General features: G+C 37.5%; 43 protein-coding genes and 2 pseudogenes (1 of these 45 running past the window's edge). 29 read left to right on the top strand and 16 right to left on the bottom strand.

The genetic code is table 11. The annotated features are described in order from the left end of the window. Both ACFIKQ_RS07160 and ACFIKQ_RS07155 read right to left on the bottom strand, forming a co-directional pair. Positions 1–80: the beginning of a flagellar protein FlgN gene (locus tag ACFIKQ_RS07160; RefSeq protein WP_273788300.1), read on the bottom strand. 325 nt of this gene lie to the left of the window's left edge; 80 of the gene's 405 nt are visible here — the first part of the coding sequence; it begins with the start codon at positions 78–80; its stop codon lies off the left edge, out of view. Between the two features lie 2,733 nt (positions 81–2,813). Further along, complete coding sequence (locus ACFIKQ_RS07155; RefSeq protein ID WP_143711778.1) at positions 2,814–3,044, bottom strand: hypothetical protein; 231 nt, start codon at positions 3,042–3,044, stop codon at positions 2,814–2,816. Between the two features lie 428 nt (positions 3,045–3,472). Between ACFIKQ_RS07155 and ACFIKQ_RS07150 the strand changes: the two are divergent. After that, positions 3,473–3,830, top strand: a pseudogene (locus tag ACFIKQ_RS07150) (integrase); the annotation flags it as partial. A gap of 78 nt (positions 3,831–3,908) precedes the next feature. Here the strand turns inward: ACFIKQ_RS07150 and ACFIKQ_RS07145 are convergent. From ACFIKQ_RS07145 to parA, 5 genes are all read right to left on the bottom strand, one after another. Next, positions 3,909–4,127 (bottom strand): EexN family lipoprotein, encoded by a 219-nt coding sequence (locus ACFIKQ_RS07145; protein ID WP_375636402.1) that lies wholly within the window; start codon positions 4,125–4,127, stop codon positions 3,909–3,911. A gap of 3 nt (positions 4,128–4,130) precedes the next feature. Further along, positions 4,131–4,397 carry an EexN family lipoprotein gene (locus ACFIKQ_RS07140; protein WP_375644940.1) on the bottom strand — a complete coding sequence of 89 codons (267 nt, stop codon included), beginning with the start codon at positions 4,395–4,397 and terminating at the stop codon, positions 4,131–4,133. Between the two features lie 188 nt (positions 4,398–4,585). Continuing rightward, the gene (locus ACFIKQ_RS07135) at positions 4,586–4,822 is read right to left on the bottom strand and encodes an EexN family lipoprotein (RefSeq protein ID WP_375636398.1); all 237 of its coding nucleotides are present in this window, start codon (positions 4,820–4,822) and stop codon (positions 4,586–4,588) included. A 1,153-nt stretch (positions 4,823–5,975) separates the two neighbouring features. Next, positions 5,976–6,206: a plasmid partition protein ParG gene (locus ACFIKQ_RS07130; RefSeq protein WP_015856697.1), complete on the bottom strand. Its 231-nt coding sequence runs from the start codon at positions 6,204–6,206 to the stop codon at positions 5,976–5,978. Then, complete coding sequence (parA, locus tag ACFIKQ_RS07125) at positions 6,203–6,832, bottom strand: ParA family partition ATPase (protein WP_375647479.1); 630 nt, start codon at positions 6,830–6,832, stop codon at positions 6,203–6,205. Before parA ends, ACFIKQ_RS07130 begins: the two co-directional genes overlap by 4 nt. Positions 6,833–7,837: 1,005 nt before the next feature. On the opposite strand from parA, the gene ACFIKQ_RS07120 reads away from it, so the two are divergent. Beyond that, the gene (locus ACFIKQ_RS07120) at positions 7,838–8,167 is read left to right on the top strand and encodes a TIGR01244 family sulfur transferase (RefSeq protein WP_375636395.1); all 330 of its coding nucleotides are present in this window, start codon (positions 7,838–7,840) and stop codon (positions 8,165–8,167) included. A gap of 159 nt (positions 8,168–8,326) precedes the next feature. Further along, positions 8,327–8,554 (top strand): annotated as a pseudogene (locus ACFIKQ_RS07115) (D-alanyl-D-alanine carboxypeptidase); the annotation flags it as partial. 1,723 nt (positions 8,555–10,277) lie between these two features. Here ACFIKQ_RS07115 and ACFIKQ_RS07110 read toward each other — a convergent pair. Continuing rightward, positions 10,278–11,279: a bifunctional riboflavin kinase/FAD synthetase gene (locus tag ACFIKQ_RS07110; protein WP_375656189.1), complete on the bottom strand. Its 1,002-nt coding sequence runs from the start codon at positions 11,277–11,279 to the stop codon at positions 10,278–10,280. Beyond that, entirely contained in the window at positions 11,279–12,124 is an 846-nt protein-coding gene (locus tag ACFIKQ_RS07105; protein ID WP_375656188.1) for a TIGR01459 family HAD-type hydrolase, read from the bottom strand. The genes ACFIKQ_RS07110 and ACFIKQ_RS07105 overlap by 1 nt, the downstream gene beginning before the upstream one ends. A 1,241-nt stretch (positions 12,125–13,365) precedes the next feature. Between ACFIKQ_RS07105 and ACFIKQ_RS07100 the strand changes: the two genes are divergently transcribed. Further along, a complete protein-coding gene (locus tag ACFIKQ_RS07100; RefSeq protein WP_375636387.1) occupies positions 13,366–13,725 on the top strand; it encodes a helix-turn-helix domain-containing protein in 360 nt (119 codons plus the stop codon). 830 nt (positions 13,726–14,555) lie between these two features. On the opposite strand, the gene ACFIKQ_RS07095 is transcribed toward ACFIKQ_RS07100, so the two are convergent. Beyond that, positions 14,556–14,792, bottom strand: coding sequence for an EexN family lipoprotein (locus ACFIKQ_RS07095; RefSeq protein ID WP_375656187.1), 237 nt, complete (start codon positions 14,790–14,792; stop codon positions 14,556–14,558). Between the two features lie 1,063 nt (positions 14,793–15,855). After that, positions 15,856–16,596: a hypothetical protein gene (locus ACFIKQ_RS07090; RefSeq protein WP_375656186.1), complete on the bottom strand. Its 741-nt coding sequence runs from the start codon at positions 16,594–16,596 to the stop codon at positions 15,856–15,858. A 396-nt stretch (positions 16,597–16,992) separates the two neighbouring features. Between ACFIKQ_RS07090 and ACFIKQ_RS07085 the strand changes: the two genes are divergently transcribed. The 24 genes from ACFIKQ_RS07085 (at position 16,993) to ACFIKQ_RS06970 (ending at position 47,427) form a co-directional block, all read left to right on the top strand. After that, the gene (locus ACFIKQ_RS07085; protein ID WP_375636380.1) at positions 16,993–17,319 is read left to right on the top strand and encodes a TrbC/VirB2 family protein; all 327 of its coding nucleotides are present in this window, start codon (positions 16,993–16,995) and stop codon (positions 17,317–17,319) included. Then, positions 17,320–17,628 carry a type IV secretion system protein VirB3 gene (locus tag ACFIKQ_RS07080; RefSeq protein ID WP_273788309.1) on the top strand — a complete coding sequence of 103 codons (309 nt, stop codon included), beginning with the start codon at positions 17,320–17,322 and terminating at the stop codon, positions 17,626–17,628. A gap of 22 nt (positions 17,629–17,650) precedes the next feature. Beyond that, on the top strand, positions 17,651–20,005 hold the full coding sequence (locus tag ACFIKQ_RS07075) for a VirB4 family type IV secretion/conjugal transfer ATPase (protein ID WP_375636421.1): 2,355 nt from the start codon (positions 17,651–17,653) through the stop codon (positions 20,003–20,005). Further along, on the top strand, positions 20,002–20,523 hold the full coding sequence (locus tag ACFIKQ_RS07070; protein WP_375636378.1) for a type IV secretion system protein VirB5: 522 nt from the start codon (positions 20,002–20,004) through the stop codon (positions 20,521–20,523). The genes ACFIKQ_RS07075 and ACFIKQ_RS07070 overlap by 4 nt, the downstream gene beginning before the upstream one ends. Next, positions 20,510–21,496: a type IV secretion system protein gene (locus tag ACFIKQ_RS07065; protein ID WP_375636376.1), complete on the top strand. Its 987-nt coding sequence runs from the start codon at positions 20,510–20,512 to the stop codon at positions 21,494–21,496. The genes ACFIKQ_RS07070 and ACFIKQ_RS07065 overlap by 14 nt, the downstream gene beginning before the upstream one ends. A gap of 197 nt (positions 21,497–21,693) precedes the next feature. After that, positions 21,694–21,996, top strand: coding sequence for a hypothetical protein (locus ACFIKQ_RS07060; protein ID WP_015856709.1), 303 nt, complete (start codon positions 21,694–21,696; stop codon positions 21,994–21,996). Next, positions 21,950–22,654, top strand: coding sequence for a virB8 family protein (locus tag ACFIKQ_RS07055; RefSeq protein ID WP_273788313.1), 705 nt, complete (start codon positions 21,950–21,952; stop codon positions 22,652–22,654). The genes ACFIKQ_RS07060 and ACFIKQ_RS07055 overlap by 47 nt, the downstream gene beginning before the upstream one ends. Then, entirely contained in the window at positions 22,651–23,517 is an 867-nt protein-coding gene (gene virB9 / locus ACFIKQ_RS07050; RefSeq protein WP_375636374.1) for a P-type conjugative transfer protein VirB9, read from the top strand. Before ACFIKQ_RS07055 ends, virB9 begins: the two co-directional genes overlap by 4 nt. Beyond that, entirely contained in the window at positions 23,510–24,670 is a 1,161-nt protein-coding gene (gene virB10 / locus ACFIKQ_RS07045) for a type IV secretion system protein VirB10 (RefSeq protein ID WP_375636372.1), read from the top strand. The genes virB9 and virB10 overlap by 8 nt, the downstream gene beginning before the upstream one ends. Continuing rightward, the gene (gene virB11 / locus ACFIKQ_RS07040) at positions 24,667–25,737 is read left to right on the top strand and encodes a P-type DNA transfer ATPase VirB11 (protein WP_015856713.1); all 1,071 of its coding nucleotides are present in this window, start codon (positions 24,667–24,669) and stop codon (positions 25,735–25,737) included. The genes virB10 and virB11 overlap by 4 nt, the downstream gene beginning before the upstream one ends. A gap of 65 nt (positions 25,738–25,802) precedes the next feature. Further along, on the top strand, positions 25,803–26,018 hold the full coding sequence (locus tag ACFIKQ_RS07035) for an antitoxin VbhA family protein (RefSeq protein ID WP_375620165.1): 216 nt from the start codon (positions 25,803–25,805) through the stop codon (positions 26,016–26,018). 10 nt (positions 26,019–26,028) lie between these two features. Beyond that, positions 26,029–27,663, top strand: a complete 1,635-nt coding sequence (locus ACFIKQ_RS07030; protein ID WP_375656185.1) for a BID domain-containing T4SS effector — start codon at positions 26,029–26,031, stop codon at positions 27,661–27,663. Between the two features lie 154 nt (positions 27,664–27,817). Beyond that, complete coding sequence (gene traG, locus ACFIKQ_RS07025; RefSeq protein WP_375636367.1) at positions 27,818–29,734, top strand: Ti-type conjugative transfer system protein TraG; 1,917 nt, start codon at positions 27,818–27,820, stop codon at positions 29,732–29,734. Between the two features lie 1,022 nt (positions 29,735–30,756). Continuing rightward, a complete protein-coding gene (locus tag ACFIKQ_RS07020) occupies positions 30,757–30,960 on the top strand; it encodes a hypothetical protein (protein WP_375636365.1) in 204 nt (67 codons plus the stop codon). A 10-nt stretch (positions 30,961–30,970) separates the two neighbouring features. Next, positions 30,971–32,569 (top strand): BID domain-containing T4SS effector, encoded by a 1,599-nt coding sequence (locus tag ACFIKQ_RS07015; RefSeq protein ID WP_375656184.1) that lies wholly within the window; start codon positions 30,971–30,973, stop codon positions 32,567–32,569. Positions 32,570–32,882: 313 nt separating this feature from the next. Next, the gene (locus ACFIKQ_RS07010; RefSeq protein WP_375647472.1) at positions 32,883–34,052 is read left to right on the top strand and encodes a BID domain-containing T4SS effector; all 1,170 of its coding nucleotides are present in this window, start codon (positions 32,883–32,885) and stop codon (positions 34,050–34,052) included. A 321-nt stretch (positions 34,053–34,373) separates the two neighbouring features. Beyond that, complete coding sequence (locus ACFIKQ_RS07005) at positions 34,374–35,321, top strand: BID domain-containing T4SS effector (protein ID WP_375656183.1); 948 nt, start codon at positions 34,374–34,376, stop codon at positions 35,319–35,321. A gap of 325 nt (positions 35,322–35,646) precedes the next feature. Continuing rightward, positions 35,647–36,930: a BID domain-containing T4SS effector gene (locus ACFIKQ_RS07000; protein WP_375656182.1), complete on the top strand. Its 1,284-nt coding sequence runs from the start codon at positions 35,647–35,649 to the stop codon at positions 36,928–36,930. Positions 36,931–37,132: 202 nt separating this feature from the next. Then, complete coding sequence (locus tag ACFIKQ_RS06995) at positions 37,133–39,127, top strand: BID domain-containing T4SS effector (protein WP_375636356.1); 1,995 nt, start codon at positions 37,133–37,135, stop codon at positions 39,125–39,127. A gap of 317 nt (positions 39,128–39,444) precedes the next feature. Then, the gene (locus tag ACFIKQ_RS06990; protein ID WP_375656181.1) at positions 39,445–42,675 is read left to right on the top strand and encodes a BID domain-containing T4SS effector; all 3,231 of its coding nucleotides are present in this window, start codon (positions 39,445–39,447) and stop codon (positions 42,673–42,675) included. An 857-nt stretch (positions 42,676–43,532) separates the two neighbouring features. Beyond that, positions 43,533–45,104 (top strand): murein biosynthesis integral membrane protein MurJ, encoded by a 1,572-nt coding sequence (murJ, locus tag ACFIKQ_RS06985; RefSeq protein WP_375656198.1) that lies wholly within the window; start codon positions 43,533–43,535, stop codon positions 45,102–45,104. Between the two features lie 60 nt (positions 45,105–45,164). Then, a complete protein-coding gene (gene trpS / locus ACFIKQ_RS06980; RefSeq protein WP_375656180.1) occupies positions 45,165–46,235 on the top strand; it encodes a tryptophan--tRNA ligase in 1,071 nt (356 codons plus the stop codon). Between the two features lie 62 nt (positions 46,236–46,297). Further along, entirely contained in the window at positions 46,298–46,789 is a 492-nt protein-coding gene (locus ACFIKQ_RS06975; RefSeq protein WP_015856726.1) for a universal stress protein, read from the top strand. A gap of 59 nt (positions 46,790–46,848) precedes the next feature. After that, complete coding sequence (locus ACFIKQ_RS06970; protein WP_273723704.1) at positions 46,849–47,427, top strand: NifU family protein; 579 nt, start codon at positions 46,849–46,851, stop codon at positions 47,425–47,427. A 1,156-nt stretch (positions 47,428–48,583) separates the two neighbouring features. Here ACFIKQ_RS06970 and ACFIKQ_RS06965 read toward each other — a convergent pair. Next, a complete protein-coding gene (locus ACFIKQ_RS06965; RefSeq protein ID WP_375656179.1) occupies positions 48,584–48,919 on the bottom strand; it encodes a zinc ribbon domain-containing protein YjdM in 336 nt (111 codons plus the stop codon). Between the two features lie 1,062 nt (positions 48,920–49,981). Then, positions 49,982–51,610 carry an alpha-D-glucose phosphate-specific phosphoglucomutase gene (locus ACFIKQ_RS06960; RefSeq protein WP_375656178.1) on the bottom strand — a complete coding sequence of 543 codons (1,629 nt, stop codon included), beginning with the start codon at positions 51,608–51,610 and terminating at the stop codon, positions 49,982–49,984. A gap of 216 nt (positions 51,611–51,826) precedes the next feature. Here ACFIKQ_RS06960 and ACFIKQ_RS06955 point away from each other — a divergent pair, with 216 nt between their 5' ends. Then, positions 51,827–52,348 (top strand): peroxiredoxin, encoded by a 522-nt coding sequence (locus ACFIKQ_RS06955; RefSeq protein ID WP_375636351.1) that lies wholly within the window; start codon positions 51,827–51,829, stop codon positions 52,346–52,348. 819 nt (positions 52,349–53,167) lie between these two features. On the opposite strand, the gene ACFIKQ_RS06950 is transcribed toward ACFIKQ_RS06955, so the two are convergent. From ACFIKQ_RS06950 to pyrF, 3 genes are all read right to left on the bottom strand, one after another. Continuing rightward, positions 53,168–53,800 carry a replication protein gene (locus tag ACFIKQ_RS06950; protein ID WP_375656177.1) on the bottom strand — a complete coding sequence of 211 codons (633 nt, stop codon included), beginning with the start codon at positions 53,798–53,800 and terminating at the stop codon, positions 53,168–53,170. A gap of 501 nt (positions 53,801–54,301) precedes the next feature. After that, complete coding sequence (gene hisS, locus ACFIKQ_RS06945; protein ID WP_375644923.1) at positions 54,302–55,789, bottom strand: histidine--tRNA ligase; 1,488 nt, start codon at positions 55,787–55,789, stop codon at positions 54,302–54,304. Between the two features lie 531 nt (positions 55,790–56,320). After that, entirely contained in the window at positions 56,321–57,166 is an 846-nt protein-coding gene (gene pyrF / locus ACFIKQ_RS06940; protein WP_375644922.1) for an orotidine-5'-phosphate decarboxylase, read from the bottom strand. Between the last annotated feature and the right edge of the window lie 505 nt (positions 57,167–57,671).

Below are 57,671 nucleotides of genomic sequence, written 5' to 3'. Positions count from 1 at the left end.
CAATCACGATCAATAAGATTATTATCAAGAACTTTTGCTTTTGATGCAAAACTATCATCACCATATTGCACTACAGACATTTTTACTTCCCCTTCAACACTCTTGTTCAATCTTTCAAATGAGGGAGATTAAACAGGTTCTCTTCAATGCTGATACACTCAATAAAGCTCGTGGTGCAAACATCGCTCAAACAACAGCACGACAATCCTTCAAAGCGTATACCACTTCAACTTTCAACGCATTCTCTCAAGTATTTTTCTTGCTTTGCTACAAAACCATCATTACGGCTATACTAATTCACCAAAACGCTATAAACTTAAACCTTACGCAGCAATATCGAAAGTTCTACATTTGCTCTGTCTATTTTGGTCTATTTCGCCTTGCCGATTTTATCTTTGCCTATTTCGTCACCAGCATGCCTTCAACAGAAAACAACAACGCTCTCACGAGAACTTTGTCCATAAAAGACCACCTGCCGACAAAAACCCACAGCATATCTCGCAGCATATCAAAGACTTAAGCTCATTAAAAATTTCAGCATTTTAACGATAGCAGCATCTTACCCTCCATAACCTTATGGCTCTTTTTGCACCTAAACTTGCATACCTTCCGGCACCCCATAAGATGGCACCCTACAAAATTAGTTGCACCCATTCAAAAAGACACACCCTCCCCCATGCTCCTTCTGCACATATGCAGTACTTCGCATAAAAAACAAAAAGAATGCTCTTTTGAACAGATTAGCCATACAGCAATATTAAAAAAGACATCTTAAAACAGCTAAACAGCCATCAATCTCCCTTTTTTTTAATTATCATTCGCTTTTCTTTGCAATGAACGACTATATAAGATTTTTTGAACCTTTTCAAGAGTTTCTTAGCCAATCAATTCGATACGTCTTCAATTGCATATTCACGCGCTTGTTTTAAAGAAACATCTCTTAAGTGTACCCAAGCCTATTTCGCGCCATAACCCATGAATAATATAATGATAAATCCCCCATGACATGTATAAAATCCATTGAGCACTGTCCATCTTTACGCTTAATAAAAGAAGCAAGCCAGCACACCATCACATATTTTGCTAGCCCCTCATGTTGCGATATCCTTGACATTTAAGTGCGGTTCAAAAAGCATGCCTTTCTTGTACAGTTTCGCTCCGCATGGACCCTCCCCACTTGTAACTGCAAAAGACATGGTTTTGGTTGATTAAACCTAGAGCAAATTTGGAATGAAAAAATTTTACGGTATTCAGGACTCTAATTCAAGTTGAATAACGATAGATTATCATTATAAATCAAAATATTATCCAATGCATAATGCTTAACGCTCCCCACATTGATATTTTCAGAATTTCCACAGCATCTTCCTATAGGTTATTTCACTCCATAACACAGTTTGCTCTTAATATCGCGGCTTTACATGTGCTACTGGTATAAAAACATAGAAACAATCATTTTATAATAAAGGTACAATTTTTGTTACGAACTTTCTCTCATTTTCAACCTTCTAAATGCAGCTCTTCTCTTTCATACTCATCACATTTCAAATCTATCCCATGTTGAATAAATTAAATTTACTTGTTTGCACATCACAAACAACGCCCTGATGTGTTGATAAAATACACTGAAAGAAAAATGCCTCTTATGAACCGTCTCAAATGCCAAGGGCCATAGTAAACATTGGAAGCAAGCGTACGATGACAGTGACTTGCTCTTTCATAAGTGTAAAGATGGTAGCATTCTATAGATTTTTATATTATTCAAATTTTATATTATTTCACGAGAGCTTTACTGTTATACCATTTACGAGTGTCATCGTAAAATGTTTGTCGTGTGCATTGAGAGATGTTTTCTTACAAGTACATAAATATGCAATACAAATATATTAATATACAACATAAGTATATTTCGTTTGGAACGTTCTGTTCTTTTGTGCAAAACATGCCCATTAGAACAGCATTAACCAATCTTACTATGAGATAAACGATCAGAAAACATTTTTGTCTTCTTCTGTGCACCTTAAAGGACAAAGATCTTAACTCAATCTGCTCTGTACGCAGTCCGAATTTTTGTCAAGCAATCTTCTCTTGACTTCCTACTCATGTGAGTCACTTAAACGAAAGGCTCAATAAATCAACCTACGAATATTCATCGCACACTAAAAAATACTTAAACGTTACAAGAAAACTTATATGCCTTATATTACCGCTATAAATGATAGTGTTTCATAGCATAACAGGGTAAAAAAGTTTTCTGCAACACAAAACCTACAAAATCAATTAATATTCTCTTTAAAACTTTCTTTTTTAAGATTTACAGTGCTCTAATTCCTCAAGCCTTTACAAAAAAGAAACGATTTTAAGCTTGCCTAATATATTGTATCAACATATACTACGGTTTGTAACATATTGTTATTCATAAAATCACCTCAAAAAGAACAGAAAGAGGTTTTTATGGCTGATCTCGTAAAAGCCGCAGTGCTTTATTCAACCTTGATTATCACCATGAATGCTTTTGTTGTTATTTTAGTTCTCGTAATAGAAATATACTAAACATACTCTCTTGGCTTTTTGTAATTTGCGCAAACGATCATTTTAATTTTACATAAGATCAAAGCGAAATTTTAACTCTACAGATAAATTACACACCTAATTTCAAACATCGCTTGCAACTATTTAAGTGTTAACTCTGCTTTTTGTATGCATTTTTAACCATCAGTTTCCATCTTTTCACGCTACTTGAATCTCAACTTCATTCCCGCCTTAAAGAACTAAATTTTCTACCAGATCCGATCTGTAAATAATTTGTCTCCTTATTGAGTAAGTTCCTCTTGCTTCTCCCCTTCAGGGCATATCACAATTCTAAAGGAATATTTCAAGAAGCTTATGATAAATCCATTGAACACCATCATCATACACTTGCGAGGGAATAAACCAGCACCATCACATACTTTTCCAGCACCAAATGTTGCAACAACCTTTAATCCTTGAGATAGTTCATAAAAGACATTTTTACTTCTTTCTTCAACAGTTTTTATCCACACGGCTCTCCATGCTTGTAACGTGCAAGTAGATGGTTTTAATTGATTCAACCTAGAACAGATTTTGACGAGATCCTTATTCAACATAAAATAATTAAATTATTTTTATAAATCAAAGTATTATTCAAAAAACAACTCATACATAAAGTTTTGCATGAGCTCCACCACTCAACATGATAATATTACAACACAATTAAAATAAAAAATAACAAGGAAAAACCTTACAAACTCAGAAAAGAGAGGGGGAAAATGAAAAGATATGGAGAGCGCTCAATTCCTCACACATCCAGCAAAACCGTCCTAGCAAAACTGCCTCACGTCTTAACTAATGTTATAATATTCTCAAATCAAAAGCAATTTTTTAAAAATATTTTGAGAAAAACATTTAAGTATAAAACGATAATAATTCCATTCAGAATATTTTTCTCTTTATTAAGACAGAGAAAAGTAAATTCCAAACAAATGTTTCCTCCCAATTTTTCCGAAATTAGCCGCAACGCTTAAAGCCGGTCTTAGTGTGATGAAACATTATTTGTGATGAACGCAGAAAAACACCCCAAAGGTAGATTCAATCTCATGTTTTAAATACATGCGACCAAAACATTAAACAATCAGCACATAGTTTGAAAAATTAGCAATAACACGTAGCAACTCATTCGGATGCAATACTATCACAATTGAAAGCACTTTTTGGCTGGACAAATAGACAGTATAGCATCCGTTTACACAAAGAGTACAGATCGTAAACGGCTAATTCTTGAAGCCATCAAAAGGCTCTCTAAAAGTTAGAGAGAGCCTAAAAAACGTAATAGAATCAACAATTAACCAATTCCTTATTAATAGAATAATTTATTGAATTTTATGTTTTTAATTAATGCCAAACATAAGTTCCATATACGCTTGTCTGGCATGTTGACAATTTTTAGATTTCTTTATAGACGATGGATCCATCTTTTCACACTTTTTTACCCACTCTTCGAGTAATGTTTTATCTTTCTTGAATTCCGCCACGCTGTGATTTTTTTCGCAAGCAGCAAGGACAAGTCCAGTACAAAGCAGCACTGCTGTAATAATGACTTTATTCATGATTTAATTCCCTTCCTTTTTATCTTCAGTTTTTTCTTGGTCATCCTTTCCAGAACCGAAAACTCCCCATTTTTTACGAGTTTCTAATTCAGCTTTTTCTGCGTTTTTACAATTTTGAGAATCAAAACTCCCTGCAATAAAACATTTCTCTAACCACTGATTGAGTAATTTAGGATCTTTCTTAAAATCTGCTACGCTATAGTTTTTCTCGCATCCAGCAACAGCAAGTCCAGCACAAAGCAGCACTGTTGTAATAATGGCTTTATTCATAAATAAATTCCCCTTTTTTCAAATTTACAAAGTTTAGGACACAATTTAGGGTTCCATTAAATTTGTACATTCGGTTCATTGGTGCATTTTCAAAAATTTTAAAATCGACTTCTGTACGCAATTTTTTCCAACCTATGATGATAAATCGCGTACAAAGAAAAACACCGCTATCAATATATTTTTATGATTTAATTGTTGTCCTGCTTTTTTTCAGTTTCATTCCCTTTTTTGCCACTTTCACGAAGTTCCTTTGCAAGATTTCTATAATGCTCTTGAAAAAGCTCCATATCGGCTTGTATGACATTTTGACAATTCTTGGTTGCAAAAGCAGAGGTCCCGATTTTATCGCATTTCTTTCCCCATTCTTGCATCAATTTTTTATCTTTCTTAAATTCCTCAACACTGTAGTTTTTTTCGTGAACCAACAGTAACAAGCCCCGTGCAAAGCAACAGCGCTGTTATAATGATCTTGTTCATGATTTAACCCCTCTCTTTGTTTTATATTTTATTAACAATATCTTTGGATTCACATCCCCTCCTATATTGTGACCTTGCGTCTAACTTTCCTTTGCAAATACGCAAACTTGCAACGCAAACATGTTAAATCATGAAAACTGCTTTTATTTATCAGACTTGCATTTGTAGCATTATCTGCACGGCTGCTCTTTGTATTTGAAGTATTTAAACTTCAGCAGTAATTTTGATATCTTGGCATTTTTCAAAAACCACTTCATCATGAGAAGTCGCACAAAATCTTATCAAAAATTCGTAATGCCTATATCCATTGCAAATTCCCTGCAAAAGAAAGAATACACCTTTTAACCAACTGATTGCGCTCTTATCATTTCTTAAACCACCGGAAAAGAAAGAAAACTTTAAGTCCCCCTGCACTTTTTAAATGCCAATAGAAATGCTAAAAAAGCGATCTTATACATTATCAATTGAAGCAAAAAAGCCTATTTCCTTGCGTACCATTACGACTGGCATTAACTATTTAAGACTATAAAATCATATAAATGTAAGAAATACTGTCTATAATATGCTCAATGACTTCTTTTGTTTATTAGGAAAACTTATAGCGCGCCAATATCAGTAAATTTTACTTATTTATATCCCCCCTTTATAAACATGAATATAATTTAATAAAATAAATCGCTGCATAACAGAAAAAAATAATCAACGCTACTCTTAATTACATTATTTACGCATGTATTAAGTGAAATAAACAAAGAAATAACCTGACGTTTAAAATCATTATCAAGAAAATTTTTATGGAAGAATAAACTTATCTATTCATCTAGCGGATAAGATAGCGATATAAGATCACAAGTAGTATGATGATTATCATACTTATAGGGAAAAGTTTGTATAGGGAAAAGTTTGAAACGGAGAATTTTTCGCAAACTCATAGCTCTTTCATGAAATGATACAGAACCTTATGAAAAACAACTTAAATGAAGCAGCCCTCGTGAAAAAAGAAGGGAGATTTTATCATTATTAACTTCGTATAAAAACAAATGATATCATCTCTAGAAAAAGTATTCAAACCAACGAAAACTTATTATCATATATCACTTTTTACACTTTTCCGTATTTTTGTGAAAGCAATTCGCGCACCTCATCGGCTATTTTAGTTCCACGACTTGCACAACTTACCTTAATCAATCGATGCAAACTTTCTGGTATATCAATCGTGAGGCGCTTCATACCTCCACTCATGCTCCCTTTGGGGCTTCCTACCCATGCATCTGCTGTTAAAGGAATTGATTTATTCGTTGGTTTCGTGCCGATTTTAATTTTTTTATTCATCGCGCTAACTCCTTGATTTCCGCTGCAACAGCTTCAATCTCTGCTGTTGCTGGTCCTTGCTTATCAACTTCATAAACCGCCTTCCCCTGTGCTGCTGCTTCTGCAAAAATCACGCGCTGCGCAACGCTAGAAGAAAGAACATGCACGGGGTATATGCCAAGAGCTTCGTTCACATCACGCCCTATCGCTGTATTGACTATTTTACGATTAATAACAAAAGCAGATTCAAGATTTTCTTTATAAACACGTGCTTCGTCAATCAGCTTTACAATTCCATCGGCTGCCCAAATATCATAGGGACTAGGCAAAACAGGTATAAGCACCAAATCCGAAGCCATAAGAGCACTACGAGCAAGATCAGTCACACGCGGAGGACCATCGATAATAATATGATCATAACCATGACCAATCTGTGTAATCTCTTTGTGAACCGTTGCACGTGGTAAACCAATAACCGAAAACAAAGGTGCATCTTCACGCGCAGCAGCCCAATCCAATGCGCTCCCCTGTGGATCAACATCAATAAGCAATACCCGTGCACCGGTACGCGCAAAACTGGCCGCAAGATTAACACTCAACGTAGTTTTTCCTACGCCTCCCTTTTGATTCAAAAGTCCAATGATCATTTATTACGCCTTTCAGCATTATCGTTTTTACGATTATACAGAAAGTAATAAAAGAAGCAAGCATCCAATACGTGCAAAATAACCATTTCTCCTATTTTTAGGATAAAACGACAGCCCGCAATTTTGTCTTTATAATATTCTTTTAGCATAAGAAAAAACATTATGAAGATGATGTTTTTGAGAATAACAAAAATAAATCTAAACAAGAGACACGATCTTCTTCCCCCACCCTAAAACGAAGATTCTTACATCCATGTCGATCTGTGAACAATGCTCTGTAAATGATCCAGCTTCTTATCTCGCGCCTGCCATTTGGGCTTCTCCCTTCATGCAGTCCACTTAATGCAACTCTACAAATAAACTCCACTCTGAATATACAACAAACTATAAGAAGCATTCATTGTTTTGCACGTTGAATGAGAGAGCCGAAATCAGGAAGATTCTCTCATTTCATGCCCTCTGATATTAAATCAATCAAAATCATGTCTCTTGTACGTTACAAGCGGGGCTAGCGTGTGGGTAAAAACTGTACAAGAAAGGATTAAAATACTTCTTATGAACTGTCTCAAGAGCCAAGGACTGTAGTAACATTGGGGACTGAAAAATATAACAATGGTACCAGCCTACTTCTTCATAAGCGTAAAGAGGGTAGTGATCAATGAATTTTATACTCTTATACGCTCGACAGGGTAAAATAGGCTTAAGAGAAATAAGAATACCTCTACCAAACGTGTGAACAAGCAACACAATGGAATGTCTATGCTTGGTAAACATAATAGATTATGCATAAAGACCAAACAGCCGTCTTGCATAAGGTCGAATAACGAACATATTGCGGAGTGAGATATTTTGCATCTTACAGCTCATTTTCCCAAAATAGATCTTCTCGACAAAAAGAATATTTTTGTTAAGATGCCATTGAAAAACTTATCTTCATTATGTTCTTTTATATACCAGACTAGGGGGGGGGGATCGTGAAAATCGTGCAATTGAGAATAAATAAAAATGAATTTACAACAAATTGAACCTGATATTTTTATCAGCGCCCAAATTAGCATAGAAAATATCAAAACATTGGCACAAGCTGGTTTTAAAACAATTATCTGCAACCGCCCCGATCACGAGGAGCTTCATCAACCTGACTTTTCTAGCATTAAAACGGTCGCAAATGAATATGGCATAAAAGCCTATCACATTCCCATTTCTCCTCCAACTATAGAACAGTCAGCTGTTGAAGCTATGCAAACAATTTTAAAAACCGCCTCTCTGCCTCTTCTCGCTTATTGCCATCACGGAGCACGCTCGCTGCATCTTTATCGTTTAGCGCGTCTTTAAACACAGATTTCATACGCTTCCTCCTCGCCTTAAAAGATAAAGACTCTTAAATACACATCGATCTGTAAAAAATAATCTGTCAATAATCTTTGTCTTGCGCTTTCCACTCAGGCTTCCCACTTCATAAAACTCTACACGCAAACTTTGCTGTTAAATATACAACAAACATGCACACCTGAAGCCATAAAAATGCATGAAAATTCATATGATGATCAAGGAAATCTATTTTCACCTCACCTTTTATCACTGCTTCACCTTCTTTGTCTCTCCCTTTACCAGTACGAGCTCATTCGTACGCCATAGACACCTAAAACAACAGTAAAGCCACTAAGAAAACCCCATATTCCGTATAAAAGGCATGCAGAATATTTTATAAAAAATCCGTAAGCCATAATCTATGGTTAATTGCAAAATATTGATTTATAACAATTAATTATTTTGCACGTTGAGTGAGAAACCCTAATACCGTAAAATTATCTCATTTTAAGTCTATTTATAGTGAATCAATCAAAAGCGTGTTTCTTGTATGTCACAAGCAGGAAGAGTTCGTGTGAAGTAAAACGAGTTAAGAAAAATCCCTCTCATAAACGCTCTCAAATAGCCAAGGCTATACAACATGAAGGCTTGTCAATATAACTGATGATACCGGATTGCTCTTTTATTAGGCACAAAGATGATAGCGCTCAACGGAGCTTACAAGATACCATTCATGAGTGCCATCATAAAAATGGATATAGGAAGCGTTGAGAGATATTTCTTTAAAACAGGCGCGTAAATTAGCAACACAAGTATATTCCAGCATTTTATTTTACCTGTAGGGCGTGATTATCCTATTCAAAGAACAAGAAAAGCCTGAAACTGTTATTTTCATGATTTAAGAGATATTGCTCTGGACACTTTTGAAAGTGGCAAAGCCGAATTTAAAAAAGACAGTCATCTGGACTGATTTCCCCCTTTATAACTTCATATTTTCCCCAATAAGGCTGTAGATTGATTTCAGAGATTATCCAAATGAATATAGGCAATAGGGCTGTCCCCATCTGGTATACAAAAGCTGTAACAGCAGAGAGAGCACTAAAGCGCCTTAATCTTTGTCTCAAACATACTGCTCGCGTTGAGGATCGCTAAAGCAAAAGTTTTATGAGAAAAACAACACCATAAAGTCATGGATAGAGCGAACATAGATTGGAAAGATGTCCCAACTTTTATCCAACACTTCTATCAAAAAACAACAAGACATAATTGGCTTTGCATTTTCATATCCTTACAAGACAGCCTTCCCGTTACATTATAGGCGTTATATTTGTGAAGGACAAAGAAGATATATGGACAGTTCTTTGTTTGAGAATCTGAAAGATTTACGTATTACGACAACCAAATTGTGCCTTTATCAATCAAAAGCATTAAAAATTTTTGAAACAAGTACACCTGCTTTCTCGCAATGATTTCTTTTTATCTGCAATCAATCGCAGTCTCCTTAATGTAGATTTCCTATCACAATATACGAGAGAAACGAGACTTAAAGCATTTTCCATCAGCTTCATTCTCGTTTACGTGATTGGTTAGCACAAAGCCGCTGCTGACCACCGCTCTACTTCACGAGGCTCAACAAACGAACCTTTTTTTAATATTCATCATATGATACTAAATATCACATGCGTAAGATTTTACATAAACCCAATCCCATCATAAAAGACGATATGTCATAATAAAACAAATTAGAAAAAAGAGACCATAAATTTTTGAAATAAAAGAGTTATCGATTAAATTTTATCAAACTATAAGCTTAAAATCGCAAAAAATTTTAAAAACAGCCTTTCTCCCTCTTCGCGTCTATTATTGCCAAATAGGCTGGGGCTTATTCTTTACTGCATCTTTTATGATGGGTTTTAACGGATCAGAAAGAAACAAGCAGTAAACTTTTGAATGACAACAAAAGCCATAAAATGAACTTTGAAAAAGATAATGCCAAAATCAGATATTCAGATATTCGATTCTCCCTCTCAACAACGGAAACAACATATATTCCACGATGTTTTGGAATATATCTTTGTGATTATAATCACTTTAAGTGCTATTTTTACAGCTCTTTTATCTTTTGCAGATAAGTTTAGGGCATATTTTTAAAAGTAAGCAGCCTATCCAACTTTGATAATGGTTGTGCTATCTTTAAAATTTCTTTTGCTTTTTTTTCATCACGGTGCATTTGCGCAATCAAAGGTTTAAGCCCATCAAATTTTTCTTGTCCTCGCAAAAACTGGAAAAAAGAAACGGTACAGCTTTCCCCATAAAGGTCGTCGTTAAAGTCAAACAAATAGGTTTCCAAAAGTGGCGCACCATCTTTAACAACCGTTGGACGACAACCAAAGCTTGCAACACCATCATACAAAACACCGTTCGCACGACGCAAACGTACCGCATAAACACCATGAGCCAAGCGAACTTGGGGAGGCAACATTTGATTGGCGGTAGGAAATCCCAAAAAACGCCCAAGTTTATCGCCTTGAATAATATTGGAGCATACCCGATAGTGATACCCTAACAAATGAGCTGCTTTGTCCACTTTTCCTTGTGAGAGAAGCTGCCGAATAAAACTAGAGGAAATAATCAACTGTTGTGAATCTTGAAGACGCGAAACGCAAGGAACTTGCACAACCTCAAATCCATATTTCTCTCCCCTTTGGCAAAGAAGCTGCACATTTCCACTTTTCTGATGACCAAATTGAAAATTTTCCCCTGTCACCACAACTGAAACATCAAAAGCCTGTTTTAAAATCGATTTGATAAATTCATCCGCTGAAAGCGTGGCAAAGTGCGCATCAAAGGGCTGTTCAATCACACCATTAAAGCCAAGGACTTTAAAAATTTCAGCTTTTTCAGCTGCCTCTGTCAAACGATAGACAGGAGCTGAACGTTGAAAAAAACTTCTTGGATGTGGTTCAAAGGTTAAAACAACTGCTGGTTTCTTTTTTATCCGTGCGAAATCAAGCGCTTTTTGCAACACCATCTGATGTCCGCAATGAACACCATCAAAATTTCCAAGTGCCAACACGGCTCCCCGCCAAGCCGAGGGAAACATGTGAGTCCCCTGAAGACGCAAAAAATTAGCCATTACTGAAGTGCCCACATGATTGCTTGTGGTTTATAACCATGACGTTCAAGAAAAGAATGCAAAGCTTGCTTATCCACCACACCATTTTGCGCATAATCATAATGATGAATCCCCCCCATAATATAAAGGGCATCAAGACCAAAATGAGCCGCCCCCTTAATATCCGTCAAAAGACCATCACCAATAGCTAAAACTTGACTTTTTTCCACAATTCCACGAATGTTTTGAAGTTTTTCAAAGGCACACTCATAAATAGGCGCGTGAGGTTTTCCAGCAATGCGTACTTCCCCCCCTAATTGTTGATAAAGACGCGCCAATGCACCAGCGCACCAAAATTCTTTATTTCCATAATGGACAATCACATCAGGATTAGCACAAATAAAAGGTAAATTCCGCGCCCGCATGCGAAGAAACATCTCCTCATAAGCAGAGGGTTCTTCGTCAAAATCTTCAAGAAAACCGCTGCAGACGACAACAGAAGCCTCCCATTCTTCAACAAATTCACACTCTAACCCTTCAAACAGCACCAAATCACGTTGTGAACCAATAAAAAAAACTTTACGCGGAGCTGTCCGAATGAGATCGCGCGTTACATCCCCTGAAGTGATAATGGCATCATAATAGTCACGATGAACATTCATGCTTTGTAATTGAGCAGCAACATCTTCCCGTAGCCGAGGAGAATTGGTCAATAAAATAACATTTTTTCCCATTTGTCGAATTTTATACAATGCTTTCAACGCTGGTTCAAATGCATGTACACCGTTATGCACAACACCCCACACATCACAAAAAACAGCATCATAATGCGTTACAATAGTCTCAATATGGGTAAGTTCATTCATGGTGCACCTATCTTTATTTATCATTTAAAGCTGTCTTTTATTTCAAAACTACTTACCGAAAGATAATACTTGTGTCATCTGCTTTCTCAAACCATATTCCAACTTTGCATCGCTTATAGCAATCATAAAAAATGACAAAATAAATAAGTTATCGTTAAGTTGTGCAAAATTCTAAAACGCTTTATATCAAAAGCTTATCATTCCACAATGCTCATTTTTCTCATAAAAACTTTAATTCTCACAATAACTGCGTTGATACAGTTTTTTATCTAAAACACGCACATTCTTAAAAACGAACAAAAAAACTCCTTAAAAAAACGCTTCCTTAAGTATAGAATTATTGATTTATAATAATAATTTATTATTCATACATAATGAGAAACCAAAATATCTTTTCTCATTTCAAATCTGTTGATATTGAATCAATCAAAACTTTTCGCTTGCACATTATAAGCAGGATGAGCGTATAAATAAAAACACGTGAAGAGAGAAAAAATAGCTCTTATGCTCCCTTTCAAAGGTAAAAACTGTCGTAATATTTTAGACTGACAAAGAGTATGTGCCCTCCAAGCATCTTTTTTTCAGTAAAGATAGAAATATAGCTTTTATCCCATTCATCGAAGCTTTTACGTTATACACTTTACGAAACGCCATTTGTGAAATGGGCGCTAACATTGAGAAATATCTTCTCAAAACAAACATGTGAATATACAACAACCAAATCTATTCTGTTTTGATTTTATTTTGCATGAGGGCTCTTTACTCATAAAAGGTTTCCCCTATCATCATGATATCTCAGACGCATCAAAACAAGCCATTTTGGTTATTGGTTAAGCACAGCACCATAGGCAGTGCCTTGAGCTTAAAAACCAAGGTTTACCTTTGTAAAAAGCGAATCTTAAAACATGAGTTTAGTAAGCGGGTTTTAAAAAGTTGAAAGGCAAATAACCTCTCATTTAAAAAAATCTATCCGTCTTAAGAAAAACTATTTTTATTGCCAATCTCCTAAAATTACTTTACTAATTAGAAAATGTATTGGTCGTATACGCAACGACCAATAGGGCCTTGAAAACCCGAAACCCTAGCGTAAAAATAAACCCAGTGTGTGGGTATCCCGGAATTCCGGGAGATTTTGCTATGTCCAGGTGCTCCAAGCACTAAAAGCAAAATGCTGACTAGGGTTCAGTGTTTTCAAGCTCCCGGAATACCAATGCGAGGGCGCTCGCAACCGGAGGGGGCAAATGCAAACTCAAAATCTTAATGTTGATCTTTTTGTAGGCAAAAAAATTCGCTTTAGGCGAAAAATGCTCAAAATGTCTCAAAAAACATTAGGGCATCATTTAGGTGTCACTTTCCAACAAATCCAAAAGTATGAAAAAGGCTTAAATCGCGTGAGCGCAGGACGTTTAAAGGAAATCTCCGATATATTGGATGTCCCTATTGCCTTTTTTTACGCTGATATCATCAAAAAAGAACATACCCCGTACCATCATGATGAAATTGTAGCGAGCAAAGAGGAATATTTGCTTTTAAAAAGTTTTAGAATTCTTACATCTGTCAAACAAAAAGCAATTTTAAAATTAATTTCTGATCAAAATTAAAACCTTTAAAAACATAAGTATAGGGTGCTACACGCTCTGTTCTTGGCTTCCTTCCCACACATCAAAGGATGCAAATCCCTCCTCAAACTGGTTGATACACAATCCAACTTCTCAAAAACAGCTCCCTCTCGGCTTCACATTTCATATGGTTCCTTTCACAAAATTATACAAGAAAGCCCTCTCTTGAATATTCACTACACTCTCTTATCAAAACACCCCATGCATAAAGTTTTTATGCCTTACACCACACCTCAAGCGATATTGATTTATAAAGAGTATTCATTGTTTTGCATGTTAAATGAGAATCCAGAATAGCGTAAGATCCTTTCATTTCAGACCCGCTCCATGTTGAATCAACCAAAATCATGTCTCTTGCAAGTTACAAGCGGAAAGAGCCCTTGTGGATAAAAAACTATTAAGAAAGGATTAAAAATGCCCCTAATGAACCGTCTCAAGTGCCAAGGGCTGTAGCAACACCCACGAGCTGGCAAATATGCGCCGGCTTACTCCTTTATGAAGCGTAAAGATCGTGGTGCTCAATGGATCTACCATTATACCATTCACGGACACCACCGTGAAATGGGATTGGCTGCCTTAAGAGATGTTTCTATAAGACAATGCTATCCAATTTTCTCATGATCATAATCCTCAATCTAACAAAGATGAAACAAACAATAGGATTGCAAATATGATTTTGGAAGCTCATCTGAAAGATGAAAAATGATAAAAAATCTCCGCTATAAAATTTAAAGAAGAAACTATTCGTTGAACCGTAACTTCTTTATTTTAGAATTTTTATATAACACTTTACTGTTGAGTATGCATAACCGTTAAAACGCATGACCACGATCTATAGAATTAAGCTTTGGCGAGAAAAACATTTCAGTATCTGCTTGTAAAACATTTTGACAATTTTTAGATTCCTTAACAGCTTGTCCTGAAAGAAAACACTTCTTTCCCCATTCTTCCCTTAATTTTGCATCTTTCTTAAAATCTTCTACGCTATAGTTTTTTTCACACCCCACAGCGAATAATAGAGCCATGCATAATAAAATATTTTTTTTCATTTTACCCCTCTTTAAATACCTTATCTGTTAGCATCATCCCCCAAATGAGTTCTAAATTTTCATACTGTACGAGAATACAGCCTTACTATCACTTGCTTGCTTTCAAAGTGAACACTCTGGGTAAAATAACGCAAGAAGAGCTCACAACAGCCATCGTATGAGTTTGTCATTAAAGCACAATGAGAAAGAAAAAGCCCAAACTGAGTAAAAATGACGAAATCAGAAGGCGCACTAATGTTTTTTTCCAACTGATTTCAAATAGTGACATTGCGATAGGAACCGCGCCCCGCGCCCTATAGAAAGCCTATGAGCATTATAATACTTAAGTATCACGATCAATAGACTACAAAGCCTTTACAAAAAAGTATGAGCTCTTTTTACCTATTTGTATGTTGATTATTGTTTCCCCCATCAAATGCTTAAATAAAAACGTCTTGTGATATATAGAAACAATCAACAATGCAAATCATTTTTACGAAGATTTCTTCGTGTAGCGTCTGTTTGAAATCCATCTTTTCGAAGTCTGAATTTAGAAGCAGATAATTATGAAAGCTTTTCAAGGAATGAAACAGTTTGATCACTTTTAAAGAAGTAAAAAAACGTGATCCAATCCTGAAGACAAAATTCTGATGAAAAAAACTTTTGCTATGAATTCTTTTAAGGCACTGTAAAATATTCTATCCGTTATATCAAATGTTACGCCATTTTGAGATCTATTCATTTTTCACTTTTATCAACTCTGCTCTAGAAATCCATTTCTTGAGCGTTTTTTATCGTCTCATTTTCTCCTTCAAACACAAATACTCAAAAATGCTTTGCCACTAACAATGACATTTTCCTGCTTTTATAAAACACATAAGTAAAAATAGAGGAGGGATTTTGAGAGCAAACCTCCCTTGAAAAGGGAAGTATTATTCATTTACTTCACAAATACTTCACAAACGGAAATAATCTCACGGTTTATTCAAATTTGCCCTATGGTCTTTTGCCCTATGGTCTGGTGCAATTTTATTGATAAAGTTTCCTTTATACAAATTTAAATAAATATGTTCGTTAAAGCCAATCACGGATTTTCAAAGGGGTTGTAAGATCCATTATCTCGCCGCCATTTTAAAGGTTCAGTGAAATCACTTGACCAAAGACCAATCTTGTTGTTGCGTGCTTTTTCTTCCGCATGATGGTACTGGGTTGGAATAGGATCTTTCCCCTCTTTTGAGAGTACCAACATACCTTCTGTAAGACCTGCCTCAGCTAAATCAACCCCTTGAACAAAACATTGCGCATAATAAACACCATTGTGCATCAAAGCCTGTTTACAGGATAAATCCTGCCCAAGTGTTTTGGTGACAAGCCAAGCCGTTGTAACCGCACCACAGGGCCATTCTTGATCATTTAATCGTGCTTTTTGGCGTGGTGCACATGTGTCTACACCATAAAGATGAATATCACGGGTGATATATGAGCGCCAAGATTGTGCAGCAGGCGTCAGCAATTTAAATGTAACCCCACTTGTAACAGAGGCCTTACCATGAAAAACAACAGTATTATTTGCAACATCGTTTGATGAAACACTCTTCTGCAAATCGAGAGCTGGTTCATTTTTTTCTAATTGCTGTTTGGTGATAGATTTAACCAAATTTTCTTCTTCTCGGTTTTCTTCTTCTCGATAAAGATTGAGAATATCTTGTATATCTTGCATCCCAAATGTTTTAAGAATGCTGAAATCTATTTTATCTTTATATTGGCTTAATCCCCACACTATGGAACCCATAATGTAAATAATAACAATCAATTTAAATAGCATTTCTTAACACGCTCACTCAAAAAATTCATTGTTTTTCTATCCTTTCATATTATATATCACCAATACCCTTGTTTTTAAAGAAAAAATCCATATATTTGTGTTGCATATTAACTACATTTTGTAAAGAATAATATTCCTTCTTGCATTGTTTTAATATTATTGTCTTTACCAATGCATACAACTTAAAATTGCCATTTTTATGTAACACAATCTCAACTTGAAAAGACTTCTGTCTCTTTAAGAAAAAGAGTTTGAGAGTGAACAGATCCACTATCAAGGCTTTTAAAACAAACAAACGAGAAGAATTAACTGTCATCAAATGACAGCATTTTTCAGTTTTTAGAGGCAATAGAATGTCGACATATGAACAAATATTATTTGTTAAAGAGAGGTAAAATGACAGATAATAGATCCCAGAACATCATTTTTATCGTTATCATGACCATGCTGCTTTTTACAGCATTGCTTGTATCAGATCCTTCTTATGCTGCTCCTGCTGCTGATGGGAGTGGTTTCGCAAAACTTGAAGGTGTTTTAGGTAGCATTGTCACAATGATGACGGGTCCAACGGCAAAGCTTATTGCAATTATATGTGTTGCTGCTGTGGGTATTGGCTGGATGTACGGCTTTATTGATTTACGCAAAGCAGCTTACTGTGTTCTTGGTATTGCTATTGTTTTTGGTGCCCCTACTCTTGTCGGTAAATTAGCGAGCACGGCATAAATGAACGAAGACACTCTTTTCCTTGCCTGTACACGACCGTCCATGTTTGCCGGTGTCACAATGGAAGCGATGGCGCTCAATGTCATGGCGACGTCCGTTCTTTTTATTTTAACGAGTGGTTTTACCGTGATTGGTTTTGGTATTGGGATGCACTTTATTTTGCGTGAAGTGACAAAACATGATCACAACCAATTTCGCGTATTATTTGCTTGGCTCAATACCCGAGGAAAACAAAAAAACCTCAACCGATGGGGAGGAGGTTCTACCTCCCCCTTACGCCTTATCCGCACTTATAAGGAACTAAGCTGAAGGAGCCAAACCGGTGAAACAGATGTCAATAATGAAACGGGAAACTTTGCCTGAAGAATATATTCCCTATATACGCTATATCAACCAACATGTCGTTGCTTTAAATTCGCGCTGTTTAATGGTTGTGATGGCTGTTGAGGGCGTAAATTTTGACACTGCGGATATTGATCAATTAAATTCTTTACACAACCAATTAAACACCCTTTTAAAAAATATTGCAGATGAACGGGTTGCTTTATATTCTCACATCATCCGCCGCCGTGAAACGATCTACCCAGAAGGTCATTTTCTTTCATCTTTTGCAACAACATTAGATGAAAAATATAAAAAGAAAATGGTTTCGCAAGAACTATATAGAAATGATCTGTTTATTTCACTGCTTTGGAATCCCGCAGTAGATAAAACAGAACAACTGGTTTCATTTTTTCAGCGCTTAAGTAAAGCGAAGAAAACACAATCTGAACCCGATGAGGAAGCTGTTCGTAAACTCGAAGAGTTAAGTCAAGACCTTATGCAAGGTTTAGAAGAGTATGAAGTCCGTCTGCTATCAATCTATGAACATGAAGGTATTTTATTTTCTGAACAAAGTGAATTTCTCCACCAGCTGGTGGGGGGAAGACGTGAGCGTATTCCTCTCACATTTGGAACTATTGCTTCAACGATTTACTCGGATCGTGTTATTTTTGGGAAAGAAATTATCGAAATTCGCCATGAAAGTAATGAACGCTTTGCTGGCATGTTTGGATGGAAAGAATACCCTTCTAAAACACGCCCTGGTATGACTGATGGTTTGCTTACGGTACCATTTGAATTCATTTTAACACAATCCTTTGTCTTTAAAAGTAAGGCGGCCGCCAGTGCGATTATGAGCCGCAAGCAAAATCAAATGATCAATGCAGCTGACCGTGCTAGTTCACAAATTGATGCACTCGATGAAGCGCTAGATGATTTAGAATCAAACCGTTTTGTTTTGGGCGAGCATCACATTTCTTTAGCTGTTTTTGCTGATCATCCCAAAATATTGACTGAAAACTTATCAAAAGCACGAGCCCATTTAACCAATGGGGGAGCCGTAATTGCCAGAGAAGATTTAGGCTTGGAAGCAGCATGGTGGGCACAGCTTCCTGGAAACTTTAGCTATCGTGCGCGTTCAGGCGCTATTACCAGCAGAAATTTTGCCGCTTTATCGCCCTTCCATTCTTTCCCTGTTGGCAAACTAAACGATAATGTTTGGGGAGCTGCTGTCGCATTGCTAAAAACACAGGCAGGTTCACCTTACTATTTTAATTTTCATTATGGCGATCTTGGAAATACGTTTGTTTGTGGTCCATCGGGATCTGGTAAAACAGTGATTGTTAATTTTCTTCTTGCACAATTACAAAAACACAATCCAACAATGGTTTTTTTTGACAAAGATCAAGGAGCAGAGATTTTTGTACGAGCTGGAGGAGGAAAATATAAACCTCTAAAAAATGGGCAGCCCACAGGGATTTCTCCCTTAAAGGGCATGGAATACACTGAAAAAAATAAAATCTTTCTTCGTAATTGGATCTTAAAGCTGGTAAGCGCTGAAGGGCAAATCGTAACAGAAGAAGAGCGACAAGATATCGCCAAAGCCATCGATTCTTTAGAAAACTTACCCCCAACACAACGCTCTCTTGGTGCACTTCAACTGTTTTTTGACAACACATCAAAAGAAGGTATCGCCATACGACTACAACGCTGGATTAGAGGCAATGATTTAGGGTGGGTTTTTGATAATGATCAAGATGATCTCAATTTAAATGCACAGTTCATTGGATATGACATGACCGATTTCTTAGACAATGAAGAAATTCGGCGCCCCTTAATGATGTATCTCTTTCACCGCATTCTTGATTTGATTGATGGGCGGCGCATCATTATTGTCGTTGATGAATTCTGGAAAGCTTTGGAAGATGATTCATTCAAAGCTTTTGCGCAAGATCGGCTAAAAACAATCCGTAAACAAAATGGCATGATGCTCTTTGCAACACAAAGCCCTAAAGATGCTTTGAACTCAACAATCGCGCACACAATTATTGAGCAGTGCCCCACCCAAATATTTTTTCCAAATCAAAAAGCAAATTACAATGATTATGTCGAAGCTTTCAAACTTACTGAGCGTGAATTTGAACTGATACAGTCAGAATTAAGCAGAGAATCCCGCCGTTTTCTCGTCAAACAAGGACAAAGTTCCGTCGTTGCAGAACTTAACTTACGTGGAATGAATGATGAGATCGCCGTTTTAAGCGGCACAACAAAAAACATTGAACTCATGAATGAAATTATCAACGAATATGGAGCAGACCCTGACAAATGGCTGCCCATATTTTATCAAAGGAGAAAAAATCAATGAAAAAATATGGCTTAGTTACACTGTTATCTTTTTCTTTTATTTCTCATGCAATATCACAAACGACACCCGATGCGGATGAATATTATAAACAAGCACTCGAGAATACACAAAAATTAGATGCTGCAAAATCAGAAACAGCTGAAAGCATATATAAAACTGCAACTGAAACTGCAAAAAAAATTAAAGCAATAAGTCATCAACTTGAACAACTTAAGTCACAAACAGATACAACAGCAACAGAAGCTGTAAAAAAACCTAGCCTTGAAGAGTTGCAGAAGCTTCAAGCTCTTCAACAAGAGCTTCAAGTAAAACTTTCTCTTCTTCAAGCCGATCTTCAAGTGGCTTCTTTAAAACTTCAGTCTCTTGATATGATTCAAGCAAGAGATACGAAAACAAAAGACGAAATGCGTGAAGAAATGGAACAACAAAAGCATAAATACCTTGAGGCACAATTAAAAGAAAAAGAAAAACAATTAAAAGAAAAACTTGGAAGTACGAATACAAATGTCAGACTTTAGTTTTTCTCCATTTGAAAGCGTTTCTGGGTATATTTTAACCCCTCTCGATAATGTGATGGACACAACGGTGAGAGGGTTATCTTCTGCTATTTCAGCACCCTTAAATCTCGCCGCAATCATTTTTATCTTTCTTTATGGCTATAATGTTATGACAGGTCGCGTTGCGCTTTCCATGCATAGTCTTCTCAATAATGTTGTTAAAATCGTTGTTGTGACAACAATGGCAACGAATGCGGATACATTTAATACTTATGTCAAGGATATTTTCTTCAATGATTTATCCAACGCTATTGGGAATGCACTTAACAGCAATCCTGCAAGCTCCAATGTTTTTGATTATATTTTGTTAAAGGCAAATGCTCGCTATCAAGAAGTTTTATACAATGCTTGGTTTTTTGAAAAGATCATTGTGGGGCTTCTTGGTTCTATCATGCTTTTAGCCGTTATTCTTTTTTGTATAGGTGGTTTTATTGTGCAAATGTTTGCACAAGTTGCTCTCGTAATGATTATAGGTCTTGGGCCTCTATTCATTAGTTTGTATTTGTTCAACGCAACGCGAAAATACACCGATGCATGGATTACAACTTTGATCAATTTTACCATTTTACAGGTTCTCGTGATCATGCTTGGAACAATTATATGTCAAGTTATTCTACAGGTTCTCAAAGTTTCATATGAATCAATCTATGTTCTTTTCCCCCCTGTCCTCGTCATTTCGATCATAGGGGTTATTATCTTCCGTGCGCTTCCCGGTATTGCAACAGCGCTGGCCTCTGGTGGACCATACTTTAACACTGGTGTCTCTTCAGGGGGACAGGTTTTCACAATGCTTGCCAATGGTGCAAGAACGAGTGCTAATACAGTAAAAAATGCTGCTTTACAAATCTCAGGTGCTGCCGGTAACGCTACTAAAGGTGTGGCAAGCGCGGCAGCAAAAGCAGGAAGATCTGGAGGTGGTCGTGGTCGGTTTTAAGATAAAGCACCTCTTTAAAAGAATAAGCATTTTTGTTTTTGCCTTGCGTGCGCCCTTTGGCGCACGCGCCATGATCCTGTTTCAGGTAAGATCTAACATCTTAGATCTTACAACAAAACCAATCACATAGACTTTTAAAAGTGTCCAGAATAAAGGCTCTCATGCATTGTATTCCAAGATATTTGTGAGTTCAAAAAATGAAACGAAAAATAACTTTTGTTATGGTCCTAACAATCGCTCTTACTGGTTGTGCCTCTTTGAGTGGCCCCAAAAAACCACCACGCTGCAATGGCAAACATACCCGTGCTTTAAATAAAGATAAGTGGAATTGGGACAATCAAAACGTTGTCCACCCAGAAAAGAGCGTAAGGACTGTTACCACTCCCATCATTCTCAATACTTTAGAAAGTGAAAAAGCAACAGCCAATTCAGCTTTATTAAAGCCGGTTATTCATGAAGCACGATCTGATAAAACTGTGGAGGTTACGCGTGAAAAGTGATGCCCTTGAAGAATATATAAAAGAAGCGCGCTCATTTGACATTGATCGCATGCATAGCATGCGCGTGCGAATGAAAATTTCCATGGCTTTAACAGTGCTTTTTGGATTGATGACGATTGCGCTGGCTTTAGCTGTCGCAGCTTTGACGCCTTTAAAAACGGTAGAGCCTTTTGTTATCCGCGTCGATAACTCAACAGGCATTATTGATACTGTAAGCGCCCTCAAAGAATCCCCTAACGACTATGATGAAGCGATAACGCGTTATTTTGCCAGCCAATATGTTCGTGCCCGTGAAGGTTTTCAAGCATCAGAAGCAGAAAACAATTTTCGCTTAGTTTCTCTTTTATCTTCTCCAAAAGAACAAAACCGTTTTGCAAAATGGTACGCGGGCAATAATCCAGAAAGTCCGCAAAATATTTATCATAACATGATTGCTACCGTCACAATAAAATCAATCTCTTTTATAAGCAAAGATCTTATCCAAGTTCGTTACTATAAAACGGTCAGAGACTTTAATGAAAAAGAAAATATTTCCCATTGGATTTCAATATTAAATTTTTCCTACGTGAACGCACACATTTCAACGTCTGATCGTCTCATCAACCCTCTTGGTTTTCAAGTATCGGAATATAGATCTGATCCAGAGGTGATAAAATGATCAGACTTTTACAAACAACCTTTTTAATTTTTACGATCACTCTCAACTTTCACACTGTCCTCTCACTTGCAGAAACAGCGCCTGTCAGTGCACGTAAAGATAACCGCATCAGATTTGTCAATTATGACCCCTACAACGTCGTACAAATCATTGGCTCCATTCGCTCTTCAGTTCAGCTGGAATTTGCCGATGATGAAGAAGTAACCTATGTAGGAATTGGAAATTCCGTTGCTTGGCAAGTTGCACCGGCTGGTCACTTTGTTTTTCTCAAACCACGTGAAATCCAACCTGTGACCAATTTACAAATTGTCACAAGCCGTCAAGATGGAACACAACGATCTTATCAATTCGAGCTGCAAATCCGTGAAGGCGATGTTTCAGCTGGCAATGAGACATATTTCTTGGTAAAGTTTCGTTATCCAGAAGATGAAGCCTTGCGTAAGAAATTAGCCGAAGCAGAAAAAGCAAAACAACGTGAAGAAAACTTTGTCAATGATGTTTTAAATATCCATGAAGATTTTGGACCACGCAATTGGGCTTATGAAGCCCAAGGTTCATCCCTCATTGAACCTGCTTCTGTCTATGATAATGGAAAAACAACAACCTTTACCTTTTTAGGCAACATTGAAATCCCTGCCATTTACATTGTATCGCCTGATGGGCAAGAAGCGCTTATTCCCAAATCAATTAAAGGCAACAAGGTTATTGTTCATGCAACAGCTGCACAATTCACGCTACGGCGTGGGAATGAAGTATTGTGCATCTTTAATAAAAGGTTCGTACCAGAAGGAATTAACCCTGAAACAGGTACGACATCACCATCTGTACAACGTAAAGTGAACCTAGGAAGCAGCCATGAATAACACCGTGGATGAAAAAAGCATTAATGATCGCGATACAATAAAAAATGCTCAAGGAAAAAGTCAACAGAACAATGCAGGAAAAGCTATTGCTCTTATTATTCTTTTCAGTGTCTGTCTTTATTTAGCCTATTCAACACTTGTTACAGAAAAAAAACAACCAATTGAATCTTCAAAAGAAGGAAAAGTTATAAAACAAACAGAGCTTTTTCGCCCTGCAAAGCCTACCCCTTCCCCCCTTGAACAGCCTCAACGAAATAACGCTCTATTGCCAAAAGTCGAGCTACCAACACCAAACATCAATCAATTAAATTCTGATGACTCACTGTTGGAAGCAGCACAACGTGCTCCTGTATTAGCTTATGCAAATACACAACAAGGCAAAATAGATTCACAAACAAATAATGGTGTTTTGCCTCACCAACTTGAAAGTAAACCTGATGAAACGACACAACGTTTTAATCATCTTCTCAAACCCACAGTGCTTGAAGGTATTCGTGCTTCAACCCTTGGCAATCGAAACTACATCATCGCGATGGGAACTTCTATCCCTTGTATTTTAGAAACAGCCATCAACAGTGATCAACAAGGTTTTGCCAGCTGTATCGTTTCCAGAGATATCTTATCAGACAATGGTCGTGTTGTCCTTCTCGATAAAGGTACCCAAATTGTTGGTGAATATCGCGCCGGATTGAAAAAAGGCCAAACACGTCTCTTTGTGCTATGGAATAGAGCAAAAACCCCTAATGGTATCATTATATCCTTAGCTTCACCTGCAACAGACAGTTTAGGGCGTTCTGGTATAGATGGAGATATTGATAACCATTGGTTAGAGAGGATTGGATCTGCGCTTCTTGTTTCCCTGATAAAAGATGTGACAAACTATGCCAATAAACGTTTAGCAAAAAAACAAGAAAAAGAAGAAACTGAAACAATCTCTTCAGGACAAAATATTGCAAATATTGTCGTCGAAAATTATGCCAATATTCCTCCAACATTATCCAAAAACCAAGGAGAAATGGTGAATATCTTTGTTGCCCGCGATTTGGATTTTTCCAGCGTCTATAAATTGAAAGTCATCGAAAATAAAAAACAGATTACCAATCGAGCTGTTTCAAGAAACTTTTACAAAAATTCTGTGATACCTTTAAAATGAACTCAAACTTACATACCATGAGCGATGAAACCATCGCGATTGTTCTCACAAAACTTGAACCCATCCGTGCTTTTTTGAAAGATGAAAGCCTTTTTGAAATTGTTATCAATCGTCCCTACCAAGTAATGACGGAAGGTATTGATGGATGGAAAACTATAGAAGCACCGGCTCTCTCTTTTAATGAGCTTATGGGGATTGCAAAAGTTGTCGCGTCCTATTCCAAGCAAAACATATCAGACAAGAATCCAATATTATCGGCTACTCTGCCAGGTAATGAGCGCATTCAAGTTGTTATTCCGCCGGCTGTCGAAAAAAACACGATTAGTATGACAATTCGCAAACCATCATCGCAAAGTTTTTCTCTCGAAGAGCTCGCGAATAAAGGTCTGTTTTCGCTCTGTGAACAGATATCTTTCACGCCATTGAATGATTATCTTTCTCGTTTTAACGAACTCAAAATCATCGAGCATAACTTAGCTCATGCCTACTGCAATAAAGACTTTGTCTCCTTTTTAAATCAAGCTGTAAAATGCCAGAAAAATATTTTAATTGCAGGAAAAACTGGTTCGGGTAAAACAACATTATCAAAAGCATTAATCGCCAAAATTCCTCAAGAAGAGCGTATTATCACCATTGAAGATACACAAGAATTGGTGATACCGCACCCTAATCATGTCTCGATGTTCTATTCAAAAGATGGACAAGGCTTAGCCTCTGTTGGACCCAAAGAATTGCTTGAATCATCTTTACGGATGCGTCCTGATCGTATTCTTTTGCAAGAACTTAGAGATGGTACAGCCTTTTATTATATCCGCAATGTCAATTCAGGTCATCCAGGTTCCATTACAACTGTTCATGCCTCAACAGCCCTTGCTGCCTTTGAGCAAATGACCCTTTTGGTCAAAGAAAGTGACGGAGGAGGTGATTTAGAGCGTGATGATATTCGAGGACTGTTGATTTCAATGATTGATATCATCATCCAATGCAAACGGGTTGAAGGAAAATTTAAGGTCACAGAAATTTATTATGATCCCTTCAAACAACGAAACATCTTTGGAGGAGACTAAAAGAAGATCACATCGGCTGCTAAAGGCTCTTTTAAAGCAACGATTGCACATAAAAGGAAAAATACATGAAAACCAAAGCAACAGAAAACAGCGAAAATCTTTTATCGATGACAGTGGAAGAATTAAAACAACGCCGTGAAGCGGTTGAAGCAGCCATCAGCACTCATGCAATAGAGGGAATAGCGCTACATTCCAAAACGCTAAAAATTTTAGAAGAATATGCAAGGGGGAATATTTCACTCGAGGAATTTAATACTCTCATGGACAACGTAACATTATAAGGAAGCTACGATGCCAAAAGCAAAAGAAAAAACAAGAAATATACAGACAGTTTCTCCCCATCATTATGTCTACCCGAACACCACAACACTCAAAAATAAATATGGAATAAAAAACTTGAAATCCTTTCTGGAGAAATGCTCGCATGATACAGCAAAAGCGATGGTTAATCTGCGTGAAGCCCCCCTACCAGAAAAATTTGATACCTCCTATCTATGCTCTATTCATTATCAGTTATTTAAAAATACCTTTGAATGGGCTGGTCATCTTCGCCATCTTCCCTTTACATTTGAAGATGGTACCACAGCCGCTATGCCCGAAATGAAAAGAACAGGATGGGAAAATCCTTTTGCACTCGGTGATGAAATCCCTGAAGGTTTACAAAAATTAGATCAAACACTTGCCGAAAAAGATAATTTGCAAGGCTTAACGCGTGAGAAATTTAACTCTGAAGCAATAAGCTTATTTAACTTCCTTAACCAACTCCATCCTTTTAGAGAAGGCAACGGACGTACACAACGGGTCTTTTTTGAAAAGCTCGCTCAAGCAGCAGGCCATCAGCTTGATTTTTCACTTGTTACAAAAGAACGCATGATGCTCGCCAGTGTTGCTGTAGCAGAAAATGGTGATCTAGAACCAATGCAACATCTATTTGAGGATATCTCTAATCCCAATAAAATACTTCTTTTAAAGGAATTCATGAACAACATGAAAGAACTTGGGCGCAATGTTAATGATCGTCCCGTTATGGTTGCAAAAGAAGGTGAAACCTACACAGGAATGTATAGAGGTGCTGGTTATGATAGCTTTGCATTCAATGTGAAAGGGGCTTATATCATCGGCAATAAAGAGCATCTCACACCAGAACAACTCAAAACATTAAAACCCGGTGACAAATTTACCTTTACAGTTCCAAAAACAAAAGAGCTTGAAAGCATTCTCATTCCAGAAGAAAGACTAGCTCCTTTGACAGAAAATAAAAAAGCCGAAATGGTTGCAGAAGATTCTTGCGTCCACGCAAGCCTAAAACAGGTCCAGAAATTGGCAAAAATTGTTTATGGTAAAGAAAAAATATTAGATAAACAGATGGTAGATATCATCAAAAATCCAAGCTTAGGCCAACAGCTCGCCAACCAGATTGAAAGAGCACCACACTCTGTTTCTCATCTTGCAGGTTTCAGTTTATGCGGACTACAAAATCAAGCACGTGCAAACGCTAAAAATCATCTTGAGATGCTCTGTACTACCGTTGCAAATTTCGCCCATGCTGTAAAACATGCAGAGAAGGAAATTACTCAAGAACATGCAACAGAACAAAGTCGTCGTGCAAAAATAGTAAAAATGCCAAGCAAAAGCTTACAAGAGCTCTTCACCTTGCCAAAAGAATTACAGCAAGAAGCTTTAGTAAAAAATCCTTTACTTCAAAAAGAGCTTACCGACTTTGTAAAAAACATTAATAGCCGTCTCTCACTAACTGAACATCAAGCTGTCAAAAATAATGAGTATGAAACACTGGCTCAAAGCATTGGTGTATCAGAAAATAAAGCCAAACAAATTACACAAACCGTTAAGCAAGCCAAAGAACTACATCAGCAAACACAAGTATGCACAATGCATCGTTCCAAAGCATTTTCTATGGCTTGCTAAGAATGGATAAAAGCTTCCTACTTTATAAGAAGGGCTCATAAACGAGAACTGTTTGGCGTCATCTGCGCTTTTTCAAAAAAGAGAGAGTTTAATATCACACACCTGAAAAAAGAGCTTTTAGCAGCATAGTCTGATAGAATTGAAAGTAAATACAATGAAATATACCAAGACACAAATGGTGCTCATTTTAACACCAATCGCTTTAGGTGCTTTAACGATATTCCTTGTTCCTCATTTTTTGTTGTTTATAACAAATGGACTAAAGAGCAATCAAATTTATTGGACTCTTCGTTCAGAACCTTTACTAGTCCTAGCACTAACAGCTGCTGTGTCATTGTTTTATAGTCTCTCGCAAAAGCTGCACTTACGTAAAGGAATTACTTTCGTTTCCCTTATCTTTTTTGGAACCACAGCTCTTTACTATATTGGTGGAGAAATAAAACGTTTAGGTCCCTATGTTGGACAACAAGGAATAACGTGGAATTATGCGCTTCAATTCATGGACCCCATGGTTGTCTTTGGCATCATCATTGGTGGTTTTTTTTCCATTATTCAATTCATAACAACCTCTCCACCTAAAAATAAGGTCAAGCGTGCAAAAAAAGGTGTGTTTGGTGAATCCGCATGGATGAATTTAAGAGAGGCAGCGAAAATTTTTCCTGCCAATGGGCAAATTGTTGTGGGGGAAAGATACCGTGTTGATCAAGATAATGTGTGCAAAATTCCCTTTTCACCTGGCAATAAAACAACATGGGGAAAGGGGGGAACAGCCCCTTTGCTAACCTTTAATCTTGATTTTGGTTCAACTCATATGATCTTTTTTGCTGGTTCTGGTGGCTATAAAACCACAAGTACAGTAGTTCCCACGTGTCTAACCTATCCAGGGTCTATTATTTGTCTTGATCCTTCAACAGAAGTTGCCCCAATGGTCAAATTTGCGCGTCAAAAGATGGGGAATAGAAATGTCATTGTTCTCGATCCCAATTCATTTTTAACAAAAAATTTTAATGTCATTGATTGGCTTTTAGACGACAGCGTACCACGCACACAACGCGAAGCAAATATTGTAAGCTTTTCTAAATTGCTTCTTACAGATAAAAAATCAGACAATTCTTCAGCGGAATATTTCTCGACACAAGCTCATAACCTTTTAACAGCCCTTCTTGCTCATGTTATATTTTCTGATGAATATAAAGACAATGAGCGCAATTTAAAAACATTGCGTGGAATTCTCTCTCAATCAGAAACAGCTGTTGTCAATCAACTACGTATGATTCAAGAAACAACACCTTCTCCTTTTATTCGCGAAATGGTTGGTATTTTTACAGAAATGGCAGAGCAAACCTTTTCAGGAGTCTATACAACCGCATCAAAAGACACTCAATGGCTTTCTTTGTCCAATTACGCAGATCTTGTCTGCGGAGATGATTTTTTTTCCTCAGATATTACAAATGGCAATACAGATGTTTTTCTCAATCTCCCCGCAAGCATTTTAAACAGTTATCCAGCTATTGGACGCGTGATTATTGGCGCTTTTCTCAATGCCATGGTTACAGCAGACGGTAACTATAAAAAGCGTGTTTTATTTGTCTTAGATGAAGTTGATCTTCTAGGCTATATGAATATTTTAGAAGAAGCGCGCGATCGTGGACGTAAATACGGTACATCTTTAATGCTTTTTTATCAATCCTCTGGTCAGTTGGTCAATCACTTTGGAGAAGCTGGAGCACGTTCATGGTTTGAAAGCTGCTCCTTTGTCAGCTATGCTGCCATTAAAGACCTCCAAACTGCCAAAGACATTTCAGAACGCTGTGGCCAAATGACTGTTGAAGTAACCGGAACAAGCAAATCAAGAGGCTTATCTTTAGGAAAGAGTTCATACAACGTCAATTACCAACAAAGAGCTCTGATTTTACCCCATGAGGTTATTCAAGAAATGCGTCAAGATGAACAAATTATTCTTATGCAAGGACAACCTCCTTTGCGATGTGGTCGCGCCATCTATTTCAGAAGAAAAGAAATGTTAGCCGCAGCTGCCAAAAACCGCTTTGCCCCACAAAAGAAAAACTAGCCTCCTATTATGAGATCTTGACTATGAAAAGAACAACAACAAAAACAATATACATTTCTGTTTTTTAAAAGCCCGTTAACAAAAAGTTTTTGCCCACTTCCTCACACACATAGGGAAAACATGATAAAAAAACCGTGTTTTTTCCTTTTTGTATTTTGTGTATTGTTTTACCAGCGCCCATCGTCTTTATAAAAAACACCAATCCCCTCAAATCACCTATAACTAAACCAACATCTCCACTGAGGAAAGCCTGTAAATACATTCCTACAAAGCTTTTTGTGTATAATTTATCCCCTACAAAAAACCCAAAATTTAATCTTTGAGATAAGAACTCTCAAGACACCTACACTCAAGAACATCGATTTTTTCCAAAAAAATATTTTAGATATGCATCAAAATGAATAAATCGTTCTTATACAAACTTTTACCCCTTTACGATATCATAAAGTGTTCTATTTTAAAGATAAAGCGCTGAAAAAAGGCTTTTCTCCCCAACTAAAGAAAGGGTTTCCTCTCTTATGGATCTTAAAGCAGCGCAATACGATAAGAGTAACAATACAAAATAAAAAACAATTTGTTTCAAAAATACACAAACAAGATGTTCATATGGCAAGATGTTCATATGGAGCAATAAGAAAAACATAATGGAGAAAAATTTTTGATGACTGCTTTTGCCCATAGATTCACTAATCTGAGTACTGTGTATGAAAAGTACCAACTCCATCCGCAAACCAAGAGCGATTGCACCCGCCATATCCACGATCTTCATCAAAGCGCTCTTGCAAATAACTTTGTTAAAAGTAAAAAACCAACAATTTTAAACAACATTTTTCTTTTTGACCTCTTCCTTACACCTCAAAGAATGAAGGTTTTATCCAGAGTCAATTTGTAGATAATCCATTTTCTGACCACTCATGGGATTCATATCAGCGCCCTCAATAACAGTATTTTACAGCACAAGATAATAAACAAAGGAAACATCAGAAAAGCTTTCCAAAAATAAATGAAAAAAGAAAATATACATGAAAACAATCACAACAGAACATTTGGCATTTCTCACACCAAAAACCTTTCAAAAGTATCACAAAACGATCGATACAACCATCCATACACTTGAGGGAAAAGCGCTCCCTCTCATAACACCAAAATCTCAAAAGAATACGCGAAGGGGAATTTTTCACATGCAGCGTTTAAGACGCTTATCAACCACCACCCCACCTACCTAGGAGAGATTATATGTTAGAGCAAAATTATTTATATAAAGGTACCCTAACACTCAAGAATAAATATGGCATAAAAGACCCCAAAAAACTGTATGAACGCTGTGCCCATGATACCGCCAGAGAAGCCATCAATTTTCGCCATGAACCACTTCCACAAAAATTTGATTCCACTTATTTAAAATTAATCCACTGGAGCCTCTTTCACAAAACTTTTGAATGGGCTGGAAAAACCCGCGATATATCCTTTACATTTGAAGACGGAACCTCTGCCCATATGCCGGCGATGCGTCCCAAAGGTTATGAAGTTCCTTTTGCTATTGGCTCACAGATAAAAAAAGAGTTAAAACAACTCGAAAAAACACTGAATGAGAAGAACAATTTAAAAGGTTTATCGCGCCAAGAATTTGCTGAAAATGCCGCTGAAGTTTTTATGGTGCTCGAGCACGCACATCCTTTCCGAAAAGGGAATGGGCGCGTAAATCGAATGTTTATGGAAAAACTTGGACAAGCAGCAGGACATCCCATTGACTTTTCTTTCATCACAAAAGGACGCATGACAGCAGCTTGTATTGAAGCCATGCAATATGGCAATCCCCAACCGATGAAAGATCTTTTTGAAGATATCACGCATCCGCAAAAATCCCTTGTTTTAAAAGAATTCATCTCCCAAATGAGAAATGCTGGACTGGATGAAATTAACAATCGTATTGTTGTTGCCGCAAAAGAAGGGATCCCCTATGAAGGCATCTTTAGAGGTTTTTCAGCAGAAGGTTTTGTCATGGAAGTAGACGGTGCTTTCGTCGTCGGCCACAAAGATGATCTCCCCCCAGAACTCGTCAAAACATTACTCAACGGTGCCCGCCTCTGCTTTCAAAAAAACAACGTTCAAAGCTTACAAGAAACACTGATCCCAAAAGAGACATTAGCACCTCTCACACATGAAGAGTTATTCACAAGGATTTCACATGACCCTTATGTTGAAGCATGCCGAAAAGAAATCGAAAATTTATCAAAGACTGTTTATGGTAAAGCCCACGCATTAAAGACAAAAACGGATATCTTAACGGCAGATCCAAACTTCGGAAATCAGTTTGCCAATGAAATTTTACAAAACCCTCAATCAATTTCTAAACTTGCAGGAAGAAAAATACTTGACATGAAAAGTCCAAATCGCAGACAGGCGGAACAAACTGCTCCACAACTCAGCCAAGCCCTTAAAAATTATGCCACAATAACAGAACAAACAAAAGAAGAAATTTTAGAGCAACATCAAAGAGAACAAAAACGCCTGAGCCACACTGTCGAAACACCTGGAAAAAATTTACAAAACCTGTTTGCCTTACCAGGAGAACAACAAAGAGAAGCTTTATTGCATTCTCGTTCACTGCGACAAGAACTCCATCACTTTTCGCGCCAACTACACAATCGTCTATCTTCAGAAGATCGTAAAGCCATACAAGAAAAAGATTATACCAGACTAGCTTGCCTACTTGGGACATCGGAAAGCAGAGCAAAAGAAATTGCGAATACTGTAAGGAACACCAAAGAAGCACAATGTCAAGCTCACACCTTAAAAGTTAATCGCTCTTCATCACTTGCTCTTACCGGCTAGAAACGCGTGAACTTTTGCCTTCCAACTAACTCTTGGCGCAAATCATTTTATCTCCATTGCGCCCACCAGTTGTTTTAGAATGTTACAAAAAACAGTCCTAAAAATGAATCCTGTAATTTACTATAACTTATTGATAAAATTTCATAAAAAAGCTGTATAAAAGACATAAATATCCACTATATACAAATATGAATAGCGCAAAATCTTTGGAGGTCATTCAATTCGATATCTGCCTTGTGTCTTACAGTTATCAAAAAGTGGGGAATGCGCCAAAGCCAAAGAGGTTTTCTAAAAATATTGAAAGGAAACAGCCATGAAAAAAAGTCACCCAACCGCTTCTACCAATATAGATGAACTAAGACAACAATTTGAACAACAAAATCTAGGAGCTTCTAATGTAGAAGACCTCTACGCAAAGGTTAATAAACCACCCAAAGAACAGCGCAACTCACAACAATATACACTTCAACAACCACCAAAAACGATCTATGCTCCCCAAAAGCCACTAGAACAACAAAACCTAGGAGCTTCTAAGGTAGAAGACCTCTACGCAAAGGTTAACAAACCACCCAAAGAACAGCGCAACCCACAACAATATACACTTCAACAACCACCAACAACGATCTATGCTCCCCAAAAGCCACTAGGAAATCCCTATGACAGACTTGGTGGAGAACCAAGTGATGGGCGACGCGCCGACAGACTCGTAGATCCCTATGCAGTAACCGATCTGGAGGCAAAAGGTTGGCAAACGTCCCCCTACGACACAGTTGGTGGAGATGCACAGGGTAGGCATTCTTCCCATGAACCAGAACATCTCTATGCAGAGCTTGAATTTGGTGAACGTGGTGGTCTCTCTCCCCAAAAATCACTCGAATCTGTCTATGCAACGGTTGGCATGGGGGCTGAAGGCAGGCAAGAATCTGAACAACGAGAAAATCCCATATATCAAGGCGTTGGCTCAGGCAAGATCTCCCCTCCCAGAACCCCAAAAGATGTTGTTACAACAAAGCTTTTACAAAATACAAGCTTTCAATATGGTGTAAGAGAAATCCAAGAGCGATGCAGAGTTGTTTATGGTAACGAGCATGCTTTGAATGGACCACTTGCGAAGATCCTTGATGATCCTCAAAATGCAGAACAAATCTTATGGGATCTTGCAGAAAATCCTCAAAGCGCTGGTAAGCTTGCAGGTCACAAAATACTTGGTGTAAAATCTCCAAGCCGCAGAGAAGCTGAAGAGGAGTTTACTCACCTTTGCTCAGCTCTTGAGAGACATATGCATAACACACAAAAGCTCCATAAACAATTTACACATGAACATGAAAGAGGTCAAAAACAAGAAAGTCCAGAAAGAGACCCAGAACACAGGCATCACCACCATCATCGTCGTCATCACACAAGAGGACAAGAACAAAATAGTCCAGAGCACAGCCCACAACGGCAAAGACATGGCGAAAAAGGAATGGCTTTTGCCATGTAAGTGAGCCCCCGTAAAGTACATAAATTTTTATTTTTCATTGAATTTCTTGGCGCAAATCGTTTCATTACGATTGCGCCAAGAGTTGTTTTAAAATATTATAAAAATAGTTCTAAAAGTGGATCCGTAATTTATCATAATTTATTGATAAAATTTCATAAAAAAACTGTATAAAAGACACAAAGGTCCGTCACACTGATCCTGAATAGCGCGAAATCTTTGGTGGTCATTCAGTTGGATATCTTCCTTTGTACAAAAGTTATCAAAACTAAAAGTGGGGAATGCACCAAAGAGGTTTTCTAAAAATATTGAAAGGAAACATGCATGAAAAAACATCATCCACACCCTTCTGCAAATCCAGAAGCCCTCTATGCAACAGTTAATAAACCAAACAGAGGAAACCAGCACACACCAACCCCAGAAGAGGAAGTTCTGTACGCGTCAGTTAGCAGTATTGCTCCTTCAAGGGGTAGACACCATCATCAAAGAAGAGAAGATCCTGAAACAGACTATACAGAGGTTGCTCCCCCAAAACACGAAGCTGAAGTTACATACGCGTCAGTTAGCAGTATTTCTCCTTCAAGGGGTAGACACCATCATCAAAGAAGAGAAGATCCTGAAACAGACTATACAGAGGTTGCTCCCCCAAAACACGAAGCTGAAGTTACATACGCATCAGTTAGCAGTATTTCTCCTTCAAAAGGTAGACACCATCATCAAAGAAGAGAAGATCCTGAAACAGACTATACAAAGGTTGCTCCGCAACAAAGAGGAAGACCTTCATCTTCCCTCACAGCTGAGCAAATAACTGTCATACTTTTAAAAAACCCACATGTCCAAGCTTATGGAGAAGAGGTTATGCACTGGGGTAAGGTCGTTTATGGCAATGACACGCTTTTCCAACAACACTTGCAAGGAATACTTACAGATCCCAGTAAAGGAAAAGACCTTTCAAATCAACTTGCTGAAAATCCTGAATCTATACATAAACTTGCTGGCCGCTCCGCACTTGGCTTAAAAAGTCAAACACGCAAAGCAGCTGAAGACGGTTTTAAACCACTCGTTGATGCTATTGATGGTTATACAAAGGCTGTAAAAGAGGCAAAGGAGAGGCTTTTGCAAACCCCTCAAGCGGAGCAAAGACGCCATCAAGAAAATTCTCAGCAAGCTGAAAGAGCTCATCATCGTCATCATCACACAAGAGGACAAAACCAGGAGAGTCCAGAGCACAGTCCTCAACGACAAAGACACGGTATGGCTTATGCCATGTAAGGGGTTATAAGCATAAAGACGATAGTTTTGTTTTTCATGTAATCTCTTGGCGTAAATCGTTTTATTGCGGTTGCGCCAAGAATTGTTTTATCTTGTGACAGAAAATAGTCCTAAAAATGGATTCAGTAATTGACTATAACTTATTGATAAAATTTCACAAAAAAACTGTATAAAAGACACAAAGTCCCATTACGATGGTGACAAATAGCGCCGATCTTTGGAGACCACTCAATTTTGATATCTTCTTATAAAAACCATAAAAATATAAAGGGCGAGAGTGTACACCAAAGAGGTTTTCTAAAACAATTCTTGAAAGGAAACATGCATGAAAAAAGATCACCCTCACCCTTTTTCATCCCCTTCAATACAAGAACTTATAGCGCTCTATGAAAAAGCGGCGGCAGAGGTTACAAGCCCAGAAAGCCTCTATAAAGAAGCTCCTTCACAAAGCAAAAGACTGTCATCCATACCGGAAAAAGATGAGGAAAGACAATCTCTTTTAAAAGAAGAAACTGTACATGAATCAACAAATCCAACAACGCTTCTAACAAGAGGTAGCTCTACCAAAAGGCAGCAAAAACCTGAAACGACACATTCAACAGTTACTTCACAAGTTTCTCTAAAAAGGGCAACAAGAGTTCTCTCAGAGGAAGAAATCATTCAATTGCTTCCACACCATTCATTGGTTCAAACATATCGAGAGGAAATCCAACGTTTATCCGCATGTGCATATGGAGATTCAAATATTTTGCAAGAAAAAATGCAGGAAATTCAAGAAAATCCCGCTGCAGGAAAGGAGCTCTCATGGCGCATGGCAGCCCATCCTGAAAGTATCGCTAAACTTTCAGGCACCAGTACGTTGGGCTTCAAAAATCGAACGCGCAAACAAGCGGAAGAAGATTTTTCCGCCCTTTGCGTCACCGTTGATTGTTATACAAAAGCTGTAAAACAGGCAAGAGAGAGTCTATCGCAATCTCCAGAGCAAGAACTCAAAAACTATGAACGTTTAATGGGAAAGGCAGCAGTCACTGAACTTCTGCAAAAACCAGATCAACGTGAAAAAGAAACTCTTTCAGAGGCAGAAATTTCTACCAAAATTCAACAACATTCAAAAGTCAAAAGGCACCATGCCCAGATCAAATATTGGTGCGAAGTTGTTTTTGGTAACGCAAACATTTTGCAATCACAAGTGGAAAAACTTTTCCAAAACCCTGAAACAATAGAAGCGCTCGCACAGCAACTTGTCGGAAATCCTCAATCTTTTCACAAGTACGCTGGTATCAGTCTTTGTGGCTTTAAAAATCAAGCACGCAGACACGCTGAAGCTGGTCTTTCTCACTTAATTGACGCCGCTGACAATTATGCAACGGCTGTAGAACAAGTAAGAGAGAGCATTTTGCAAACCGAGCAGGAAAAACAAAAACGCCATGAACCATCTTCTAAACGGACGCAAGATTTGCATCAACAACAACGCTTATCACAATCTGTTGAACGCACTGAGCATTCAACAGTAACTCATGAAGAAGCAACAACCTCTACTCAACAAAGAGAAACAGATTTTAGTCCTCGCAAAACTGCGATACCAAAAGCGATGGCTTTTGCGAGCTAATAAGTTTTCACATTGAATCTAACGTCTTGGCGCAACACATGGCAAAGGTCATTTGCGCCAAGAGAGCCAAATCTTGTGAACAATTCAGTTTCATATCCTCTCTCATAAAAGCAAGTGAAAAAGCATACAACAGAATAAAAACCAACGTACATTTTTAAATAGTATTTAAAAACAATATTGGAAGAGTTTGAAAGGAACATGTATGAAAAAAAGAAATCCTTCCCCTTTTATCACCGAAATGATGGAAAAATTTCAACAACAGACTGAACAATCCCCCACCAGAACCCCCCCTCCCCAAGTTTCTCAAAGTTTGCCAAAACCAACTGTACAAAAACGCCCAGAAAATTTATCACACCACCCAAAGATTGCTCCACCGCCCCCCCCACGCATGAAAAACCCAGTGCAAACCAGCACAATACCTCCTAGCACCAAAAACCAAGAGACGCCTCCCCCACAAAAAAAAGTGGCTCCGCCAAAACCTCCGCGTGCAAAAGAGAGACAACAACATAAACCAACAGCTCAAGAGTTCCCCTCCCTACAGACAAAAGTGGCTCCGCCCCCTCCTCCGCGCATGAGAGAAAAAACACAAACCGGCACAACAATCCCCAGTTCAAAAATCCCCAGCTCAAAAATCCAAGAAAACTCCTCTCCGCACACAAAAGCAGCGCCACAAAGACCTCCACGCGAAAAAGATAGGCAACAAAACAAACCAACAGTTCAAGAGTCCCCCTCCCTACAGACAAAAGTGGCTCCGCCAAAACCTCCGCGCATGAGAGAAAAAACACAAACCGGCACAACAATCCCCAGTTCAAAAATCCCCAGCTCAAAAATCCAAGAAAACTCCTCTCCGCACACAAAAGCAGCGCCACAAAGACCTCCACGCGAAAAAGATAGGCAACAAAACAAACCAACAGTTCAAGAAGAAGAAAGTCGCTATGCAACGCCTTCTCATCAGACGCCCCCACGCATGAGAGACAGAGTGCAAAACGGTGCAAAAATTCAGAATCCTGAAGCACACTACCCAAGTGTTAGACCCAAAACACCATCACATATGAAAGTCAGGCAACAAAGTAGTTCATCATCACAAGATAGTGGAACATATGCAGTACCTCCTTCACGAAAACCGCACCATATGGAAAACAGAAAACAAAGCGATGCTGCCATCCCAAAACCTGCCTCTCCACACACAGCAATTGAACAGCCAAAACCGTCTCACGGACAAAAAAAATCTATTAATACAATGGAACGAGAGCTATTACTCGTAGCATATCAAGAAGAAATACGATTTTTGTGCGAAAAGGTTTATGGCAACAAGCTTATTTTAGAAGAAAGAATAGAAGCAATCAAAGAAAACCCCGATATGGGAGAAAAGCTCTTATGGGATGTTACAGAACAGCCTAAGTCTATTTCTAAGCTTGCTGGTAAAAAAGTTCTGGGCATAAAAAATCATGCGCGCAGAAAAGCTGAAGAAAATCTTCCTACCCTACGTACTGCCATTAACGATTATGTGTATACTTTAAAATATACAAAAAGTGAAAAGATTTCACGAGGTTCTCACACGGAACAACAACACCAGCGACAAGCACAAGAGAAAGAGCCAATAAATCAACATTTACAAAATCCGCTCAATTCAGAAAAGAAAATAAAGCCTCTCTCAAATCAGGAAATTGCCCGCAGAGTTCAACAAGATCCATCGGTTCGATATGGTCAAAGAGAGATCGAATATTGGTGCGAAATTGTTTATAATGATCCATTTATTTTGCAATATAGAATAGAAGATATGCAAAAAATTCCAGAGATAGGAGAAGAGCTTGTATTTCAAATTGAAAACCCTTCTAGATCTTTTGCTCCGCTTGCTGGTAGGCAAGTCCTTGGCATAAAAAATGGAGCACGCAAAGCTGCTGAAGAAAATCTTCCTACCCTGTGTACCGCCATTAAGGATTATGCTGAAACTGTAAAACAGTTAAGAGAAACCATTGTGCAAAACCATCAGGCAGAACAACAAAAACGTCATCAACCGCTTAACGATCCCGATAAAAAATTGCAAAAGCAGCAAAACTTATCGCGGTCCCCGAAGTTACCTGAACGCTCAACAGCAAAGCAGCATCAAGAGGTTGCAGAAACTTCTAGACAAGAAGACCAGCCGCATGTTCGACCGCGCAGAGCCGAAACATCAAAAGCAATAGCTTTGTCGTGATAAATCTCCTAATTGTTGGCTTTTCATACAAAACTTTGGTGCAATTACCTTGCCAAGATTGCATCAAAGATGGTGTATAAAATACAGAAAACTTTGAATAAGACACCCCATTATTTTACAGAATTCATTGATAAAATTTCACGATAATACTTCATAAAAATTACAAACTTTAACTTTGTTCCATGCGAATAAGGTCAATTTTTTCAAGCATTCAAATGGGCATTCTTCTTTGAAGAAAACGCAATGAAAATAATTAAAGGCAAAAAATGTAAAAAAAGCTTTCAAAAAATAATGTTAACATTTGAAAGGAAATATACATGAAAGAAAACACTAAACATTATGCCTCTTCCACACAAGAAGAATTGCAAGAACAACACCCTGCAATTAGTGCAGCCATTTCTAAGCAAATCAATAAAGCATCGCAAAATTTCTTTTATCCCAATAGCAAAGTGCTTAAAAATAAATACCGCATCAAAGAGCAAGAAATATTAAAGGAACAATGTTGTGATGATGTAAAAAAAGAAATGATAAAACTGCGTCAAGAACCTCTACCTGAGCAGCTTAATTCCTCCTATCTAAAATATCTTCATCAACACCTCTTTTCCCGTGCATTTGAATGGGCCGGACAAACACGCGAAGAACCTTTTACATTTGAAGATGGTAGTGTTGCTTCTATGCCCATTTTGAAAAGAAAAGAATTTACAAAACCTTTTGCGATTGGCAGAAAAATACAGGAGGGACTAGAAAAGTTAGATAAAACACTTGCTGAAAAGAATAATTTACAAGGCTTAACTCGCGAAGAATTCGTTGAACAAGCAGCTGGAATAATGATAGATTTGCACCACATGCATCCTTTCAGAGAGGGCAATAGGCGCACAAAGAGACTGTTTGTTGAAAAACTCGCTCAAGCAGCAGGACATAAGTTAGACTTTTCTCTTGTGAGCAAAAAACGTAAAGACTTTGTCCGCGCCGCTGCCATGGAACATAGCGATCCAGAACCTATGAAGCATCTGCTTGAGGATATCTCAAATCCAGAAAAATTGCTCATTTTACAAGAATTTACCAACTCTATGAGAGAGCTTGGATTGGATGAAAAAAATTATTATCTCGCTGTCGTCGCAAAAGAAGGAGAAACCTATCATGGTACCTACAGAGGCAGTGGACCCAATGGCTTCATGCTTGATGCCAACGGGATTTTCATCTTGGGAAATAAAAAAGATCTCACCCCAGAGCAAATACAGACATTAAAAATCGGTGACGCCCTCTCCTTTACAGCGCCCAAAACTCAAAACCCAGAAAAAACTCAGCGAAAAACATTGCTTCCAGAAAAAAAAAGAGCCGTTCTCACAAGCGATGAAATAACTGAAAAGAGCAAAGATAACGCATCCATTCAAACAAAGAAAAAAGAAAACGCCCTTTTTTCACCATGGATTACCCCTCATGCTTTACATGACAGCATTGAAGTTATGCCTCAAAGTTTGCAAGAACAAGAACAAATGGCCAAACCAATTGCGCAATCTGCTTCCTCCATGAGGAAAACACAAAAAGATTTCCAAAAAAACATTTTACAGACCAGCAATACAGCGACAAATGATCCAATATCTGTCCAAATGACAAAGGAAAAACGCTCTGATCATCAAGAAAGAACAAAACAACCCCCAAAAAAAGCAATGGCATACTGGGACACTGGTACAAAAAAGACGGACAGCGTCCCTCTCACCTTACAGGAGAAATTATCCTCATCGCCTGAAACCGAAGAAAATAAGACAATGTACCGTAATTTCTTTTGCCCTAATAGTATCACCTTAAAAAATAAATATGGAATAAAAGACTATAAAAAATTAAAAGTGCAATGTGCCCATGATACAACAAAAGCAATCATTCATCTACGCCAAGAAGCGCCACCGCAAAAACTAACTTCCACATATCTCCAATATATTCATCACACCCTATTTAAAAATACTTTTGAATGGGCCGGACAAACACGCGAAAAACCATTTACATTTGAAGATGGTACCGTTGCTTATATGCCAATGATGAAAAAAGCTGGTATTTCTTTTGCCTCAGCAAAACAGATACAAGAGGGACTAGAAAATTTAGATAAAATACTTTCTGAAACGAATAGTTTAAAAGGCTTAACCCGCGAAACATTTATTGAACATGTCACTGAAATGTTGATACAGCTCAACTATACGCATCCCTTCAGAGAAGGTAATGGACGCACACAACGAATGTTTTTTGAAAAACTTGGGCAAGTTGCTGGCCACACACTCGACTTTTCTCTTGTAACAGAAAAACGCATGAATCTTGCCAGCATTGCATCGCTAAAACATAACGATAAGGAAGAGATGAAACATCTTCTTGAGGATATCTCAAATCCAGAAAAAATACTTATTTTAAAAGAATTCATAGACAATATGAAACATATTGGATTTGAAAATATTCATCATCATCTTATTATAACAGCGAAAGAAGGTCATACCTATAAAGGCTTCTACAGAGGCAGTGGACCCAATGGCTTCATGCTTGATGCCAACGGGATTTTCATCTTAGGAAATAAAAAAGATCTCACTCCAGAGCAAATACAGACATTAAAAATCGGTGACGCCCTCTCCTTTACAGCACCAAAAGTTCAAAACCAGCAAGAAGTGCTTATCCCCGCAGAAACAATAGCCCCCCTTACCAACAATGAAATTGCCACAAGGATAAAAAACAACGCATCCATTCAAGTAAGAAGAAAAGAAATCGAAACTTTGTGCCAAATCATTTATGGCAATCGTCATATTTTGCAGAAAAGAATAGAAATGATCCATGAAAATCATACTGAAGGAGAACAGCTCACCTATCAAATTGCCACCTCTCCTCAATCTATTTCTAAGCTTTCTGGTAGCAATGTATTTGGCATAAAAAACAACGCGCGCGCCCATGCTGAAGCAAATATTTTGCCCCTTTGTAGAGCCATTGATCATTATATCAATATTTTTAAACAAACAGAAAGAGACATTCTCCATACCCATCATGTAAAACAAAGGCGGTGTGAACAGTCGGTAAAAATTCCTGAGGCTTGGATGAAAAATCTCTTTTCCTTGTCAAAAGCACAACAGCAAGAAACTTTATCAAACTCTCCTGAATTAAGGGGGGAGATAAGGACTTATATCAAAAAAATCAATGAGCGCTTATCCTCAAGCGAGCATGAAGCTATAAAGGAAAATAATCCTGAAAAACTTGCGAAGTGTCTTGGCACATCAACCGTTAAAGCAAAAGAAATTATGGAAATAGTCAAGCAGATAAAAGAGATAGAACAGCATATACACCCCATGTATTTTTATAACCATAAATTCGATGAGTGCTTAGCACCAAACCAGTATCAATCTATCCAGCATCAATCTATAAAGACAAACAATGAAAAAAAATGTTCCAACACTCTTGATAAAGAAGCAATTAAAGTGCAAAAAATGACAGAAAACGTCAATCAGAGTTCTAAAAGACAAGAAAATATTCAACCTCACAAAACAGAGCACGCAAAAGCCATGACAATGAATATCTAAAGGATTCATAAACTTTAACTTTTTGCCCTCTCTGGTAAAAATGATAGCCTTTACCCGCCTGCTTTCATTGGCAAATCAATCGCACCTCAACGGGAATGGAAACCATGAGAGAACAAATTTATCTTATTTCCTCAGATTTTATCCTCATTAACTATGAAAAGAAACCTGAACAAGTAAAATGAAAGGATCAATCATTTTTGAAAATGATAATTAATCACTTTCATTACCTATAGTGCTAAAAACAGACAAAATGCTGTTGAAAGATCACGTCTTCCTATCCTTTTGTTTATGTAATCTCTAAAATGGGAAGGCAGCCTAATTTTGAGAGAATATAAAGCCGTAAAGGTAAAAACCAATCACGAGCTTTGCCATCACCTTTTAGCTTAGCCTTACAACTTTTAAAAACATCTAAAGCACTGTCTTTTAAATAATGGATAGATAATGGAGATTGTACATTGCTTCACGCTTTTATTTTATTTGCGTTCTTTAATAGGGTCATGCCCCTTACATAAAAACAGAACGGTATTGGGGTGCACTATTCACGACATCACACCATAAAGAGAAATTAACATTATATATCCCTATATGTCCCTTCAAACTGTCATGATGTCGCTCCCATATTTCAGTTTGAAAAAGAAATTTTAATTATTTTATGGCAACAATAAAAATTGTAATGCAACAGTAAACAAGGAGCATAAAAAAGTCTTCAAGCACCATTGTTGACAGAAAGATAAACACCGTCGTAAAACGCTTACAAAAAGTATCCTTGATTGGGATACAGATCAGATTTTTACGATTTAAAACGGTTTATTTCTCCTATCATCGCTTCTCTTTTACAACGAACCCGATATATCTTTATGACATTGATTAAAAAAATTGCAACAGTTGCTTCCGGAACCCTCATGAGCCGTATTTTTGGCTTCGTACGCGAAATGCTTATGGCAGCAGCCCTAGGGACTGGTCCTGTTTCTGATGCCTTTAACGCTGCTTTTCGTTTTCCCAACACATTTCGTCGTTTTTTTGCTGAAGGTGCCTTTAACGCTGCTTTCATTCCTCTTTTTGCAAAAAAAATTACTGAAGATGGTCAAGAAACAGCATGCAAATTTGCAGAAGAAGTCTTTGGCGTTCTCTTTTCGATGCTCTTACTGTTAACGATTGCGATGGAACTGAGTATGCCTTTTTTGGTACGAACCATTATTGCCCCAGGTTTTACCGAAGATGCAACAAAATTTAACGCTACAATTCACTTTACTGCGATCATGTTTCCCTATTTAACCTGCATGTCGCTTGCTGCCATGATGGGGGGCATGCTTAATGCTCTGCGACGCTATTTTATTGCCGCCATTGCCCCACTCTTTTTAAACATTATTCTGATTGGTGTGCTTGCCTATGCTTGGATCTATAAACTTGACGCTTGGCATATCGGCTTAAATCTCTCTTGGGGTGTATTGGCAGCAGGACTTCTTCAACTCACCTTAATTGCCCTTGCTTTGCGTCAAAGTGGAATGAAAATTTCCTTCCGCCAACCCCATTTAAGTCCTAATGTTCGCAAACTATTAACTTTAGCATTCCCAGCAGCCATCACGGGTGGCATCACACAAATCAATTTGCTCATTAATACCAACATTGCTTCTAGTCAATCGGGTGCTGTCTCTTCTTTGATGTACGCTGATCGTCTTTACCAATTGCCTCTAGGTGTAATTGCCATTGCCGTTGCAACCGTTCTTTTACCAGAATTAACACGCGCTTTGCGAAGCAAAAAGCACAAAGAAACCCACCATTTACAAAACCGCTCTATTGAATTAACGCTATTGTTAACACTTCCAGCATCCATCGCTTTTTTACTGCTCTCCACTCCCATTGTCAGTTTGCTCTTTGAGCGAGGACAATTTACCAGTCAATCAACACACCATGTTGCACAATTACTGGAACTTTATGGATTAGGACTTCCAGCTTTTGTTCTCATTAAGGTCTTTATTCCTAATTTTTTTGCCCATGAAGATACCAAAACACCGATGATTTTTACAGGTATTTGCGTTTTCATCAATATCAGTCTCGCCTTAACATTATTTCCTATTCTATCTGCACGAGGCATTGTTATTGCTGAAATTACCTCTGGATGGGTCAACGCCCTGTTGCTTTGGGGTGTCCTTATCAAACGCGGTTATTGGAAATACGACTTCCAACTGATAAAGCGGATATTATGTCTCATGATAGCAACCCTTTTGAGTGCACTAGCCCTCTATTACGGATTGAATGTGTTTGTTTTTTTGTCTTTTCCTTTATCCTCACAAGCATCCTTTTTCTTGCGCGCCAGCACCTTAGCTGGGATCATGCTTGGCATATTCTTGATCTATTTTAGTGCCTATTTTTTATTCAACACCCATTCCTTTTTTCACATGCTTAAAAATTTGAAAAAACGCTCATAATATCTATACTTTGTCAAAAACAATAAAACAAATAACCTTAATTGAAGAAAGAGCACTCCTATGGATACCTTCACACCACTTGTCTTTTCCGGCGTACAACCGAGTGGTCATTTACATCTTGGCAATTATCTTGGAGCCATTCAGCGTTGGGTTGAATTGCAAAACTCTCATCACTGCCTCTACTGTGTTGTGGATATGCATGCGCTCACGGTCAACCCAGATCCCCTTACTTTACGCGAATCCACCAGAACAGTGACAGCAGCCTTTTTAGCCTGCGGTATTGATCCTCAACAACACATTATTTTTAACCAATCACGTGTTTTTCAACATGCTGAACTTGCCTGGATTTTTAATTGTGTTGCCCGTATCGGCTGGCTTCAACGCATGACACAATTTAAAGATAAAGCAGGAAAAGATCGCGAAAAAGCATCTCTAGGGCTTTTTGCCTATCCCACTTTGATGGCTGCTGATATTTTAGTCTATCGTGCAACGCATGTTCCAGTAGGCGAAGATCAAAAACAGCATGTTGAACTCACACGCGATATTGCACAAAAGTTTAACAACGACTATGCACAGCGTATTGCCGAATTAAATTTTGGTATCTCTATGCAAACGGATGAAGAAAAAAAACAAGGCTTCTTTCCCCTCCCAGAGGCGCTTATTGGAACAACAGCCACACGCGTTATGTCTTTGCGCGATGGGACGAAAAAAATGTCAAAATCAGATCCTTCAGATTTTTCACGCATTAATTTGACCGATGACGCTGATCTTATCGCAAAAAAAATACGCAAAGCCAAAACGGATTCGGCTCCTCTTCCCGATACCCTTACCGCTTTAAAAGAACGACCAGAAGTGGATAACCTGCTTGGTATTTATGCCGCCTTTGCCAAAGTTAGCAAAGAAAAGATTCTTTTAGAATTTTCTGGTCAACAATTTTCGCATTTTAAAACCGCTCTAGCCGACCTTGCTGTCCATAAGCTTGCCCCTATAACAGAAGAATTACGTCGACTGCATCAAGAAAGTGATTATATCGACTCTGTTTTGCATGATGGCGCTAAACGTGCTAGTATGCTCGCAGAAGAAAATATGAAGAAAATTCGTGAAATTATTGGATTTTTGCACGATACATAAAGGTAATAAAACTAAAAACTGTAGAGAGCAAAAAAATCGTTTGTACAAAATAGAGAAAGTGCATGATTTCCAAACCCAAAAATCCGAAAAAAGAACCCAAGAAAAAGAACTTAGTCATTATCGATGAAACACCAGAGTGTCGACGTGCCGTTGCGTTTGCCGCACAGCATGCCCAAAATACCAATAGAACATTGGTATTACTTTGTGTCGTTGATAGTGCAGAATTTCAACATTTTCTGGGTGTAAACAACGTTATGCGCACAGAATCAACGCAAAGTGCTCATAAAATATTAGGAGACATTGCCAGTGAAGTCCGCACCACCCATGCGCTTGAAACAGAAATAGTGGTGCGTGAAGGAAAAAAAATTGATGAGATTTCCAAACTGATCGACGAAGATAAAAGGATTGCACTAATTGTTTTAGCAGCCAGTGGACATACAGAAGGACCAGGACCCCTTGTTCAATTAATCGGAAATAAAGGGACAGCTTTTTCAATCCCTGTCATTGTTATTCCTAGCAATCTTGCCGATGAAGATATTAGATCTATTGCCTAAAAAATATAATATTCTACAATGTAAGATCTTCCCAATCCTTCATTATAAAAGGAGAGTTTATGTTTATTCAAACTGAAACCACCCCAAACCCTGCAACGCTTAAATTCCTGCCAGGACGCGTGGTTCTTTCTGAGGGCGTATTAGAATTTCGTGACCCTGAAGAAGCAGCTAAAAACTCACCTTTGGCAGCTAAGCTGTTTAATATTCCCAATATCAATGGTGTTTTTTTAGGCTATGATTTTATCACCGTAAGCAAAAAAGAAGGAGAATGGCAACATCTCAAGCCCGTCATTTTAGGCACAATCATGGAACATTTTCTATCCAATGAGCCAGTGATCACCACCAACGCTACAACACAAGCACAAACCCATGCCCTTAACGAAGAATTTTATGACGAAAAAGATGCTGATATTGTCTTAACCATTAAAGAGCTGCTTGAAACGCGTATCCGCCCAGCAGTTGCCAATGATGGTGGAGACATTACTTTTCGCGGATTTGAAAATGGTATTGTTTATCTCAATATGCGGGGCTCCTGCGCTGGATGTCCCTCTTCAACGGCAACCCTCAAACATGGTATTGAAAATCTTTTACGCCATTTTATCCCTGAAGTTTTAGGCGTTGAAGCCATGCCACAATAAATATTGGCCTCAATAGGTAAAATAACCACAGCGATTGCCCCTCTTCAACAGCGCTCAAACATGGAGTGCAAAAATCTTGCGTCATTTTATTCCTGAAATTTTAAAAGTAAGCTATGCAGCCATAAAAATACAGTACTGTTAAAAAAATCTGTCTAATAATGATACCTTCACTCATATTTCACCTCCACATATGCCTTAAAAAGATTTCAAAGCCCCTTTTAAGAAGCATAGGTTTGTTTCAACAAACCAATCCGTACACAGAAGTACAATGCATGGATGTGCACTTTAAATTTATTTTGTTTCATAATCTTGTCATGTAATTTTAACCAAGAAACCACGACCCGTTACAAAAAAGAAAACCCAAAAAAGAAAACATTGTAAGATAGAGTGCCCATTTGCTCCATCTTTCTCAGTTCTCCCAACAATAAAATCACGCAAAATACTTCTTGTAGCAACCAATCGACAAAGATCACATTTTGCAACTTGAATGAGAATTCTGACATTCTTCTTATTTCAATTCTGTTTTTATTGCATCAATCAAAATCGTCCGCTTACACAGCACAAACTGGATAATAACAAAAACTATTTTTAATAGCTCTTATGCACACTTTTTATAAGGGACTGTTGCAACACTAAGAGCTGGAAAATGCATGACCATACAACCTTATCAAGATCATACCATCCTTTTTCCATTCTTAAAATCAAGAATTCCCCCTCTATCATTTTCAATCTCATTTCCATAAATATGACGCAAACGGTGTAACTACCTGTAAAAATAAATACATTGAAGCTAGATCTATTATGGTTGTTTGAGAAATTATCTGATAAAAAAATGAGAATATTTCTTCAATTCAGCAGGAATAAGTTTGTCTGCTTTACCACGTTGTTCTTCTCATAAAGCACATACTTTTACTGTTGATAAAGCACATACTTTTACTGTTGCATGTAAGTCAACATCCAACTTCATCCATAACCGCATATTAAAAGAAAAGACAGAGCCACTATTCCTCTGCGATACATGGCTTTGCAATAAAGGAAAATATATTGCCTCTATCTGATTGGTGTAATCTGTGAAACAAGAAAAGAATCCCATTCGAGAAGAATGTAAAAATAAAAAACCAACGAAATGCAAAAACAATTGCAAGGGGATAAATGCCTAAACTTTTTTCACAAACTCCGACTTTAAACTCATCTGACCAATCCCTGGAATTTTGCAATCAATGTTATGATCCCCATCCACCAAGCGAATATTCTTTACCTTAGTACCACCTTTTAAAACAGATGAAGTGCCTTTTACTTTCAGATCTTTTATCACCATAACGGTATCTCCGTTTGTTAAAATCTGACCATTGGCATCACAAACAGTATCGGAAAGAACAGTATCATCGTTTTTTTGTGGCCATTCATGTGCGCATTCAGGACACACAAAATTTTCACCATCTTCATAAGTATAAAGACAATCACAACGAGGACATTTAGGATATTGGGTCATAAATTCCCCTTTTAAAAGAAAAATCATTCACTATGACTGGTCATAAAGCAAGAAGTGCTTATTGTCCATTATTTTAGAAAAACATTTTCCTTTGTTTCAACCCTCATCTGCCAACTGTGTTCATGAATGCTATCGTCACATACCATATGAGTTTATAAAAATGATTGATCATTATATAACTTAAATGAGCCCCCCGCATATCATAAAATTTACTCACTTCATTCTCTCTAATAAATTAATCAAAATCATTTTCTTATACATCAGCAATGCAATTAACGAATGGATAAAAAACAATTAGAAAAGGAACCTCTCTAAATAAAACGCTCTCAAAAAGCTAAAAACTGAAAAACAAGAAAATGATGCCCTCAACTTGACCTTTTATTTAAGTAAAGATAACAGTCACAATGTTAGAGAACAGACTGATTTATAATCATAGTTAATGGTTTTGTATATTGAATGAGAGCCGATAAATAAGCTGAGATTCTCTCACCCCCTTTTACATTGAATCAACCAAAGCCTTTTGCTTGCATGCTACAAGTAGGAAGAGGCGTGTAAAACGATTATTCAAAATACTAAATATTTTCAAATATAAGAACCAACATTGAAAGCGAGCAAAGTGAATGATGGTACGGTCTTACTCTCTCATAAGCGTAAAATTGTGCTGCTCGATAGATGGTCGCTCATCCCTTTCAAAAGCAACACGCATAAGATGCGTTTTTAGTGTTTTGAGAGAGACGCTTCTTTAAAACAAGCATATGAAATGTGCAACAATGATAATATTTTTTTTGCATAAGGAACATCTCCCCTATTAAACAAACATTGCTATCAAACCATCAAAAACCATCGGACATAAACTCCCCGATTATGCCGGATTATAATTACCTACAGGATTCGGTTTTAAGAAGCCCGCAGTTTTAGAAATCCGATTGATATGTAAAGGAGGAAAAAACAAAGCGCGCTTGAAAATGGAGGATCTGCCTTATGGCAAATAAAATCACACCCCTAAAATCATACCTCATGTGATCAATCATCATACCTTTACAAAAAAATATTCCAATGAACTTAGGTGATAATATCAGGGCGATCTCGCCCCAATGCTTGTTGTATATTTAACAGTTTTAGCGCCACCTGTTGCAAAGGTTGGAGAACTTCTTGCGGATTAAAATTGTGTTTGTGCGGATCACTTTCATACTGTTCAAAATAAAGTCGTAAAGTAGCACCTAGCGTCCCTGTTCCCGACAACCGGACCACCAACCGTGCTCCATTTTCGAAAAAAATACGTATACCTTGCCGCGTGCTAACACTCTGATCAACAGGATCATGATATGTAAAATCATCTGCTTTTTTGACGAAAAATCCTGCAATTTCAGTTCCTGCATGTGGTAAGTGCGTACGCAAATGTTCTATAAGTTCCAAAGCTTTATCTGCTTCGACTTCTTCATAATCATGCCGTAACGTGTAAAAACGCCCATAGGTGTACCAATGCTGTTGAACAATTTGTGCAACAGTTTTTTCTGTTACCGCTAAAAGATTTAACCAAAATAAGACAGCCCATAAACCATCTTTTTCGCGGATGTGATGAGAGCCAGTTCCAAAGCTTTCTTCACCACAAAAGGTTACTTTCCCCGCATCCAAAAGGTTTCCAAAAAACTTCCATCCCGTTGGCGTTTCAAAAAAGTTTAATCCGTGTTTTTCCGCAACCAGATCAGCAGCACGCCCCGTCGGCATAGAACGCGCTATCCCCACAACACCTTTTCGATATCCTTTAATGAGGTGTGCATGTTCAGCCATAATAGCCAAAGAATCTGAAGGTGAGACAAATTGTTGACGACCAATAATGAGGTTACGATCTCCATCACCATCAGAGGCTGCACCAAGATCTGGTCCTTGCTCTGACATCAATAAATCATAAAGAGCCTTGGCATAAACCAAATTGGGATCCGGATGACCGCCTCCAAAATCTGGCAAAGGAATACCATTAACCACCGTCCCTTCAGAAAATCCTAAGCATTTTTCAAAAATTTCATGAGCATAAGGCCCTGTTACCGCATGCATGGCATCAAACCGTAAAGTAAGACCTCGAGTAACGGCCTTGGCAATACAGTCAAAATCAAAAAGCTCCTGCATCAAAGCAACATAATCAGCGACAGGATTAATAATATCAATCCGCATGGCTCCCATAAAGATCGTACCTTGCCTATCTAAATCAATATCTGGTGCTTCAAGAATTTTATAAAAGGAAAGACGTTGCGATGTTGCAAAAATAGCATCACATAAAGAATTAGGAGCGGGTCCACCATTAGAAACATTGTATTTGATACCACAATCTCCCTCTGGACCACCAGGATTATGGCTTGCAGAAAGAATAAGTCCACCATGAGCATGGGTTTTACGAATAAGATGCGAAACAGCAGGTGTAGAAAGAATACCGCCCCTTCCCATTTTAACACAAGAAACACCATGCGCCGCTGCCATCTTCAACACAATCTGAAGGAGAGTACGATTAAAAGTGCGCCCATCGCCCCCAAGAATCAACATTTTTCCTTCAAGAGGCCCAATGTTATCAAAAAGAGACTGTATAAAGTTTTCTACATAATGAGGTTGTTGAAAAACAGACACTTTTTTGCGCAAACCAGACGTTCCCGTTTTTTGCCCCTCAAAAGCCGTGGTTAAAACTATCTTTATGGTCATGTAAATACTTTCATATTCTTTCCTTTAATTTTAAGGTGAAGAGTATCCAAAGTCGACCATTAATTCTACTTGACGGAAGTGTGAAATATTTGCACACTCGTTAGAAGTAAGAATTCTTAAAGAATCCCTTTTATTTAAACCGTTCTTTCCGATATGCTTTTAAAGACAAAGGCTGTTTTAAAACGAAATTTTTGTGAAAAATATAGGAGCATCCTTATGATGAAAAAAACTGTTCCCAATGTAACATTCCATACACGTGTCCGCGATGAAATGGGTGAAAATAATTCTTATCGGTGGCAAGAAGTTAACAGTGATGCTTACTTTAAAGGAAAGCGTGTTATTCTTTTTTCTCTTCCTGGAGCTTTTACCCCTACTTGCTCAACTTTTCAGCTGCCTGACTTTGAAAAACTCTATGATGAATTTAAACAAGCGGGTATTGATGAAATTTATTGCCTTTCCGTCAATGATGCTTTTGTCATGAATGCTTGGGGAAAAACACAAAATATCAAAAATGTGAAATTAATTCCTGATGGCTCTGGTGAATTCACACGCAAAATGGGTATGCTGGTTGCAAAAGACAATGTTGGTTTTGGCATGCGATCATGGCGCTATGCTGCCGTTATTAATGATGGTGTGGTTGAGAAATGGTTTGAAGAAGCAGGTTTTTCAGATAATTGTGCAACAGATCCTTATGAAGTTTCTTCACCACAAAATGTTCTAAAAGCTTTGAAAAACTAATTCCGCCCCCAAATCGTCTATTTAAACAAAATTTAACGACACAAATTTCCCTAATAAAGAAAATTTGTGTCGTTTGTATTTTTTGAAACATCTATTTGTCAAGACAAACACTGTAAGTTGGTTGTGCGTTTTTGGTGAGAAAATATTCCAGCAATAATTTTTTAATAGGTATTTCACGTTTTAACTGCTTTGAAAAAACTTGAAAAATTTCCAGTAAAAAATCTAAACCAATTATAGTGCTCAAAGAATAAAAAGCTAAAAACTGTTGCACGCTATCAAAAAATGGGGATGCAATTGCGAAATGCGCAAATTCATACAAAACTCTCTCAGAAAAATCAAGGACTAACGTATCGATGAAATATGCACGATCAATGCTAAATTTCTCCTATTGAGAAAAACTTTGTGTCAAACAATAATTTGATTTATAACGATAATTTATAATTTTTCATGTCGAATGAGAGGCACTGAATATCATAAGATTGTTTTATTTTATCCCTTCTTATATTGAATCTCTTAAAACTATTTTCTTGCTTATTAGCACGTAAGGTTGGCATATGAATAAACGATTAAAAAGAGTAAAAGTACGTCTCATAAACGCTCTAAAATACAAGAGCTATGAACACCATTACTGCAAGGTTCATAAAAATATCAAGAAAGAAAATATTGCATAAAAACGGCTCTGCATAAATAACTGTTCATGAAGAATATTAAATAAAAACAGATCCCGTAAACATTCCAATTCACATACCATAAACAGACTCATCGCTGTTCTCATAGCCATTTATTCTAAGCTTTTATTTTTCTCTAAGAGAGAAACAGTTAAAGAAGGCGTTTATTTGGATATTCTACCATAAAGTGTGTTTTCATTTCTTCCTCTTCTATCTCTTCCTCTTCATCGAACTCAAAATCTTCATCACATTCAGGAAGCCCAAAAATATCTGGATTAATGAAATAACAATATTTTTTTGTCCCCTTCGCTACAATTTTATTCTTTTCTAATTCTTTGATACCTTCTTTAAAACTTTCAAAATTAAGATATTCTGGTTCTTGAATTGAAAGATCACAAATCAAAAATTCATTGAGAGTATCCTCATCTAATCTTACCTGATCAAACCATAAATCCACATCATCTTCATCTGACATTTTCCCTACTTGCCACAACATCACAAAAAATGCTTTCATACCACTAAGTGATAGCCCAAAAATCATACGCCGACTATCGGACGCTCCTGAAAACGTAATTTGCGGAAGATCTTCAAATCCGAAATTTGAAGGAGGAAGTTTAAATGATTTTCCAATATCTTCAGGTTTTTTCAAAATAAAGGGATTTCTTTCATATAATACTGTAAAATCATATTGGGCCATTTTCATTTCTCCGTAAAAAATTGATTTGTTATAATAAATGAATAATTTCAAATGGTTGTCATTATAATCTCTTATAATTCCTCCCATATTTTCCCTTTAAAAATTGTCTGATTTAAGTTATTCGTTGCTTTTGAAACTAAAAAAATCTTCTAAAATAAAACTCTTGAGATTTCTTTCATCTCTCATGGATGTGAGATTGTAGACTGCCGACAATAAAACAGTAGAAATATGATATCAGCAAATGAGAATTCAAAAATTAAATCCATATGAATGATCAATATTTCTATAAACTATTGGGTTTCTGTTATTGATCATCAATTTTTCTAAACAGGATTGCGTCAAGAACCTCAAATGCTTCAGTGTCCAGTATCTTGCTTCACGCAAGGTACTTACCTCGCGCGCTCAAAAGCATTCATTTCATAATGAAGACAAAGCATTTTTATCTTTAAAAAATTGCTTTTATGCCGCAGGAACTTAAAAAAATAACGCGATTTTAAGAATATCTAAACAAGTAAAATACAAATTCTGAAAATTGAAGAGGAAATGTTCGAGCTTTTCCCAACAATCGCTTTCACAAAACTTTTATCATTACCGTTTTTGGGCTGCCAAAATATCTTGTACTGTTTGAACCAATTGCTCTTCATCAATCATCACTTGCGCAGGACGGCTTTCACGCCATGTTTGATTGTCCTTAATTTCGTGGGACAAACGCGCCCCTTCAATCAAATCTTTAATCTGTATTTTTCCGCTCTCACGTTCTTGTGAGCCTTGGATCACCACACAAGGCGCTTGACGTCGATCTGCATATTTCATCTGCGCTTTTATCCCCGATGCCCCCAAATAGAGCTCAGCACGAATTCCCGCACCACGCAACTGCATCACCATTTTTTGATAGCGTGCAACAGCTTCTGGTTCTTTATCCATCATCAACACCACAACCGGCCCTGTTGTCTCCTTCATAGGCAACTTTCCAAGATTTTGCAAAGCAGCAATCAAGCGTGAAACCCCGATTGAAAAACCTGTTGCTGGAATATTTTCACCACGAAAGCGTGCCACCAATCCATCATAGCGCCCACCACCACCAACGGAGCCAAAAACAACTTTTTGCCCATCATCATTGAGAACATCAAAAAGCAATGCCGCCTCAAAAACAGGTCCAGTATAATATTCCAATCCACGAACCACCGAAGGATCAATTTTAATGCGATTGTGATAACCATTAGCGACAAAGATTGCTTGCATTTCCTCAAGCTCGCGAACCCCTTCAAGCCCCTGAGCACTCTGACCAACGACTTGTCTGAGAGCATCAAGGATTTCTTCTGCTGTTTTTGCGTTTACAGTCAGTAAGGAAAGAATACACTCAATCTCTTTATCCTTAAGCTCGGCCCCTTTTGTAAAATCACCACTTTCATCCAAACGCCCCTTGCCTAGAAGAAAACGCACGCCTTCAGGACCAAATTTATCCAGTTTATCCATTGCTCGAAGCACAGTTAAGCGCCTTTCAATCTGCTCCCTTTCCCCTAAACCAATCAATTCTAAAACACTTTCCAGAATTTTTCGGTTATTCAAGCGAATGGCATAATCATGCTGCTGAAACCCTAACTTTTCCAAACTGTCTGCTGCCATCATACAAATTTCGGCATCCGCTGCTACCGTTGGTGTTCCAACAATATCCGCATCAAACTGCATAAATTGCCGAAAGCGCCCTGGTCCAGGTTTTTCATTGCGAAACACAAAACCAAGACGATAACTGCGATAAGGCTTTGGCAAAACTTCAAAATTCTCTGCAAAATAACGGGCAAGAGGCGCAGTAAGATCATAGCGCAAAGACATCCATTGCTCATCATCATCTTGTAGCGAAAAAACGCCCGCATTTGGACGATCTTCATCAGGCAAAAACTTACCCAGCACATCTGTATATTCAAAAATTGGTGTTTCCAGTGCTTCAAAACCGTAAAGTTCATAAACTTCACGAATTTGCGCAATCATTGTTTCAGTTGCATACAACTGTGCACTTGTACGATCCACAAAACCACGGGGTAAACGGGCTTTAGTTTTTTCTTGTTTCAATGACATGTTATTCTCTAGCAACAATATGTGTTCACGGATAACCATTATCCCATAGAAACCAACGCTGCAATGACTTTATCAATCTAAAAACTTTTAATAACATGTTAGAGTCCTTTATTTTACAAAAGCAATATCCTTATAAAGCGATATTCTAAAAGAGTTTATCCTGTAAGATGAGTCATCACCCTTAAACTAAAACGTCCCCAAAACGAATACACTCTCCAAACCCTCTTATGCCTCATCTTTAGCTCTGTTCAGGTATTTCTTTCATTTTTTTCCTTTATCTCGTCTTTCTTGAAGCAATTTTTCATATATTCCCAAGATTTCTGCATTTTTTTCAAACCTTTGCTTTCCGTATTTGGTCCTCCCAATCCCAACAGAAAATAAGAAATATATGAACACTTTTTGAAAAGATCAAAAACAACTCTTAACTTTAGATAAAGAAAAACACTTCTTGAAATTCGTATCTGACTTAAAATTTGATAAACCACCTTCTTTTATAAGAGCTTTTTTTCTTTGATAACTTAGCAAAAAACTTTAAGATAGAAGCGTGTTTTTAGATTGCTCGGCAAAATCATGAATAACATTTTTTAAATCAACACTATTTCGACCAACCTCTGTAATCGATCTTGAAATGGAAGGAATAAGATTCTGCCATAGCCTTTGAGGAAACTGCTGAGTTAATTGTGTTATTGTTCCCCCTTGAGCCCCAATGCCAGGAACGAGAAATAAGTTATTTTCTAACTGTTCGATTGTATCTTTTGCTTCATTGCCCAATGTTGCTCCAATCACTGCCCCAATAGGACCAACATGATGATATTGACTTGAAGATTGGCTATTATATTCAAAAATACGCTGCGCCAAATGAACAGAAACCGTTTGATCACCAATGCGCGCATTGCGAATGTGCCTTCCCTCTGGATTCGAAGATTGAACAACCATAAAAACAGCCGTTTTTGTTTCTTCTGCAATCTTTATTAAAGGAATGAGAGCATCAAATCCTAAAAAAGGATTGACTGTTATGGCATCTGCTTTAAACGCACTGCTTGAACCAAGCCAAGCTTTACCGTAAGCCTCAGCAGTAGAGCCAATATCCCCTCTTTTCGTATCAACGAGAACCAACAAACCTTGTTCGTGTGCATTTTCAATAAGTTCTTTGAGAATTTGAAGCCCTTCCACCCCATATAACTCAAAAAATGCGGCTTGAGGCTTTATCATCCCCACTTTATCCACAACCGCTGTTAAGAGGATATCACAAAAATCTTTTAGACCTTTATAATCACAGCTTAAATTCCATGATTGCAAAACTTTATGACTCGGATCAAAACCAACGCAAAGCGGTCCATATTTTTCACTATTTTTAAAAAAAGCTGAACAAAACATTTTATATCCTAACACGGTCTGTCTTTAAACTTTTTGATACAATCAAAAAGAAAAGCATTTGTCAAAAGAATACAATACTGAAAACACAAAGAAAGAGCTCTCTATACAAAGTGTGCTTTTATTTATGAAACATAAATATATTCCCATTCGTAACGCTTATCACATGTTTATCGATCAAGACGTTGTCATGAGACAAAAATTCAAATTTATGAAAGAATATAAACAAAAAAAGCGTTCATATTATTTTGTTCAATGACCTCATAAAGCCCAATAGGCGTGCCTTTTCGTTTTCACACCCTTTTTTATGATCAACAAAAACTCTCTATGAACACGCTTTAAACAAAAGTTTCAAAAGAAAATGCCCCACCATGATGATCTCGATCTTAACTTTAGATCTTTCTTATCCCTTTTTAGCGGCTATTTATCCATTTTGGAACATAATTGGCAAAAAGACATTGTATCTCCAGCATATTCAAGGAGATAAAACATGGAAACTCGCATTCCT

Origin of the sequence: Bartonella sp. MR63HLJHH, from assembly GCF_042194155.1 — a bacterium.
Taxonomy (GTDB): Bacteria; Pseudomonadota; Alphaproteobacteria; order Rhizobiales; family Rhizobiaceae; genus Bartonella; species Bartonella grahamii.
This window is presented reverse-complemented; position numbering and strand designations above follow the sequence as displayed.

What these genes read in the sequence shown, in the direction of transcription:
- ACFIKQ_RS07105 (WP_375656188.1), bottom strand. Translation starts at nt 12,124, where the DNA reads ATGAATGAACTTACCCATATTGAGACTATTGTAACGCATTATGATGCT.
- ACFIKQ_RS07090 (WP_375656186.1), bottom strand. Translation starts at nt 16,596, where the DNA reads ATGCTATTTAAATTGATTGTTATTATTTACATTATGGGTTCCATAGTG.
- ACFIKQ_RS07130 (WP_015856697.1), bottom strand. Translation starts at nt 6,206, where the DNA reads ATGAATAAAAAAATTAAAATCGGCACGAAACCAACGAATAAATCAATT.
- virB9 (WP_375636374.1), top strand. Translation starts at nt 22,651, where the DNA reads ATGATCAGACTTTTACAAACAACCTTTTTAATTTTTACGATCACTCTC.
- ACFIKQ_RS07080 (WP_273788309.1), top strand. Translation starts at nt 17,320, where the DNA reads ATGAACGAAGACACTCTTTTCCTTGCCTGTACACGACCGTCCATGTTT.
- ACFIKQ_RS07005 (WP_375656183.1), top strand. Translation starts at nt 34,374, where the DNA reads ATGAAAAAACATCATCCACACCCTTCTGCAAATCCAGAAGCCCTCTAT.
- traG (WP_375636367.1), top strand. Translation starts at nt 27,818, where the DNA reads ATGAAATATACCAAGACACAAATGGTGCTCATTTTAACACCAATCGCT.
- ACFIKQ_RS07015 (WP_375656184.1), top strand. Translation starts at nt 30,971, where the DNA reads ATGTTAGAGCAAAATTATTTATATAAAGGTACCCTAACACTCAAGAAT.
- ACFIKQ_RS07060 (WP_015856709.1), top strand. Translation starts at nt 21,694, where the DNA reads ATGAAACGAAAAATAACTTTTGTTATGGTCCTAACAATCGCTCTTACT.
- ACFIKQ_RS06955 (WP_375636351.1), top strand. Translation starts at nt 51,827, where the DNA reads ATGATGAAAAAAACTGTTCCCAATGTAACATTCCATACACGTGTCCGC.
- ACFIKQ_RS07075 (WP_375636421.1), top strand. Translation starts at nt 17,651, where the DNA reads ATGTCAATAATGAAACGGGAAACTTTGCCTGAAGAATATATTCCCTAT.
- ACFIKQ_RS06975 (WP_015856726.1), top strand. Translation starts at nt 46,298, where the DNA reads ATGATTTCCAAACCCAAAAATCCGAAAAAAGAACCCAAGAAAAAGAAC.
- ACFIKQ_RS06970 (WP_273723704.1), top strand. Translation starts at nt 46,849, where the DNA reads ATGTTTATTCAAACTGAAACCACCCCAAACCCTGCAACGCTTAAATTC.
- ACFIKQ_RS07095 (WP_375656187.1), bottom strand. Translation starts at nt 14,792, where the DNA reads ATGAAAAAAAATATTTTATTATGCATGGCTCTATTATTCGCTGTGGGG.
- ACFIKQ_RS06965 (WP_375656179.1), bottom strand. Translation starts at nt 48,919, where the DNA reads ATGACCCAATATCCTAAATGTCCTCGTTGTGATTGTCTTTATACTTAT.
- ACFIKQ_RS07100 (WP_375636387.1), top strand. Translation starts at nt 13,366, where the DNA reads ATGCAAACTCAAAATCTTAATGTTGATCTTTTTGTAGGCAAAAAAATT.
- ACFIKQ_RS07085 (WP_375636380.1), top strand. Translation starts at nt 16,993, where the DNA reads ATGACAGATAATAGATCCCAGAACATCATTTTTATCGTTATCATGACC.
- pyrF (WP_375644922.1), bottom strand. Translation starts at nt 57,166, where the DNA reads ATGTTTTGTTCAGCTTTTTTTAAAAATAGTGAAAAATATGGACCGCTT.
- ACFIKQ_RS07030 (WP_375656185.1), top strand. Translation starts at nt 26,029, where the DNA reads ATGCCAAAAGCAAAAGAAAAAACAAGAAATATACAGACAGTTTCTCCC.
- virB11 (WP_015856713.1), top strand. Translation starts at nt 24,667, where the DNA reads ATGAACTCAAACTTACATACCATGAGCGATGAAACCATCGCGATTGTT.
- ACFIKQ_RS07110 (WP_375656189.1), bottom strand. Translation starts at nt 11,279, where the DNA reads ATGGCTAATTTTTTGCGTCTTCAGGGGACTCACATGTTTCCCTCGGCT.
- ACFIKQ_RS07020 (WP_375636365.1), top strand. Translation starts at nt 30,757, where the DNA reads ATGAAAACAATCACAACAGAACATTTGGCATTTCTCACACCAAAAACC.
- ACFIKQ_RS07070 (WP_375636378.1), top strand. Translation starts at nt 20,002, where the DNA reads ATGAAAAAATATGGCTTAGTTACACTGTTATCTTTTTCTTTTATTTCT.
- ACFIKQ_RS06995 (WP_375636356.1), top strand. Translation starts at nt 37,133, where the DNA reads ATGAAAAAAAGAAATCCTTCCCCTTTTATCACCGAAATGATGGAAAAA.
- murJ (WP_375656198.1), top strand. Translation starts at nt 43,533, where the DNA reads ATGACATTGATTAAAAAAATTGCAACAGTTGCTTCCGGAACCCTCATG.
- ACFIKQ_RS06990 (WP_375656181.1), top strand. Translation starts at nt 39,445, where the DNA reads ATGAAAGAAAACACTAAACATTATGCCTCTTCCACACAAGAAGAATTG.
- ACFIKQ_RS07055 (WP_273788313.1), top strand. Translation starts at nt 21,950, where the DNA reads ATGAAGCACGATCTGATAAAACTGTGGAGGTTACGCGTGAAAAGTGAT.
- ACFIKQ_RS07035 (WP_375620165.1), top strand. Translation starts at nt 25,803, where the DNA reads ATGAAAACCAAAGCAACAGAAAACAGCGAAAATCTTTTATCGATGACA.
- ACFIKQ_RS07000 (WP_375656182.1), top strand. Translation starts at nt 35,647, where the DNA reads ATGAAAAAAGATCACCCTCACCCTTTTTCATCCCCTTCAATACAAGAA.
- ACFIKQ_RS06950 (WP_375656177.1), bottom strand. Translation starts at nt 53,800, where the DNA reads ATGGGAGGAATTATAAGAGATTATAATGACAACCATTTGAAATTATTC.
- trpS (WP_375656180.1), top strand. Translation starts at nt 45,165, where the DNA reads ATGGATACCTTCACACCACTTGTCTTTTCCGGCGTACAACCGAGTGGT.
- ACFIKQ_RS07065 (WP_375636376.1), top strand. Translation starts at nt 20,510, where the DNA reads ATGTCAGACTTTAGTTTTTCTCCATTTGAAAGCGTTTCTGGGTATATT.
- ACFIKQ_RS07120 (WP_375636395.1), top strand. Translation starts at nt 7,838, where the DNA reads ATGAATTTACAACAAATTGAACCTGATATTTTTATCAGCGCCCAAATT.
- ACFIKQ_RS07145 (WP_375636402.1), bottom strand. Translation starts at nt 4,127, where the DNA reads ATGAATAAAGTCATTATTACAGCAGTGCTGCTTTGTACTGGACTTGTC.
- ACFIKQ_RS07010 (WP_375647472.1), top strand. Translation starts at nt 32,883, where the DNA reads ATGAAAAAAAGTCACCCAACCGCTTCTACCAATATAGATGAACTAAGA.
- ACFIKQ_RS07140 (WP_375644940.1), bottom strand. Translation starts at nt 4,397, where the DNA reads ATGAATAAAGCCATTATTACAACAGTGCTGCTTTGTGCTGGACTTGCT.
- ACFIKQ_RS06960 (WP_375656178.1), bottom strand. Translation starts at nt 51,610, where the DNA reads ATGACCATAAAGATAGTTTTAACCACGGCTTTTGAGGGGCAAAAAACG.
- virB10 (WP_375636372.1), top strand. Translation starts at nt 23,510, where the DNA reads ATGAATAACACCGTGGATGAAAAAAGCATTAATGATCGCGATACAATA.
- hisS (WP_375644923.1), bottom strand. Translation starts at nt 55,789, where the DNA reads ATGTCATTGAAACAAGAAAAAACTAAAGCCCGTTTACCCCGTGGTTTT.
- parA (WP_375647479.1), bottom strand. Translation starts at nt 6,832, where the DNA reads ATGATCATTGGACTTTTGAATCAAAAGGGAGGCGTAGGAAAAACTACG.